General features: G+C 53.1%; 50 protein-coding genes and 3 tRNA genes (2 of these 53 running past the window's edge). 34 read left to right on the top strand and 19 right to left on the bottom strand.

Annotation, left to right across the window (positions count from 1 at the left end; all coding sequences use genetic code 11):
- Together QNN86_RS12440 and QNN86_RS12435 are read right to left on the bottom strand one after the other, a co-directional pair.
- On the bottom strand, positions 1-23 hold the beginning of the coding sequence (locus QNN86_RS12440; RefSeq protein WP_096755836.1) for a carbohydrate ABC transporter permease. Its footprint begins 868 nt before the window's first position; only the first 23 of its 891 coding nucleotides appear in the window; the start codon lies at positions 21-23; its stop codon lies off the left edge, out of view.
- Positions 24-503: 480 nt separating this feature from the next.
- The gene (locus QNN86_RS12435) at positions 504-830 is read right to left on the bottom strand and encodes a cupin domain-containing protein (RefSeq protein ID WP_137363195.1); all 327 of its coding nucleotides are present in this window, start codon (positions 828-830) and stop codon (positions 504-506) included.
- 142 nt (positions 831-972) lie between these two features.
- On the opposite strand from QNN86_RS12435, the gene QNN86_RS12430 reads away from it, so the two are divergent.
- Entirely contained in the window at positions 973-1,665 is a 693-nt protein-coding gene (locus QNN86_RS12430) for an aspartate/glutamate racemase (RefSeq protein WP_414211203.1), read from the top strand.
- On the opposite strand, the gene QNN86_RS12425 is transcribed toward QNN86_RS12430, so the two are convergent.
- A complete protein-coding gene (locus tag QNN86_RS12425) occupies positions 1,652-2,587 on the bottom strand; it encodes a LysR family transcriptional regulator (protein ID WP_096755838.1) in 936 nt (311 codons plus the stop codon). The two genes, QNN86_RS12430 and QNN86_RS12425, sit on opposite strands and share 14 nt — an antisense overlap.
- 117 nt (positions 2,588-2,704) lie before the next feature.
- On the opposite strand from QNN86_RS12425, the gene lysA reads away from it, so the two are divergent.
- Complete coding sequence (lysA, locus tag QNN86_RS12420; RefSeq protein WP_414211189.1) at positions 2,705-3,961, top strand: diaminopimelate decarboxylase; 1,257 nt, start codon at positions 2,705-2,707, stop codon at positions 3,959-3,961.
- Between the two features lie 61 nt (positions 3,962-4,022).
- Here the strand turns inward: lysA and QNN86_RS12415 are convergent, their stop codons facing one another.
- Both QNN86_RS12415 and galR read right to left on the bottom strand, forming a co-directional pair.
- Positions 4,023-5,033, bottom strand: a complete 1,011-nt coding sequence (locus QNN86_RS12415) for a LacI family DNA-binding transcriptional regulator (protein WP_181617770.1) — start codon at positions 5,031-5,033, stop codon at positions 4,023-4,025.
- 13 nt (positions 5,034-5,046) lie between these two features.
- Positions 5,047-6,075: an HTH-type transcriptional regulator GalR gene (gene galR, locus QNN86_RS12410; protein ID WP_181491009.1), complete on the bottom strand. Its 1,029-nt coding sequence runs from the start codon at positions 6,073-6,075 to the stop codon at positions 5,047-5,049.
- A 602-nt stretch (positions 6,076-6,677) separates the two neighbouring features.
- Between galR and aas the strand changes: the two genes are divergently transcribed.
- Positions 6,678-8,837, top strand: a complete 2,160-nt coding sequence (gene aas, locus QNN86_RS12405; RefSeq protein ID WP_414211188.1) for a bifunctional acyl-ACP--phospholipid O-acyltransferase/long-chain-fatty-acid--ACP ligase — start codon at positions 6,678-6,680, stop codon at positions 8,835-8,837.
- Positions 8,830-10,023, top strand: a complete 1,194-nt coding sequence (lplT, locus tag QNN86_RS12400; protein WP_096755844.1) for a lysophospholipid transporter LplT — start codon at positions 8,830-8,832, stop codon at positions 10,021-10,023. The genes aas and lplT overlap by 8 nt, the downstream gene beginning before the upstream one ends.
- Positions 10,024-10,125: 102 nt before the next feature.
- On the opposite strand, the gene QNN86_RS12395 is transcribed toward lplT, so the two are convergent.
- The 4 genes from QNN86_RS12395 to mutH all read right to left on the bottom strand — a co-directional run bounded on the left by QNN86_RS12395 (position 10,126) and on the right by mutH (position 13,119).
- Positions 10,126-11,166: an NADP(H)-dependent aldo-keto reductase gene (locus tag QNN86_RS12395; RefSeq protein ID WP_414211187.1), complete on the bottom strand. Its 1,041-nt coding sequence runs from the start codon at positions 11,164-11,166 to the stop codon at positions 10,126-10,128.
- Positions 11,167-11,273: 107 nt separating this feature from the next.
- On the bottom strand, positions 11,274-11,492 hold the full coding sequence (ygdR, locus tag QNN86_RS12390; protein WP_000758655.1) for a lipoprotein YgdR: 219 nt from the start codon (positions 11,490-11,492) through the stop codon (positions 11,274-11,276).
- Positions 11,493-11,634: 142 nt separating this feature from the next.
- Complete coding sequence (locus tag QNN86_RS12385; protein WP_096755846.1) at positions 11,635-12,348, bottom strand: TerC family protein; 714 nt, start codon at positions 12,346-12,348, stop codon at positions 11,635-11,637.
- Between the two features lie 78 nt (positions 12,349-12,426).
- The gene (mutH, locus tag QNN86_RS12380) at positions 12,427-13,119 is read right to left on the bottom strand and encodes a DNA mismatch repair endonuclease MutH (RefSeq protein WP_181617767.1); all 693 of its coding nucleotides are present in this window, start codon (positions 13,117-13,119) and stop codon (positions 12,427-12,429) included.
- 684 nt (positions 13,120-13,803) lie between these two features.
- Here mutH and rppH point away from each other — a divergent pair.
- From rppH to recD, 12 genes are all read left to right on the top strand, one after another.
- Positions 13,804-14,334 carry an RNA pyrophosphohydrolase gene (rppH, locus tag QNN86_RS12375; protein WP_135324454.1) on the top strand — a complete coding sequence of 177 codons (531 nt, stop codon included), beginning with the start codon at positions 13,804-13,806 and terminating at the stop codon, positions 14,332-14,334.
- Positions 14,335-14,346: 12 nt separating this feature from the next.
- On the top strand, positions 14,347-16,593 hold the full coding sequence (gene ptsP / locus QNN86_RS12370; protein ID WP_115257570.1) for a phosphoenolpyruvate--protein phosphotransferase: 2,247 nt from the start codon (positions 14,347-14,349) through the stop codon (positions 16,591-16,593).
- A 189-nt stretch (positions 16,594-16,782) separates the two neighbouring features.
- Positions 16,783-17,658, top strand: coding sequence for a prolipoprotein diacylglyceryl transferase (lgt, locus tag QNN86_RS12365; RefSeq protein ID WP_115257571.1), 876 nt, complete (start codon positions 16,783-16,785; stop codon positions 17,656-17,658).
- 6 nt (positions 17,659-17,664) lie between these two features.
- Positions 17,665-18,459, top strand: coding sequence for a thymidylate synthase (thyA, locus tag QNN86_RS12360; RefSeq protein WP_005123418.1), 795 nt, complete (start codon positions 17,665-17,667; stop codon positions 18,457-18,459).
- A gap of 184 nt (positions 18,460-18,643) precedes the next feature.
- Positions 18,644-19,114 (top strand): prepilin peptidase-dependent protein, encoded by a 471-nt coding sequence (locus QNN86_RS12355; RefSeq protein ID WP_181617766.1) that lies wholly within the window; start codon positions 18,644-18,646, stop codon positions 19,112-19,114.
- Positions 19,105-19,668 (top strand): prepilin peptidase-dependent protein, encoded by a 564-nt coding sequence (locus QNN86_RS12350; protein WP_181617765.1) that lies wholly within the window; start codon positions 19,105-19,107, stop codon positions 19,666-19,668. Before QNN86_RS12355 ends, QNN86_RS12350 begins: the two co-directional genes overlap by 10 nt.
- Positions 19,665-20,072, top strand: coding sequence for a DUF2509 family protein (locus QNN86_RS12345; RefSeq protein ID WP_181617764.1), 408 nt, complete (start codon positions 19,665-19,667; stop codon positions 20,070-20,072). The genes QNN86_RS12350 and QNN86_RS12345 overlap by 4 nt, the downstream gene beginning before the upstream one ends.
- Positions 20,057-20,380 (top strand): prepilin-type N-terminal cleavage/methylation domain-containing protein, encoded by a 324-nt coding sequence (locus QNN86_RS12340; protein WP_096755854.1) that lies wholly within the window; start codon positions 20,057-20,059, stop codon positions 20,378-20,380. Before QNN86_RS12345 ends, QNN86_RS12340 begins: the two co-directional genes overlap by 16 nt.
- A gap of 12 nt (positions 20,381-20,392) precedes the next feature.
- Positions 20,393-23,761 (top strand): exodeoxyribonuclease V subunit gamma, encoded by a 3,369-nt coding sequence (recC, locus tag QNN86_RS12335; protein WP_414211183.1) that lies wholly within the window; start codon positions 20,393-20,395, stop codon positions 23,759-23,761.
- 177 nt (positions 23,762-23,938) lie between these two features.
- Positions 23,939-26,827, top strand: a complete 2,889-nt coding sequence (gene ptrA / locus QNN86_RS12330; RefSeq protein WP_414211181.1) for a pitrilysin — start codon at positions 23,939-23,941, stop codon at positions 26,825-26,827.
- A complete protein-coding gene (gene recB, locus QNN86_RS12325; RefSeq protein ID WP_414211180.1) occupies positions 26,820-30,365 on the top strand; it encodes an exodeoxyribonuclease V subunit beta in 3,546 nt (1,181 codons plus the stop codon). Before ptrA ends, recB begins: the two co-directional genes overlap by 8 nt.
- The gene (gene recD, locus QNN86_RS12320) at positions 30,362-32,197 is read left to right on the top strand and encodes an exodeoxyribonuclease V subunit alpha (RefSeq protein ID WP_414211179.1); all 1,836 of its coding nucleotides are present in this window, start codon (positions 30,362-30,364) and stop codon (positions 32,195-32,197) included. Before recB ends, recD begins: the two co-directional genes overlap by 4 nt.
- A 48-nt stretch (positions 32,198-32,245) precedes the next feature.
- Here recD and argA read toward each other — a convergent pair whose 3' ends face one another.
- Positions 32,246-33,577, bottom strand: coding sequence for an amino-acid N-acetyltransferase (argA, locus tag QNN86_RS12315; RefSeq protein ID WP_414211178.1), 1,332 nt, complete (start codon positions 33,575-33,577; stop codon positions 32,246-32,248).
- A 235-nt stretch (positions 33,578-33,812) separates the two neighbouring features.
- On the opposite strand from argA, the gene amiC reads away from it, so the two are divergent.
- From amiC to QNN86_RS12265, 10 genes are all read left to right on the top strand, one after another.
- Positions 33,813-35,066: an N-acetylmuramoyl-L-alanine amidase AmiC gene (gene amiC, locus QNN86_RS12310; protein WP_181617758.1), complete on the top strand. Its 1,254-nt coding sequence runs from the start codon at positions 33,813-33,815 to the stop codon at positions 35,064-35,066.
- 387 nt (positions 35,067-35,453) lie between these two features.
- Complete coding sequence (locus tag QNN86_RS12305) at positions 35,454-36,026, top strand: fimbrial protein (RefSeq protein WP_181617757.1); 573 nt, start codon at positions 35,454-35,456, stop codon at positions 36,024-36,026.
- A gap of 59 nt (positions 36,027-36,085) precedes the next feature.
- A complete protein-coding gene (locus tag QNN86_RS12300) occupies positions 36,086-36,613 on the top strand; it encodes a fimbrial protein (RefSeq protein ID WP_414211176.1) in 528 nt (175 codons plus the stop codon).
- Between the two features lie 10 nt (positions 36,614-36,623).
- On the top strand, positions 36,624-37,184 hold the full coding sequence (locus tag QNN86_RS12295; RefSeq protein ID WP_279277738.1) for a fimbrial protein: 561 nt from the start codon (positions 36,624-36,626) through the stop codon (positions 37,182-37,184).
- Between the two features lie 9 nt (positions 37,185-37,193).
- A complete protein-coding gene (locus tag QNN86_RS12290; protein ID WP_181617754.1) occupies positions 37,194-37,787 on the top strand; it encodes a fimbrial protein in 594 nt (197 codons plus the stop codon).
- Between the two features lie 82 nt (positions 37,788-37,869).
- Positions 37,870-38,595, top strand: a complete 726-nt coding sequence (locus QNN86_RS12285; RefSeq protein ID WP_279277739.1) for a fimbria/pilus periplasmic chaperone — start codon at positions 37,870-37,872, stop codon at positions 38,593-38,595.
- A 43-nt stretch (positions 38,596-38,638) separates the two neighbouring features.
- Positions 38,639-41,248 (top strand): outer membrane usher protein, encoded by a 2,610-nt coding sequence (locus QNN86_RS12280; protein WP_279277740.1) that lies wholly within the window; start codon positions 38,639-38,641, stop codon positions 41,246-41,248.
- Positions 41,245-41,835, top strand: coding sequence for a fimbrial protein (locus QNN86_RS12275; protein ID WP_181617752.1), 591 nt, complete (start codon positions 41,245-41,247; stop codon positions 41,833-41,835). The genes QNN86_RS12280 and QNN86_RS12275 overlap by 4 nt, the downstream gene beginning before the upstream one ends.
- Positions 41,836-41,846: 11 nt before the next feature.
- Positions 41,847-42,440 (top strand): hypothetical protein, encoded by a 594-nt coding sequence (locus QNN86_RS12270; RefSeq protein ID WP_181617751.1) that lies wholly within the window; start codon positions 41,847-41,849, stop codon positions 42,438-42,440.
- A gap of 12 nt (positions 42,441-42,452) precedes the next feature.
- Complete coding sequence (locus tag QNN86_RS12265; protein WP_181617750.1) at positions 42,453-43,535, top strand: fimbrial protein; 1,083 nt, start codon at positions 42,453-42,455, stop codon at positions 43,533-43,535.
- 128 nt (positions 43,536-43,663) lie between these two features.
- Here QNN86_RS12265 and QNN86_RS12260 read toward each other — a convergent pair.
- From QNN86_RS12260 to QNN86_RS12250, 3 genes are all read right to left on the bottom strand, one after another.
- Positions 43,664-43,740: transfer RNA gene (locus QNN86_RS12260), tRNA-Met, on the bottom strand.
- A 44-nt stretch (positions 43,741-43,784) separates the two neighbouring features.
- Positions 43,785-43,861 (bottom strand) — tRNA-Met (locus QNN86_RS12255).
- Between the two features lie 48 nt (positions 43,862-43,909).
- A tRNA-Met gene (locus QNN86_RS12250) sits at positions 43,910-43,986 on the bottom strand.
- Positions 43,987-44,190: 204 nt separating this feature from the next.
- Between QNN86_RS12250 and mltA the strand changes: the two genes are divergently transcribed.
- Positions 44,191-45,288, top strand: coding sequence for a murein transglycosylase A (gene mltA / locus QNN86_RS12245; protein ID WP_414211175.1), 1,098 nt, complete (start codon positions 44,191-44,193; stop codon positions 45,286-45,288).
- A 134-nt stretch (positions 45,289-45,422) separates the two neighbouring features.
- Positions 45,423-46,229, top strand: coding sequence for a tRNA cyclic N6-threonylcarbamoyladenosine(37) synthase TcdA (tcdA, locus tag QNN86_RS12240; protein ID WP_414211174.1), 807 nt, complete (start codon positions 45,423-45,425; stop codon positions 46,227-46,229).
- 77 nt (positions 46,230-46,306) lie between these two features.
- Here the strand turns inward: tcdA and csdE are convergent, their stop codons facing one another.
- Both csdE and csdA read right to left on the bottom strand, forming a co-directional pair.
- On the bottom strand, positions 46,307-46,741 hold the full coding sequence (gene csdE / locus QNN86_RS12235) for a cysteine desulfurase sulfur acceptor subunit CsdE (RefSeq protein ID WP_414211173.1): 435 nt from the start codon (positions 46,739-46,741) through the stop codon (positions 46,307-46,309).
- Entirely contained in the window at positions 46,741-47,946 is a 1,206-nt protein-coding gene (gene csdA / locus QNN86_RS12230; RefSeq protein WP_414211172.1) for a cysteine desulfurase CsdA, read from the bottom strand. Before csdA ends, csdE begins: the two co-directional genes overlap by 1 nt.
- A 192-nt stretch (positions 47,947-48,138) precedes the next feature.
- Here csdA and QNN86_RS12225 point away from each other — a divergent pair, with 192 nt between their 5' ends.
- The 4 genes from QNN86_RS12225 (at position 48,139) to rlmM (ending at position 51,153) form a co-directional block, all read left to right on the top strand.
- Complete coding sequence (locus QNN86_RS12225) at positions 48,139-48,366, top strand: YgdI/YgdR family lipoprotein (RefSeq protein WP_181617745.1); 228 nt, start codon at positions 48,139-48,141, stop codon at positions 48,364-48,366.
- Between the two features lie 362 nt (positions 48,367-48,728).
- Positions 48,729-49,646, top strand: a complete 918-nt coding sequence (gene gcvA / locus QNN86_RS12220; protein WP_096755874.1) for a glycine cleavage system transcriptional regulator GcvA — start codon at positions 48,729-48,731, stop codon at positions 49,644-49,646.
- 18 nt (positions 49,647-49,664) lie between these two features.
- The gene (locus tag QNN86_RS12215; protein WP_096755875.1) at positions 49,665-50,060 is read left to right on the top strand and encodes a DUF423 domain-containing protein; all 396 of its coding nucleotides are present in this window, start codon (positions 49,665-49,667) and stop codon (positions 50,058-50,060) included.
- Complete coding sequence (gene rlmM, locus QNN86_RS12210) at positions 50,053-51,153, top strand: 23S rRNA (cytidine(2498)-2'-O)-methyltransferase RlmM (protein WP_096755876.1); 1,101 nt, start codon at positions 50,053-50,055, stop codon at positions 51,151-51,153. Before QNN86_RS12215 ends, rlmM begins: the two co-directional genes overlap by 8 nt.
- A 27-nt stretch (positions 51,154-51,180) precedes the next feature.
- On the opposite strand, the gene fucR is transcribed toward rlmM, so the two are convergent.
- The 4 genes from fucR to fucI all read right to left on the bottom strand — a co-directional run bounded on the left by fucR (position 51,181) and on the right by fucI (position 55,688).
- Positions 51,181-51,915, bottom strand: a complete 735-nt coding sequence (gene fucR / locus QNN86_RS12205; protein ID WP_181617744.1) for an L-fucose operon activator — start codon at positions 51,913-51,915, stop codon at positions 51,181-51,183.
- Positions 51,916-51,972: 57 nt separating this feature from the next.
- Entirely contained in the window at positions 51,973-52,395 is a 423-nt protein-coding gene (gene fucU, locus QNN86_RS12200; protein ID WP_181617743.1) for an L-fucose mutarotase, read from the bottom strand.
- Between the two features lies 1 nt (position 52,396).
- Positions 52,397-53,815, bottom strand: a complete 1,419-nt coding sequence (gene fucK / locus QNN86_RS12195; protein WP_414211171.1) for an L-fuculokinase — start codon at positions 53,813-53,815, stop codon at positions 52,397-52,399.
- A 97-nt stretch (positions 53,816-53,912) separates the two neighbouring features.
- Positions 53,913-55,688 (bottom strand): L-fucose isomerase, encoded by a 1,776-nt coding sequence (gene fucI, locus QNN86_RS12190; RefSeq protein ID WP_181617741.1) that lies wholly within the window; start codon positions 55,686-55,688, stop codon positions 53,913-53,915.
- A gap of 464 nt (positions 55,689-56,152) precedes the next feature.
- Between fucI and QNN86_RS12185 the strand changes: the two genes are divergently transcribed.
- Both QNN86_RS12185 and QNN86_RS12180 read left to right on the top strand, forming a co-directional pair.
- Positions 56,153-57,652: an ATP-binding cassette domain-containing protein gene (locus QNN86_RS12185; protein ID WP_182269241.1), complete on the top strand. Its 1,500-nt coding sequence runs from the start codon at positions 56,153-56,155 to the stop codon at positions 57,650-57,652.
- A 3-nt stretch (positions 57,653-57,655) separates the two neighbouring features.
- A protein-coding gene (locus tag QNN86_RS12180; protein WP_096755882.1) for an ABC transporter permease crosses the window boundary here: on the top strand, positions 57,656-57,671 show its 5' portion. It continues 968 nt past the right edge of the window; the window shows 16 of its 984 coding nt (coding positions 1-16); the start codon lies at positions 57,656-57,658; its stop codon lies off the right edge, out of view.

Genomic DNA, 57,671 nt, shown 5'->3' with positions numbered 1-57,671 from the left:
CCCAGCATTCTGTTTTCATTCATACATACCTACCTGGCGAGTAATGGTTTAATACGGATTCGGTTGTAACGAACCGGACATACTCTCTGGATGCCCGGTGTGTCGGCGTTCTGTGTCTGTTTGCGATACCAATACTCCCTGTTAATGATTGATATACAATGCTTTTAATGTTGTCATTAACCGGTTGTCATCCTAACGATCAACATGAATGAACCGCCGTTCTTGATTTGTAAAACATCGTTTTAATTTATTTTATTGCGATTTGTTTCTACGTCATTCACATAATGATGGAAATGTGATCAAAGTCGAAACGGCGTTTCAAATAGGTGAGGTGCGCGTCATATTTTAAAAATTCCTGCCGGATTTCTATGGGTTATGACGACATGTATGGCAGCTTTTTGGGCGGGTTAAAGTAATGAAAGTTATATTATTAACATGCTAACAATGCTATTGCGGGCATAAAAAAGCCTTCCACTAAGGAAGGCTTGAAATAAAGGGGGACATTATCTTTTCAGGAAATCTTCACGTACCGGTGTGAAGGTATCCAGTAATGTTCCCGGCTTTAAACACACGCAGCCGTGCATAATATTGGGCTGTTTATATAACGTGTCACCGGCGCGCACGACATGCTTTTCTTCGCCAATGGTAAATTCAAATTCACCTGACAGCACGTAGGTTAGCTGCTCGTGCGGGTGGCAGTGCATTGGGCCAACTGCGCCTTGTTCAAAGTTGACTTCAACGGCCATCATTTTGCCATCGTGAGCCAGAATGCGGCGGCTCACGCCATTGCCCAAATCTTCAAGGGTGGTTTCTTTATGAAAAATAAACATCCGGCAGTCCTGTAGTATGTTGAAACAATGTTTCATTAAATTTATATCAGAAGGAGTAAAAAAGAAACGCTTGCTCACAGATGTGGAAAGTTGATCACATCTTTGCTTCACTGGCATGACGGTAACGAACGCGGGGAAAATGATGAAAACGATCGGTCTGTTAGGTGGTATGAGCTGGGAATCGACCATTCCTTATTATCGCTTGATTAACGAAGGCGTAAAACAGCGATTGGGTGGCCTGCATTCGGCGCAGATCATACTGCACAGCGTGGATTTCCATGAGATTGAGCTGTGTCAGAGTCGTGGCGAGTGGGATAAAGCGGGCGACATTCTGGCGCAGGCTGCGCGGGGACTTCAGCAGGCCGGTGCCGAGGGCATTGTGCTGTGTACCAACACCATGCATAAGGTGGCCGGGGCGATTGAAGCCGCCTGTGATGTGCCTTTTCTGCATATTGCGGATGCAACAGGACGCGCCATCAGTCAGCAGAATATGAGTAATGTGGCGCTGTTGGGTACGCGCTATACCATGGAGCAGGATTTCTATCGTGGACGCCTACAGGATGAATTTGGTATTAGCACCCTGATTCCTGAACAAGGCGTACGCCTGAAAATTAACCAGATAATTTTTGACGAGCTGTGCCTCGGCGAATTCAGCGACGCCTCGCGCGACTATTACCTGAGTGTGATAGGCGACCTGGCGAGCCAGGGAGCGCAAGGGGTGATTTTTGGCTGTACCGAGATTGGTCTGCTGGTGCCAGCAGAATTAAGCCCGATCCCGGTATTTGATACGGCAGCGATTCACGCGGCGGATGCGGTGGAATTTATGTTGTCGTAGGCAGGTTTAAAATAGTATCCAGTGGATCGAGCAGGTGCGGAAGGTGAGTTTGCAGATGGGTTGTGAACGTATCAACCAGCGTGGAGGTAGGGCGGTGCAGCGGGCGAATCAGGCTGACGGTAAAGGGGACGTCGAGGCTAAATCGGCGCACTACCACGCCGCTGGTGGCATAGTCCAGTGCGGTGAGCGGGTTGACCACGGAGATCCCCACCCCGGCACGCACCATCGCACAAACAGAGGCGGCGCTGTGCGTCTCCACCACCATCCGCCGTTTAACTTGATGCTCAAGGAACAGGGCATCGAGCAACTGGCGGTAGCTGTCCGTTAGCGACAGGCTGATGTAATTTTCGCCCTGAAAATCCTGTGGTGTTAAGACTGATTTTGCCGCCAGCGGATGCCCCTGGGGCAATACGCACACTTCGTTTAGTGTCAGCAGCGGCGTACGTTCGGTTCCGGCGGGAGTATGCAGCGTCTCCGTTATGCCTAAATCGTGACGCTGTGCCGACAGCCACTCCTCCAGCAGTGGAGACTCCTGCGGCACAATCTGAATATTCACCTGCGGATAGCGCGCCAGAAACGGTTGCAGCAGCGAGGGCAAAAAGGATTGTGAAAAGACCGGCAGACAAACAATCGATAACTCCCCCTGGCGGAACTCACGCAGGCTTTCAGCGGCGCTCACAATCCGATCCAGTCCGTACCAGGAACGCTGTACTTCTTCGAATAGTCGAAGTCCTTGCACCGTTGGGTGTAGCCGTCCACGGCTGCGCTCAAACAGCTTCAATCCCAGTACCTGCTCGAATCGCGCCAGCTCGCGGCTGACGGTCGGCTGCGAGGTATTCAGCATCCGTGCGGCTTCCGTCAGGTTGCCCGCCGTCATGATGGCGTGAAAGATTTCGATATGGCGCAGGTTAACGGCAGGCATGGGTATTCCTCGAATCAACTAGTCCATATCATTTTTGCATAGACTCACGATAAAACGATATTTTTTATTGTCTTCAGGCTGTGGCGTAATCATAAAAAACAGATACCGGAGTTTGCTATGCCACGCCCACTCAACAATACCGATACTGACCTGACCGCTGATAACCTGCTGCGCCTGCCCGCCGAATTTGGCTGTCCGGTGTGGGTTTATGATGCGCAAATCATCCGCGCGCAGATTGCTAAACTCGGCCAGTTTGACGTGGTGCGATTTGCCCAGAAGGCGTGCTCAAATATTCATATCCTGCGCCTGATGCGTGAGCAGGGCGTGAAGGTGGATTCCGTCTCATTAGGCGAGATTGAACGTGCGCTGGCTGCGGGGTTCGTGCCGGGTAACGATGAGATTGTCTTTACCGCAGATATGATTGATGGTGCGACGCTGGCGCGGGTGCACGAGCTGCAGATCCCGGTGAATGCCGGTTCGGTGGATATGCTTGAGCAACTGGGCCAGCTGTCGCCGGGCCACCGCGTGTGGCTGCGTGTTAACCCTGGTTTTGGTCATGGGCACAGCCAGAAAACCAATACCGGCGGTGAAAATAGCAAGCACGGCATCTGGTATAGCGATCTTCCGGCGGCACTGGAAGTGATCCAGCGCTATCAGTTGAAGCTGGTCGGCATTCATATGCATATCGGTTCTGGCGTGGATTACGGTCATCTGGAGCAAGTGTGCGGCGCAATGGTGCGTCAAGTGGTGGAGTTTGGTCAGGATCTTGACGCGATCTCGGCGGGTGGTGGCTTATCGATCCCGTATCGTGAAGGGGAAGAGGCGATCAATACCGATCACTACTTTGGCCTGTGGAACGCCGCGCGTGAGCAAATTGCTAAACATCTGGGGCATCCGGTGAAACTTGAGATCGAGCCTGGGCGTTTTCTGGTGGCCGAAGCGGGTGTGCTGGTGGCGCAAGTACGCAGCGTTAAAGAGATGGGGAGCCGCCATTTTGTATTGATCGACGCCGGTTTTAACGATCTGATGCGCCCGGCGATGTACGGTAGTTATCACCACATTTCGGCGCTGGCGGGTGATGGTCGTGCGTTAGAGCAGGCCGCGCAGATTGACACAGTGGTTGCCGGGCCGCTATGTGAATCCGGTGATGTATTTACCCAGCAGGAGGGCGGCAAAGTCGAAACGCGTCTGCTGCCAGCGGTTGTACCGGGCGATTATCTGGTGCTACACGACACCGGGGCGTACGGTGCGTCGATGTCGTCGAATTACAACAGCCGACCGCTGCTACCGGAAGTGCTGTTTGATAACGGCGTGGCGCGACTGATTCGTCGTCGCCAGACCATTGATGAGCTGTTAGCGCTGGAACTGTTTTGATTGAATGCCTGATGGCGCTACGCTTATCAGGCCTACAAATATGCACGAATGTATCCCGGCACTATTCGTAAAACGGCCCGGTTGTCACCGAATCACGCAATACCAGCGTACCGGTAAACGGCGGGATCGTTTCGATCTCTTCTCCGCTGGCAAGCTTAATCGCCTGATCGATCGCGGTCACAATCATGTTATCGATCGGCAGATACACGGTCGACAGCCCCGGCTCCAGCCATTTGGCGCTGGGGGCATCATCAAAACCAAATAGCGATACATCCTGCGGGATCTTCAGCCCGGCCTGATGTAATGCTTTTGAGGCACCCAATGCCATATCATCGTTACAGGCGAACAGGGCGCTGAAGCTCACCCCTTCCTCCAGCAATTCACGACAGGACTCGAAGCCTCCCGTCATCGTAGAATCACCGTATTTCACTTTCGCAGGATCCCAGGGAATACCGTGTTTCTCCAGCGCCTTACGATATCCCATCAGGCGTGACTTACCGGTGGGGGTATGGTGTGGGACAGTGATGCAGGCAATATCACTATGTCCCTGGGAAATCAGATATTCCACCGCCTGAAACGCCGCATCCTGCTGCTCGAAGAATACGCAGCGATCGCGGGCCTGGCTGACATCGCGGTTAATGACCAGCAGCGGCATATCAATACTATGCATCAGCGACATAATCGCTTTTTCGCTCATATAGCGGGTGTAAAGAATAATGGCGTCGCACTGGCGGTCGGCCAGCATTTGTACTGCTTCCTGCTCGCGCTCCGGCGTATCGTGGCCGTCGGTCACGATCAGCTGTTTACCGTGGGATTCGGTTTGGCGCGAAGCCTGTTGCAGCAGACGGCCAAAATAGAAGCCATCGAATGTGGAAACCACCAGGCCAATGCTGTTACTGGTGCGATTCGCCAGCGAACGCGCCAAAAAATTAGGGCGGTAGTCTAAGGCCTGCATGGCATTAAAGACTTTCTGGCGCGTGCTTTCTTTGACTTGACCCGTTCCGTTCAGCACACGCGAAACGGTCGCTTTTGATACGCCAGCATGACGAGAAACATCCAACATCGTTGTCATGACGCTATCCTGATTAATCCTTTGACGAAGAATTCCCTGATTCTGTCAGCGTCGAAACGGAATGTCGACGGACCAGCGTAGGGTTGAATACATGCGTTATTTCCGGTGCCGGAAGGTTGTCGGCCAACGCCAGCGCCAGTTCGGCGGCCTGGGTTGCCATCGTTACTATTGGGTAGCGTACCGTCGTCAGCCGTGGACGCACGTAGCGGGAAACCAGCACATCATCAAAACCGATCAGTGATATTTCGCCCGGTACATCGATGCCATTATCATTTAATACACCCATAGCACCTGCCGCCATTGAGTCGTTATAGCAGGCGACAGCAGTGAAGTTTTTGCCGCGCCCCAGCAGTTCCGTCATTGCCTGTTCGCCGCCGCTTTCGTCCGGTTCACCGAAGGTCACCAGCCGATCGTTGACCGGGATGTTGCTTTCCGCCAGCGCATCGTAATAGCCCTGCAGACGATCTTCTGCATCCGAAATACTGTGATTGGAACACAGGTAGCCAATGCGTGTATGGCCCTGCTGGATGAGATGGCGGGTGGCCAGCCATGCGCCGTAACGGTCATCAAGCGCAACGCAGCGCTGTTCGAAGCCGGGCAGAATGCGGTTGATCAGCACCATGCCGGGGATTTGCTTCATTAATGACGCCAGCTCCGCGTCCGGGATAATTTTTGCGTGAACCACCAGAGCCGCGCAGCGGTGGCGAATAAGCTGCTCAATCGCCTGACGTTCTTTCTGTTCGTTATGGTAGCCGTTACCAATCAGTAAAAAGTTACCTGTGTTATAGGCCACCTGCTCGACAGCTTTAACCATTGCCCCGAAGAATGGGTCGGATACATCACCCACCACCAGACCGACGGTTTCTGTGGATTGCTGTGCCAGCGCACGCGCATTGGCATTAGGGTGGTAGTTGAGTGATTCCATTGCACTCATCACCGCCAGGCGGGAGGCTTCGCTGGCTTTGGGGGAATGATTGATCACGCGAGAAACGGTGGCGACTGATACACCAGCAAGTTGGGCTACGTCCTTTATGGTCGCCATGATAGTACCTGTTGTGGGTAAACGCTTACATTCCGTCAGTGTTACGGAAAACGGCTGGTTGTTCAAGCAGATTGCCCATCAGGACTGCGCAAATGTGAGCGCGCACGAGCGAAGTAAGACAGAAAGAGAGAATGAAAATCTTTGCTTACACTTTGCGATGACCTGTTGCGATTGTTCGCTGGCGAGGAGAAAGACAGGATTGCTAGAGTTGGGATCCCAGAGGTATTGATAGGTGAAATCAGCTTTCGGGTTGATCACAAGATTTACACCAACCTGCGCAGATGCGCAGGTTTTTTTTTGCCTTTACGCGCATCTGTAACAGTAAGCGATAATTTACACAACTGGTTGCACTTGGGTTCATTCCTTTGCGTTTTCGGACTGGCGTATCGGCCCGGTGGCGACCACAATCAAGATCCCAGAGGTATTGATTGGTGAGATTATTCGGTACGCATTTCGTACCTGTCTCTTGCACCAACCTGCGCGGATGCGCAGGTTTTTTTTCGCCTCTTTTTTCGGACTCCATTTACCTGTCGCGCCTCCCCCACAACTCGTATAATCTGCCACCATTCATCTTTAGATAATTGATGGTACAGGGAGTTGAAATGCTATTAGGGTTTTTTCGCAATGTGTTTCGCGTGCTTTTCCGCGTTCGCCTTACGGGCGATGTCAGTGCACTACGGGGAGAGCGCGTCTTAATCACTCCCAATCATGTCTCTTTTATCGACGGTATGCTGCTGGCGCTGTTTTTGCCGATTCGCCCGGTCTTTGCGGTTTATACCTCGATCAGCCAGCAATGGTACATGCGCTGGCTCACCCCGCTGATTGATTTCGTGCCGCTAGACCCCACTAAACCGATGTCAATTAAGCATCTGGTTCGCCTGGTTGAGCAGGGACGTCCGGTGGTTATTTTCCCGGAAGGCCGTATTTCGACCACCGGCTCATTGATGAAAATCTATGACGGTGCCGGATTTGTCGCGGCGAAATCGGGCGCGACGGTGGTGCCAGTGCGCATTGAGGGCGCTGAGCTGAGCTACTTTAGCCGCCTGAAAGGTTTAGTTAAACGACGTTTCTTCCCGCGTATTCAGCTACATATCCTGCCGCCTACGCAGTTACCGATGCCAGAAGCACCGCGCGCGCGCGATCGCCGCAAGATGGCCGGTGAAATGCTGCACCAGATTATGATGGAAGCGCGCATGGCCGTACGACCGCGTGAAACGTTGTATGAGTCTCTGCTGGCGGCGAAGTACCGTTTTGGCGCAGGAAAAAACTGCATTGAAGACGTTAACTTTACCCCAGACAGCTATCGCAAACTGCTGACCAAAACGCTGTTTGTCGCCCGTATTCTGGAAAAATACAGTTCTGAAGGCGAGAAGATTGGCCTGATGTTGCCTAACGCGGGGATCAGTGCCGCGGTGATTTTTGGCGCTATTGCCCGTCGACGTATTCCGGCCATGATGAACTACACGGCGGGCGTCAAAGGGCTGAGCAGCGCCATTACCGCTTCCGAAATCAAAACCATTTTTACCTCCCGCCAGTTTCTCGACAAAGGCAAGCTCTGGCAACTGCCGGAACAGCTTACCCAGGTGCGCTGGGTGTACCTGGAAGATTTAAAAGCCGATGTTACCTTTAACGATAAGCTGTGGATTTTCTCTCATCTGCTGATGCCGCACCTGGCCCAGGTGAAGCAGCAGCCTGAAGAAGCCGCGGTGATCCTCTTTACCTCCGGCTCTGAGGGCCATCCGAAAGGTGTGGTGCACAGCCACAAAAGCATTCTGGCGAACGTCGAGCAAATTAAAACCATTGCCGACTTCACCGCCGACGATCGCTTTATGTCGGCGCTGCCGTTGTTCCACTCTTTTGGCCTGACGGTGGGGCTGTTTACGCCGCTCCTGACCGGTGCCGAAGTCTTTCTCTATCCCAGCCCACTGCATTATCGCATTGTGCCGGAACTGGTGTACGACCGAAACTGCACCGTGCTGTTTGGCACCTCGACGTTCCTCGGCAACTACGCGCGCTTTGCCCATCCTTATGATTTCCACCGCCTGCGCTACGTGGTAGCGGGAGCTGAAAAGCTGCAGGACACCACCAGGCAACTGTGGCAGGAGAAGTTTGGGTTGCGTGTGCTTGAGGGCTATGGCGTGACGGAATGTGCGCCGGTGGTGTCGATTAACGTGCCGATGGCGGCAAAATCAGGCACGGTAGGGCGTATTCTGCCCGGTATGGATGCCCGACTGCTGGCGGTTCCAGGCATTGAAGACGGCGGACGTTTGCAGTTGAAAGGTCCGAACATTATGAGCGGCTATTTGCGCGTTGAAAAACCGGGTGTACTGGAAGTGCCGACGGCAGAAAATGCACAGGGCGAGGTTGAGCGCGGCTGGTATGACACCGGTGACATTGTGCGTTTTGACGAGAACGGCTTCGTGCAGATTCAGGGGCGCGCCAAGCGCTTTGCGAAAATTGCGGGTGAGATGGTATCGCTGGAAATGGTGGAGCAGCTGGCGCTGGCGGTCTCTGCTGACAAAATGCACGCCACGGCTATCAAGAGTGATGCCAGCAAAGGTGAGGCGCTGGTGTTGTTCACCACTGACAGCGAGCTGACGCGTGAAAAACTGCTGCAGTATGCGCGGGCCCACGGCATCCCTGAGCTCGCCGTGCCGCGTGATATTCGCCACCTGAAACAGCTCCCTCTCCTCGGCAGCGGTAAGCCGGACTTTGTAACGCTGAAAAGCTGGGTTGATGAACCGGAACAACAACATGCGTGAGTCAGTACACACTAACACTTCAATCTGGTCCAAAGGGATGATGTCCGTTATCGCCGCGCAGTTTCTGTCGGCGTTTGGCGATAACGCGCTGCTATTTGCCACCCTGGCGTTGCTGAAAGAGCAATTCTATCCGGACTGGAGCCAGCCGATCCTGCAAATGGTGTTTGTGGGTGCTTACATTCTTTTCGCCCCTTTTGTCGGGCAAGTGGCGGACAGCTTTGCCAAAGGCAGAGTGATGATGTTCGCCAACGGTCTCAAACTGCTGGGGGCAGCAAGTATTTGCTTCGGTGTTAACCCGTTTCTTGGGTACACGCTGGTGGGCGTTGGCGCGGCGGCGTATTCACCGGCCAAGTATGGCATTCTCGGGGAACTGACCACCGGCGATAAACTGGTGAAAGCCAACGGTCTGATGGAAGCCTCAACCATCGCCGCTATTCTTCTGGGCTCGGTGGCTGGCGGTGTGCTGGCCGACTGGCATGTGATAGCCGCGCTCTCGGTTTGCGCGCTGGCCTATGCGGGTGCGGTGGTGGCGAACCTGTCTATTCCGAAGCTTGCTGCCGCGCGTCCTGGTCAGTCGTGGCATCTGGGGAAAATGACGCGCAGCTTCTTCTGCGCGGCGTCTTCGCTGTGGCGCAACGGTGAAACGCGCTTCTCGTTGGTGGGAACCAGCCTGTTTTGGGGCGCGGGGGTGACGCTGCGTTTTCTGCTGGTACTGTGGGTGCCGGTAGCGTTGGGGATTACCGATAACGCCACACCGACCTATCTTAACGCGATGGTGGCAATTGGGATTGTTGTTGGCGCGGGGGCAGCGGCGAAGCTGGTCACGCTGGAGACAGTGTCTCGCTGCATGCCTGCGGGGATCCTGATTGGCGTCGGCGTACTGTTCTTATCTCTGCAGCATGCGCTGTTGCCGTCCTATGGGCTGCTAATGCTTATCGGTGTGCTGGGCGGTTTCTTTGTTGTGCCGCTGAATGCGTTGTTGCAGGAACGAGGCAAAAAAAGCGTCGGCGCGGGTAATGCCATCGCGGTGCAAAATCTGGGTGAAAACAGCGCCATGCTGCTGATGCTCGGTATTTACTCGCTGGCGGTGCTGGTGGGCATTCCGGCAGTTGCTATCGGAATTGGCTTTGGCGGGCTGTTCGCGCTGGCGATTACGGCACTGTGGATCTGGCAACGTCGCCATTAGCCTGTTACGTGCTGTTGCCGGATGGCGGCATTGCCTTATCCGGCCTACAGTACGGCTTGTTTTTGTAGGCCTGATAAGCGTAGCGCCATCAGGCACTACACATTACGGTGCAGGATAGGTATAAACCTGATGCACCGCTTCAATCTCTGCCAGTACCTCTTCGCTTAACGTCAGATGCAAACTTTCGACATTGGTTTTTAGCTGCTCCATAGTTGTCGCCCCCAGCAGGGTGCTGGCGACAAACGGCTGGCGACGCACAAAGGCCAGTGCCATCTGCGCCGGGTCCAGATTATGGCGTTTGGCGATATCTACGTAGGCGGCGACGGCTTTTTGCGTCTGTTCGCCGCTGTAGCGCGTGAAGCGACTAAACAGCGTATGGCGTGCGCCGGCAGGCTGTGCGCCGTTCAGGTACTTACCGGTTAATGTGCCAAAGCCCAGGCACGAGTAGGCCAGCAGTTCAATGCCTTCGTACTGGCTGACTTCCGCCAGTCCCACTTCAAAGCTACGGTTCAGCAGGCTGTAGGGGTTCTGGATAGTAACAATGCGCGGCAGGTCGTGTTTGTCCGCCAGGTGTAAATAGCGCATTACGCCAAATGCGGTTTCGTTGGACACGCCGATATAGCGAATTTTCCCGGCGCGCTGAAATTCGGTCAGCGCTTCCAGTGTTTCCAGCAGAGTGACTACCGGGGCAGAGTCTGTCCAGCTGTAGCCCAGCTTGCCAAAGCAGTTGGTTGGGCGCTGTGGCCAGTGAACCTGATACAGGTCCAGATAATCAGTTTGCAGGCGTGTGAGGCTGTCGTTCAGCGCCTGGCGAATGTTTTTACGATCCAGCGCCTGATTCGGGCGAATGCCGCTGTCATTATTACGCGACGGACCGCTGACCTTCGAGGCGACGATCAGTTTTTCACGGTTACCGTGTTTAGCGAGCCAGTTGCCGACGTAGGTTTCCGTGAGGCCCTGGGTTTCCGGGCGTGGCGGGACCGGGTACATCTCGGCAACGTCGATTAAATTGATGCCTTGTGCAACGGCATAGTTAAGCTGTGCATGTGCGTCGGCTTCGCTATTTTGTTCACCAAACGTCATTGTGCCCAGCCCCAGTGTACTGACTTCCAGCGAGCTGTGGGGTATACGGTGATATTGCATAGCCGTTTCCTTTTTATAATCACAACATAAGGATTATAAAAATGGCTGAGGGAAGGGAAAAAGGGAAGCAAAATTGTTAAGGCCAGCAGCGAGGCTGACCTCAACCATCAACGCTCAATGATTTGAGACACGTCGTCGCGGTTAATCTGCATCGCATTGCCTTGCTGATCGTGATAGCTCACCAGACCGGTATCATCATCAATTTCGGGTTTACCGTCGGTCAGGATCATCCGACCATCTTTGGTCGCCATCACATAATCACTGCTGCATCCAGAAACGGCAAAAGCCAATCCTACCGCGGAAATTATGACTGCCCATTTTTTCATCTATTTATCCTCACATGGCCTGCGTCTGACACTAGTTTAGTAATAACGCGAAGTTATGCCGGGCGAAAGCAGTAAAATCTTAATCTGTGAGAAGAAAAGGTGATGCGGGTCATCGCTCCCCTTGCGGGGAGCGACAAAAGCGTTAGAGCGGGTTCTTTTTATTGCGCAACAGGTTCAGGGTCTCTACACCGATAGAGAAGAACATGGCGAAATAAATGTACCCTTTCGGCACATGCACATCGAAACTTTCCAGAATCAGCGTGAAGCCGACCAGAATCAGGAAAGAGAGCGCCAGCATTTTTACCGAGGGGTGGCGATCCACAAATTCACCAATCGGGCGTGCCGCAAACATCATCACGCCGACGGCGATAACTACTGCCGCCATCATGATAAACAGATGATCGGACAAGCCTACTGCGGTGATGACGGAGTCCAGGCTGAAGATAATGTCTAACAACATGATCTGCACAATCGCCCCGAGGAACGAGGATACGCGTGTTTTCAGCCCTTCTTCTTCACCTTCTATAGACTCATGAATCTCCTTACTGGCTTTCCAGATTAGGAACAATCCACCGAGCAGAAGGATCAGGTCACGCGCTGAGATCGCCTCGCCAAACACCTCAAACAGCGGGTTGGTCAGACGCGTGACCCAGGCGATAGACGCCAGTAGTGCCAGACGCATGATCATCGCTGCCGCCAGTCCGATACGTCGGGCATGACTGCGTTGTGCGGTCGGGAGTTTAGCAACGACCAAAGAAAGGAAAATAATATTGTCGATCCCCAGAACGATCTCCAGCAGCGTCAGCGTACCGAGCGCCAGCCAGGCGTTAGGATCGGTTATCCATGCAAATAACATCGAACAAAGTCCTGCCAAAAAAAAGAAGCGCTAATTATAGGCGCGTAACGCGGCGGGCGAAAGGCCGGGCTGCGCCTATTACGCCTGGAATAAAAAATGCCGCTCAAGCAATGCGCGCGTGAAGTTCTTTTTCAGATAAAAACCGCGCGGTAGCGTCAGAATTGGCTCGCCATTCGCGCCAATGGCTTCGGTTAGCGCTTTCGCATTGGCGGCTTTTGGGCGCAGCTGCAGCACTTCCCCATGGCGGGCGGTAATGTGTTCGACGTGGCCCAGCACAATCATGTCCATCAATTCTTCCCAGTCCAGGCGTAATTGCCGGTCTTCTTCTTCATTCGGACTCCATAACAGCGGGGATCCTACGCGCCGCTCAGCTAACGGGATGCTGCGTTCACCTTCAACCGGCATCCATAGCACGCGTTTAAGCTTATGGCGGACATGGCTGGTTTCCCACGTGACGCCGGTATTGCCGGTTAACGGCGCCACGCAAACAAAGGTGGTTTCCAGCGGCCTGCCAAGACTGTCTACAGGGATCGTTTTCAGCTCTACGCCCAGCGCCGCAAAATCCTGCTCCGGCTTGCTGCCCGCGCTGGCCCCGAGCCAAATCTCCAGCAGCACGCCGATCCAGCCTTTGTCCCGTTTCAAATCGTTGGGGATCACAATCCCCGCCATTGCCGCCAGCTCCCCTAACGTGTAGCCCGAAAGCCGCCGTGCCTGGGCAAGCAGCAGGGCTTCGGATTCAGGGGGAGAAAGCAGTGGCTGGAGTTCTGACATTGAGTTAACCCTTAGGCGAAAAAATGAGCAATGATTTTATACCGAGTGGACAGAGTTTATCTTTTTCCACAGGCTTTACTCAATTATCTGATTTATATTGATTTTTAAATTTCATAATCAGGAGTTGCGCAACAACCGATGAGGTTTTCCAATTCTGGTCACTGACAATGAACAGGATCTTACACCATGTTATCCACAGAAAGATGGGATAACTGTGAAAAACTCCCACTACTGTTTCAATTTACAGCCTTGACGTGCGACGAAAATCGAATTTTCACACAAATTGTGCCTAACTTATTGGCACAATCTGTGGATAAAACCAACGCTGGTTGATCTTTCATCAGCTCGAGGATCGTATGCGTGATGTACATCACGTTTCTGTGCGTTAGGTGACAATATTTGCTTTTAACTCAATGAATATAGACGACTAATTTTTATGTGTGACAAAGGTCATATTCAGACTGTTCCGGGTTTTCCCATAGTAATTCCGTACTTCTTCACAACTATATCCACAGAAAAGGTGAATAAAATCGCCTAACTCAGCCTACCTCTGTTTATAACTCAGTCCTTTGCTGTGAGTTATTCAATTGTTATTAGAGTCTCGTGTGCTTAACACAGTGGTTTACCGCCTCTCAGGAGTGTGAAACAATCGTTTATATATAAGGTTTATGTTGAGGTAGTCCGGTGATTGATGACGATGGCTACCGCCCGAATGTAGGAATAGTAATTTGTAACCGCCAGGGGCAGGTCATGTGGGCCCGGCGATTTGGTCAGCACTCCTGGCAATTTCCACAAGGTGGGATTAACGCAGGAGAGACGGCAGAGCAGGCGATGTACCGGGAACTGTTTGAAGAAGTGGGCCTCAGTCGTAAAGATGTGCGGATCCTGGCTTCTACTCGTAACTGGTTGCGTTACAAGTTACCGAAACGTTTGGTGCGTTGGGACACGAAGCCGGTTTGTATCGGCCAGAAACAAAAATGGTTTCTTCTGCAATTGATAAGCAGCGATGCTGAGATCAATATGCAAACCAGCAGCACGCCCGAGTTTGATGGCTGGCGTTGGGTGAGTTACTGGTATCCGGTTCGACAGGTAGTGTCATTTAAACGCGATGTCTATCGCAGGGTGATGAAAGAATTCGCAAGTGTTGTGATGGCGCTTCAGGAGAGTACCCCAAAGCCACAAAGCGCACCTGCGTACAGACGTAAAAGAGGTTAAGCTACGCAAATTATGCTCACCCGCCTGCGCGAAATAGTCGAAAAGGTGGCCAGTGCTCCGCGTCTTAATGAGGCGCTGAATATTCTGGTTACCGACATCTGTCTTGCGATGGATACAGAGGTCTGTTCGGTTTATCTGGCCGATCACGACCGACGTTGTTATTACCTGATGGCGACCCGGGGACTCAAAAAACCACGCGGTCGCACCGTTGCGCTTGCGTTTGATGAAGGTATCGTTGGCCTGGTGGGCAGGCTGGCGGAACCGATTAACCTCGCCGATGCGCAAAAACACCCCAGCTTCAAATACATCCCTTCAGTAAAAGAAGAGCGATTTCGCGCCTTCTTAGGCGTGCCGATCATTCAGCGCCGCCAGCTATTGGGTGTGCTGGTGGTCCAGCAGCGTGAACTGCGCCAGTACGATGAAAGCGAAGAGTCATTCCTGGTGACGCTCGCCACGCAAATGGCCGCCATTCTTTCTCAGTCGCAGCTCACCGCGTTGTTTGGTCAATACCGGCAAACGCGCATTCGTGCGTTGCCTGCCGCACCCGGCGTGGCGATTGCCGAAGGCTGGCAGGATGCCACGCTGCCGCTGATGGAGCAGGTGTATCAAGCGTCAACGCTGGATCCGGTACTAGAACGCGAACGACTGACTGAGGCGCTGGAAGAAGCCGCCAATGAATTCCGCCGCTACAGTAAGCGCTTTACGGCGGGAGCGCAAAAAGAGACGGCGGCGATCTTCGATCTTTACTCGCACCTGCTTTCCGACACCCGTCTGCGCCGCGAGCTGTTTGCAGAAGTGGACAACGGTTCGGTGGCGGAGTGGGCGGTTAAAACGATTATCGAGAAGTTCGCTGAACAGTTTGCCGCCCTCAGTGATAACTATCTCAAAGAGCGGGCCGGGGATTTACGTGCGCTCGGCCAGCGTCTGCTGTTCCATCTTGACGATTCGATTCAGGGGCCAAATGCCTGGCCGGAACGTTTCGTGTTAGTGGCAGATGAGCTTTCCGCGACCACGCTGGCAGAGCTTCCGCAGGACCGACTAGTTGGTGTGGTGGTCAGAGACGGCGCTGCCAACTCCCATGCGGCAATTATGGTGCGCGCGCTGGGTATTCCGACTGTGATGGGGGCCGACATCCAGCCGTCGGTACTCCACCGCCGTACGCTGGTGGTGGACGGTTATCGCGGCGAGCTGCTGGTTGATCCTGAACCGGTTTTGATTCAGGAATATCAGCGACTTATCAGTGAAGAGATTGAACTCAGTCGCCTGGCAGAAGATGACGTTAACCAGCCAGCCCAGTTGAAAAGCGGCGAGCGCGTTAAGGTGATGCTCAACGCCGGGCTGAGTCCGGAACACGAGCAAAAACTGGGAAGCCGGATCGACGGCATCGGGCTGTATCGCACCGAAATTCCGTTCATGCTACAAAGCGGATTTCCGTCAGAAGAAGAACAGGTTGCTCAGTATCAGGGCATGCTGCAAATGTTTAACGACAAGCCGGTGACGCTGCGTACGCTGGACGTCGGGGCTGATAAGCAACTGCCTTACATGCCCATCAGTGAAGAGAATCCGTGCCTTGGCTGGCGCGGGATCCGCATTACGCTCGATCAGCCGGAGATCTTTTTGATCCAGGTCCGCGCAATGCTGCGTGCCAACGCGGCAACCGGCAACCTGAGTATTTTGCTGCCGATGGTCACCAGTATTGATGAAGTTGACGAAGCGCGGCGCTTGATTGAGCGCGCCGGGCGCGAAGTGGAAGAGATGATCGGCTACGCGATCCCGAAACCGCGCATCGGCATCATGCTGGAAGTCCCGTCGATGGTCTTTATGCTGCCTCATCTGGCGAACAGGGTTGATTTTATCTCGGTGGGTACTAACGATCTGACCCAATATATTCTGGCGGTCGATCGTAACAATACGCGGGTCGCCAGCATTTATGACAGCCTGCATCCTGGGATGTTACGTGCGTTGGCGATGATTGCCCAGGAAGCCGAGAGAAGCGGCATCGATTTACGTCTGTGCGGTGAAATGGCGGGTGACCCAATGTGTGTGACGATTTTAATCGGCCTGGGTTTTCGCCACTTATCAATGAACGGTCGTTCTGTGGCACGAGTGAAATATCTGCTGCGCCACATCGATTTTGATGAAGCGCAAACGCTGGCACAGCGCAGTCTGGAAGCGCAACTGGCGACGGAAGTGCGCCATCAGGTGGCGGCATTTATGGAACGCCGCGGTATGGGCGGTTTGATTCGCGGAGGACTGTAGGCCTGATAAGCGTAGCGCCATCAGGCAATACGGGGGGAAAGATTAACTATACAGATCTTTTACATCTTCCCGGCATCCGCTGAGATCCCCTTGTGCTATCATTCGCACCTTCGGAGCGCCTGTATCATACAGGCGCGCTTATCAATTGCTGTCTGACTTCAGCGAAATAACAAGAACTTGTGGTGACAGATGACCAGTAGCTATCTGCATTTTCCGGAATTCGATCCGGTCATTTTCTCAATTGGACCCGTCGCACTTCACTGGTACGGCATGATGTATTTGGTGGGGTTTATTTTCGCGATGTGGCTGGCGACGCGCCGCGCTAATCGCCCAGGAAGTGGCTGGACCAAAAACGAAGTTGAAAACTTACTCTATGCAGGCTTCCTCGGGGTATTCCTCGGTGGGCGTATCGGTTACGTGCTGTTCTACAACTTCCCGCTGTTCCTTGATAATCCGCTGTATCTGTTCCGCGTCTGGGATGGCGGAATGTCATTCCACGGTGGTCTCATCGGTGTGATTCTGGTGATGATTATCTTCGCCAAACGCACCAAGCGTTCGTTCTTCCAGGTGTCTGACTTCATTGCTCCGTTGATTCCGTTTGGTCTGGGTGCCGGGCGACTGGGCAACTTTATCAACGGCGAACTGTGGGGACGCGTTGACCCGAACTTCTCGTATTCCATGCTGTTCCCGGGCTCGCGCACCGAAGATATCTTACTGCTGCAAACCAACCCGCAGTGGCAGTCTATTTTTGATACCTACGGCTCGTTGCCACGCCATGCGTCTCAGCTTTATGAGATGGCACTGGAAGGCGTAGTGTTGTTTATCATTCTTAACCTGTTTATTCGTAAACCGCGTCCGATGGGCTCGGTCTCTGGTCTGTTCCTGATTGGCTATGGCGCGTTTCGTATCATCGTTGAATTTTTCCGCCAGCCGGATCAGCAGTTTACTGGCGAATGGGTACAGTACATCAGCATGGGGCAGATCCTGTCTATCCCGATGATTGTCGCCGGTATCATTATGATGGTTTGGGCGTACCGCCGCAGCCCACAGCAACACGCTTCCTGAGGAATCATGAAACAGTATTTAGAACTGATGCAAAAAGTGCTGGATGAAGGCACACAGAAAAACGACCGTACCGGAACCGGAACGCTTTCCATTTTTGGTCATCAGATGCGTTTTAACCTGCAGGAAGGGTTCCCGCTGGTGACGACGAAACGCTGCCATTTGCGCTCTATTATTCATGAACTGCTGTGGTTTTTGCAGGGTGACACTAACGTGGCTTACCTGCATGAAAACAACGTCTCTATCTGGGATGAATGGGCTGATGAAAACGGCAATCTGGGCCCGGTCTATGGTAAACAGTGGCGTGCATGGCCTACGCCAGATGGCCGCCATATTGACCAGATAACCACGGTGCTCAACCAACTGAAAAATGACCCGGACTCACGCCGTATTATCGTTTCCGCGTGGAACGTGGGCGAACTGGATAAGATGGCGCTGGCGCCGTGCCATGCGTTCTTCCAGTTCTATGTGGCAGACGGTAAGCTCTCCTGCCAGCTGTATCAGCGTTCGTGCGATGTGTTCCTCGGCCTGCCGTTCAACATTGCCAGCTACGCTTTGCTGGTCCACATGATGGCGCAGCAGTGCGATCTCGAAGTCGGTGATTTTGTCTGGACAGGCGGCGATACGCACCTGTACAGCAACCACATGGATCAAACCCACCTGCAGCTCAGCCGTGAACCGCGTGCCTTGCCGAAGCTGGTCATCAAGCGTAAGCCTGACTCTATCTTCGACTATCGTTTCGACGATTTCGAGATTGAAGGCTACGATCCGCACCCTGGCATTAAAGCGCCGGTTGCTATCTAACCGAACTCTACCCTGCCACGACCGACGCCCTCACGCGTCGGTTTTTTTTGCCCCGAACTCAGTTTTTCGATGCCGATTCCTGAAATTTTGCTATGCGCTGCAACGAAGTAAATATTCCCCGAAGCTCGCCGAACAACCCGAATTCCCTGCTCGTGATTATTTTCCTTCTCGCCATACTGGCGGCATGAAAAAACAACAAGGCTATACGCTGATTGAAACACTGGTGGCCATGCTCATCATCGTCACGCTCAGCGCGTCAGGCCTGTATGGCTGGCAACGCTGGCAGCAACAGCAACGGTTGTGGCAAACCGCCAGTCAGGTGCGGGACTATCTGCTGCAACTGCGTGAGGATGCCAACTGGCATAACCGTGACCATGTCATCGGCGTTATCAGAGAGGGAACGTCATGGTGTCTGGTCAGCTCTGCTGCGGCTCAAAATAGGTGTAAACCCGTCTCGCCGTTGGTGTTAACTCCGCGCTGGGACGATGTTGAGATAGCAGACATGACGCCATCGTTGGCCTTTTTTGGCCTGCGCAACACCGCATGGGCCGGGCATATTGGTCTGAAGAATGCGGCGGGTGAATGGTGGGTGGTGATATCGGGTTGGGGGCGTATTCGGCTTTGCGAGCGTGATGAGGCAGATGTATGTCGGTAAACGAACGCGGTTTTTCATTGCTGGAGGTGCTGATCGCAATGGCTATCAGCAGCGTTTTGCTACTGGGGGCTGCGCGCTTTTTACCGGCGCTTCAGCACGATATATTGCTCAACACGAGCCAGCTAGCCCTCGAGGACGAACTGTGGCAGCGGGTCTATACGGTGGCGAAACATCTCCAGCGGGCAGGGTACTGTCACGGAAACTGTAGCGGTGAAGGGCTGGTGATATCGGGACACGGTGATTGCGTAATTGCGCGTTGGGACGCTAACGGTAACGGCATTTGGGAGACAACCCCAGCTAAAGACGCGGACCAGATAGGTTTTCGTTTACAAGACCAGGTGCTGGAAACCTTGCGTGGTGCGACATCCTGCGATGGAAAAGGCTGGGATAAAATGACCGATCCTGGCACTGTTCTGATTGAGACATTTCAGGTTGAACGCCAGAACATCAGCGGATTTGCGCCCATCCTGACCCTGCGTCTGCGCGGAGCCAGCAAAAGTGCGCCACAAAAGGTTATTGAAGCGCGCTATAGCGTGACGGGGTTTAATCTGTGAACCGGGAACGCGGCGTATCGTCCCTGGCGATGGTGCTTTTGCTTCTGCTGCTCGGCGGCCTGCTGCTGCAGGGGCTTAGCCAGCAGGAAGCCAGTTTTGCTTCGCGCGTTGCCACGGAAAGTCAGGCTTTGCAGCGCCAGGCTGTGGTGCAATCCGCCATGGAATGGGGACGCATGCAGTCCTGGCAACGGCAACCGGCCGTGCAATGCCGGCGTGATTCAACCGCGAATGCAGCCGTTTGTCTGCGATGGTATGGCGAGGATAACGTGTTGCTTATTACCGACTATGAAGGGATGTCACTATGGCGGCAGGGCGAGGTTATCGATGGCAATATTGTATTTTCCGCACATGGCTGGAGCGATTTCTGCCCGCTAAGAGAGGCAGCACTGTGCCTGCTACCCTGAACCGGCAACGCGGTTTTAGCCTGCCAGAAGTGATGCTGGCAATGGTGCTTATGGTCATGATTGTGACCGCATTGTCGGGGTATCAAAGGGTATTAATGAACAGTTTCCTCATCAGAAGTCAGTACCAGCAGCTGTGGCGTCATGCGTGGATGCAAACCCAAATGACGGCATTTCCGTCGCCGTTAAACTGGCAGGTAAACCGAATGCAGACAACGCGGGCGGGATGTGTCAGCATCAACGTCAAACTTTCTTCACCCTTGGGCAGGCAAGGTCAAATGACGCGTCTGCATTGCCCAAACAGTCAGTAGTCAGGAGTCGCTATGTTAAGGGTCTACCACTCCAATCGTCTGGATGTGCTGGAAGCGTTAATGGAATATATCGTTGAGCGCGACCGGCTCATCGATCCCTTTGAATCTGAAATGATCCTGGTTCAAAGTACCGGCATGGCGCAATGGCTACAAATGACTCTGGCACAGAAGTTCGGCATTGCCGCCAATATTGACTTCCCGCTACCTGCGAGTTTTATCTGGGATATGTTTGTGCGGGTACTGCCGGATATCCCAAAAGAAAGTGCGTTCAGCAAGCAGAGTATGAGCTGGAAGCTGATGACGCTGCTGCCGCAGTTGCTGGATGACGAGGCGTTCACGCTACTGCGCCAGTATCTGACGGACGATACCGACAAGCGTAAGCTGTTTCAGCTCTCCTCACATGCCGCTGACCTGTTTGACCAGTACTTAGTCTACCGTCCTGACTGGTTGACGCAGTGGGAGTCGGGGAAACAGGTTGAAGGATTGGGGGAGTCTCAGGCCTGGCAGGCACCGTTGTGGAAAGCGTTGGTGGAATACACCGCAGAGCTGGGGCAAGAGCGCTGGCACCGAGCCAATTTATATCAGCGATTTATTCAGACCCTGGAAAATGCCTCAAGCTGTCCGCAGGGGCTGCCCGCTCGCGTCTTTATTTGCGGCATTTCCGCACTGCCGCCCGTGTATCTTCAGGCCCTGCAGGCGCTGGGGAAGCATATTGAAATTCATCTGCTGTTTACCAATCCATGTCGTTACTACTGGGGTGATATAAAAGACCCCGCGTATCTGGCAAAGCTGCTGGCACGTCAGCGTCGGCATAGCTTTGAAGAACGTCATCTGCCGCTGTTTCGTGATAGCCAGAATGCTGAAGAGTTGTTTAACAGCGACGGCGAACAGGATGTCAGTAACCCGCTTCTGGCCTCGTGGGGCAAACTGGGGCGGGACTATATTTACCTGCTTTCCGAACTGGAAAACAGCCAGGAGCTGGATGCGTTTGTGGATATCACGCCTGACAATCTTTTGCATAACATTCAGTCGGATATCCTTGAACTGGAAAGCCGGGCCGTGGTGGGCGTTAATCTGGAGGAGTATTCGCGCAGCGATAATAAGCGCTTACTTGAGCCGAATGACACCAGCGTAACGTTTCATGTTTGCCACAGCCCACAGCGCGAGGTGGAAATTCTTCATGACCGCCTGCTGGCGATGCTGGCGGCGGACCCAACGCTGACGCCGCGCGATATCATCGTCATGGTGGCGGATATCGACAGCTACAGCCCCTTTATTCAGGCTGTTTTTGGCAGCGCGCCGGCCGATCGCTATTTACCGTATGCCATTTCTGACCGTCGTGCGCGCCAGTCCCATCCGGTTTTACAGGCGTTTATTAGCCTGCTGTCGCTGCCGGACAGCCGCTTTGTCTCCGAGGATGTGCTGGCGTTACTCGATGTTCCCGTGCTGGCGGCGCGCTTCAACATCAACGAAGAAGGGCTGCGCTATCTCCGCTTATGGGTGAATGAGTCAGGCATTCGCTGGGGCATTGACGATGACAACGTGCGTGAACTGGCACTGCCGCCGACAGGCCAACACACCTGGCAATTTGGTTTGACGCGCATGCTGTTGGGCTATGCGATGGAAAGTGCGCAGGGGGAGTGGCAATCCGTACTGCCGTATGATGAGTCCAGCGGTTTGATCGCCGAACTGGTGGGGCATCTGGCTTCGCTGTTGATGAAACTGAATCTCTGGCGTCGGGGTCTGGCGCAGGAACGTCCGCTGGAAGAGTGGTTGCCTGTTTGCAACGACATGCTTAATGATTTCTTCCTACCGGATGTGGATACCGAAGCAGCAATGACGCTGATTAAGGATCAGTGGCAGGCCATTATCGCTGAAGGTCTGGGGGCTAAATACGGCGAGGCCGTGCCGCTTTCGCTGTTACGCGATGAGCTGGCACAACGGCTCGATCAGGAACGCATTAGCCAGCGTTTCCTCGCAGGTCCGGTCAATATCTGTACCCTGATGCCGATGCGATCGATTCCTTTCAAGGTAGTGTGTCTGCTGGGCATGAACGACGGCGTTTATCCGCGCCAGCTTGCGCCTCTGGGTTTTGATCTGATGAGCCAAAAGCCGATGCGTGGTGACCGAAGCCGCCGCGATGATGACCGCTATCTGTTTCTGGAAGCCCTGATTTCGGCGCAGCAAACGCTCTACATCAGCTACATTGGTCGTTCAATCCAGGACAACAGCGAACGCTTTCCGTCGGTGCTGGTACAAGAGTTGCTGGACTACATTGGGCAAAGCCACTATTTGCCGGGTGATGAAGCGCTCACCTGTGATGAAAGCGAGGCCCGGGTAAAAGCGCACATAACCCGTTTGCATACCCGCATGCCTTTTGACGCACAAAACTATCTGCCGGGAGAGCAGCAAAGTTATGCCCGGGAGTGGCTGCCCGCGGCGAGCCTGACAGGCAAAGCACACACTGATTTTGTGCAACCACTGCCATATGTCATGCCTGAAATCCTGACACTAGAGACGCTGCAGAGATTTTGGGCACACCCGGTGCGGGCTTTTTTCCAGATGCGGCTACAGGTGAACTTCCGCTCTGAAGAGAGTGATATTCCGGAGACAGAACCCTTTATCCTTGAAGGATTAACCCGCTATCAGCTTAATCAGCAGCTGCTTAACACGCTGGTTGAACAGCATGATGCGGAGCGTTTGTTCCGTCACTTCCGTGCGGCAGGTTCGCTACCTTACGGGGCATTTGGCGAAATCCTATGGGATGCCCAGCGCCAGGAAATGCAGTCGCTGGCCGAGCGTATTATCGCTTGTCGCCAGCCGGGTCAGAGTATGGAGATCGATCTCAACTGCAACGGCGTGCAAATCACCGGGTGGCTAACGCAGGTTCAGCAGGACGGTTTGTTGCGCTGGCGCCCATCTTTGTTAAGCGTTTCTCAGGGCGTGCAACTTTGGCTGGAACATCTTGTCTATTGTGCCAGTGGTGGAACGGGTGAGAGCCGGCTGTTCCTGCGTAAAGATGCAGAGTGGCGTTTTCCTCCACTGGATGCCGAGCAGGCAATGCGCTACCTGGCGCAGCTTGTTGACGGGTATCGCGAGGGCATGTCATCGCCGTTGCTGGTGCTACCGGAAAGCGGTGGGGCATGGATAAAAACCTGTTATGACGCCGCAAATGATGCCATGTTAGAGGACGACGACACGCGGCAAAAAGCGCGTAGTAAGTTTTTGCAGGCCTATGAAGGCAACATGATGGTACGCGGTGAGGGTGACGATATCTGGTATCAACGCCTGTGGCGTCAGCTGGAGCCGGATACGCTAGAGGCCATTGTGGCGCAGTCTCAGCGCTTTTTGTTACCGTTATTTCGCTTTAATCAGTCATGATGATTGTATAAAAATTGCGCAATTTGATAGCTTCCTCTATGATGCGCTTTCTGTCACGGACTGATTCTTACACATAAGATGCTGACTCGTTCAGCACAAAGTCTTGCCCTGTTCAGACCCCGCCTTTCTGCGTGGTTTGCTGTGAACAGGTGAATACGTTAATGATGAGGTTTGTGAATGCCCCGCAGCACCTGGTTTTGCGCAATACTGTTGTTCGTCGCCCTTTGGGCGCCCGTAAGTCAGGCAGATACCGGTTGGCAGCCCTTAGCTGAAACCATCCGTAAAAGCGATAAAGATACCCGCCAGTATCAGGCCGTGCGCCTGGACAACGGCATGGTCGTGTTGCTGGTATCCGATCCCCAAGCCGTGAAATCCCTTTCCGCACTGGTGGTGCCCGTTGGGTCTCTGGAAGATCCCGACGATCATCAGGGGCTGGCGCATTACCTCGAACACATGTGCCTGATGGGCTCGAAAAAATACCCGCAGCCGGATAGCTTAGCGGAATTCCTTAAAATGCACGGCGGCAGCCACAATGCCAGCACGGCGCCTTATCGCACGGCTTTCTATCTTGAAGTTGAAAACGACGCGCTGCTCGGGGCGGTGGATCGTCTGGCGGACGCCATTGCCGAACCGTTGCTGGATAAAAAATATGCCGATCGCGAGCGTAATGCCGTTAACTCTGAGCTGACGCTGGCGCGTACCCGTGACGGTATGCGTATGGCGCAGGTGAGTGCCGAGACCATCAACCCGGCGCACCCGGGCTCGCGCTTCTCCGGCGGTAACTTGCAAACGCTGAGCGACAAGCCGGGTAATCCGGTGCTGCAGGCTTTACAGACGTTTCATGAAAAGTACTACTCGGCAAACGTGATGAAAGCGGTAATTTACAGCAATAAACCGCTGCCAGAACTGGCGCGGATAGCCGCTGATACCTTCGGACGGGTGCCGAACAAAAATATCGAAAAGCCGGAAATCACCGTCCCGGTAGTTACCGACGCGCAAAAGGGCATCATAATCCACTATGTCCCGGCGATGCCGCGTAAAGTGCTGCGCATTGAGTTTCGTATCGATAACAACAGCGCACAGTTTCGCAGTAAAACCGACGAGCTGGTGACGTACCTGATTGGCAACCGCAGCCCTGGTACCTTGTCTGACTGGCTGCAAAAGCAGGGGTTAGTGGAAGGTATCCGCGCAGACTCTGACCCGGTGGTCAACGGTAACAGCGGCGTATTAGCCATTTCCGCGACCTTAACCGACAAAGGCCTGGCGAATCGCGATGAAGTGGTTGCGGCCATCTTCAGCTATCTCAACCTGTTACGCGAAAAAGGCGTCGATAAACGTTATTTCGACGAACTGGCGCACGTGTTGGATCTCGACTTCCGCTATCCATCCATCACCCGTGATATGGACTATGTGGAATGGCTGGCAGATACCATGATCCGCGTTCCGGTAGAGCATACGCTGGATGCGGTAAATATTGCCGACCAGTATGATGCGAAAGCTGTACAGCAACGTCTGGCGATGATGACGCCGCAAAACGCACGTATTTGGTACATCAGCCCGAAAGAGCCGCATAACAAAACCGCATACTTTGTCGATGCGCCTTATCAGGTCGATAAAATCAGCGACAAAACCTTCACTGACTGGCAGCAAAAGGCGCAGGGCATTGCGCTGTCTTTACCTGAGTTGAACCCCTATATTCCGGACGATTTCACGCTGATTAAAGCGGATAAAAAATATGCACATCCGGATCTGATCGTCGATGAGCCTGATTTACGCGTGGTCTATGCGCCGAGCCAGTATTTTGCCACTGAGCCGAAGGCTGACGTTAGCGTGATACTGCGTAACCCGAAGGCGATGGACAGCGCCAAAAACCAGGTGTTATTCGCGCTTAACGATTACCTGGCAGGCATTGCGCTCGATCAGTTAAGTAATCAGGCTGCGGTAGGTGGCATTGGTTTCTCGACCAACGCTAACAACGGTTTGATGCTCAACGCCAACGGCTATACGCAACGTTTACCGCAGCTTTTTCAGGCGCTGCTGAGCGGCTATTTCAGCTATACCTCTACGGACGAACAGCTGGAACAGGCGAAATCCTGGTACGCGCAGATGATGGACTCTGCGGAAAAAGGCAAAGCCTACGACCAGGCGATTATGCCGGTACAGATGCTTTCTCAGGTGCCGTACTTCTCGCGTGATGAGCGCCGTAAGCTGCTGCCTTCTATTACCTTAAATGAGGTGATGACCTACCGTGAAAAGTTAAAAACGGGAGCGCGTCCGGAATTCCTCGTGATAGGTAATATGAGCGAGGCGCAGGCGAAGACCATGGCGCGGGACATCCAGAAACAGCTGGGTGCTAACGGCTCGGAGTGGTGTCGTAACAAAGATGTGGTGGTGGACAAAAAGCAGTCCGTTATCTTTGAAAAAGCGGGCAGCAGCACAGACTCCGCGCTGGCTGCGGTATTTGTCCCCACCGGCTACGATGAATACACCAGCTCTGCCTACAGCGCCATGTTAGGACAGATTGTGCAGCCGTGGTTCTACAATCAGCTGCGTACCGAAGAGCAGTTGGGATACGCCGTATTTGCCTTCCCGATGAGCGTAGGCCGTCAGTGGGGGATGGGCTTCCTGCTGCAAAGCAGTGACAAGCAACCGTCTTATCTGTGGGACCGCTACAAAGCATTTTTCCCCACGGCGGAAGCGAAGCTGCGGGCGATGAAAGCCGATGAGTTCGCGCAAATTCAGCAGGCCATCATTGCGCAAATGCTGCAGGCGCCGCAAACGTTGGGGGCAGAAGCGTCGCAGTTAAGCAAAGATTTCGATCGGGGTAATATGCGCTTCGATTCACGTGATAAAATCGTGGCTCAGATTAAACTGCTGACGCCGCAAAAGCTTGCCGATTTCTTCCATCAGGCGGTGGTTGAGCCGCAAGGCATGGCGATACTGTCACAAGTTTCCGGCAGTCAAAACGGGAAAGCAGACTATGTGCGCCCGGAAGGCTGGAAAGTGTGGCAGACCGTCAGCGCGTTGCAGCAAACCTTACCCCTGATGAGTGAAAAGAATGAATGATGCCGCTGAGTCCCTTGATCCTCTCCGCTTGCCCCTGACGGGCGAGCGTCTGATTGAAGCCTCCGCAGGCACCGGTAAAACCTTTACCATCGCCGCCCTGTATTTACGTTTACTGCTTGGACTGGGCGGCTCCGCCGCCTTTCCCCGTCCGCTGACCGTCGAAGAACTGTTAGTGGTCACCTTTACCGAGGCGGCCACCGAAGAGCTGCGCGGTCGTATTCGTAGCAACATCCATGAACTGCGCATTGCCTGCCTGCGTGAAACCACCGATAACCCGCTGTACGCTCGTCTGCTAGATGAAATTGCCGATAAGAAGCAGGCCGCCCAGTGGCTGCTGCTGGCTGAACGACAGATGGATGAGGCGGCGGTATTTACCATCCACGGATTTTGTCAGCGCATGCTCAGCCTCAATGCCTTTGAGTCTGGCATGTTGTTTGAACAACAGCTGATTGAAGATGAATCACTGCTGCGTTATCAGGCCTGCGCGGACTTCTGGCGTCGGCATTGCTACCCGCTGTCTCGCGACATTGCGCAGGTGGTTTTTGAAACGTGGAAAGGGCCGCAGGCGCTGCTGAGGGATATCGATCGCTATCTGCAGGGGGAAGCGCCGGTGATTAAAGCGCCGCCGTCAGCAGATGAAACGCTGGCATCCCGACACGAAAAAATCCTCGCGCGCATCAACCAAATCAAGCAGCAATGGTGCGATTCGGTTGATGAGCTGGACGGATTACTGGAAGCCTCCGGGATCGACCGACGTAAATTTAACCGGGGCAATCAGGGCAAATGGATCGAGAAGATAAGCGCCTGGGCGCAGGAAGAAACGCAAAGTTATCAGCTGCCTGATGCTCTGGAAAAATTCTCCCAGCGTTTTCTGCAAGATCGCACCAAAGCGGGCGGCGTTACGCCGCAGCATCCGCTCTTTGTTGCCATTGATGAACTGCTCGCTGAGCCGCTGTCCATTCGCGATTTGGTGATCACACGGGCGCTGGCGGAGATCCGCGAGACGGTGGCTGCAGAAAAGCGTCGACGCGGCGAACTGGGTTTTGACGATATGCTCAGTCGTCTCGATGCAGCGCTGCGCAGCGAAAGCGGCGACGCGCTGGCGACAGCCATCCGCAGCCGTTTTCCGGTGGCCATGATCGATGAATTCCAGGACACCGACCCACAACAATATCGCATTTTCCGCCGTATCTGGCAGCATCAGCCGGATACGGCCCTGCTGCTGATTGGCGACCCGAAACAGGCGATTTACGCGTTTCGCGGCGCGGATATTTTTACCTATATGAAGGCGCGCAGCGAAGTGAGCGCGCACTACACGCTCGACACCAACTGGCGCTCGGCGCCTGGCATGGTTAATGGTGTGAATACGCTGTTTTGCCAGATGACCGACGCCTTTATGTTCCGTGAAATCCCCTTTAGTCCGGTGAAATCCGCCGAAAAAAATCAGTCGTTGCGGTTTGTCCTGAACGGTGAAACACAGCCAGCGATCAACATGTGGTTGATGGACGGGGAAAGTTGCGGTGTCGGTGACTATCAGAATTACATGGCCCGGGTTTGTGCGACGCAAATTCGTGACTGGCTGAAAGCCGGACACGCGGGCAAGGCGCTTCTGACGAGCGCTAAAACATCACGACCGGTACGCGCGTCGGATATCAGCGTGCTGGTGCGCAGTCGCCAGGAGGCAGCGCTCATCCGCGATGCGCTGACGCAACTGGCGATCCCGTCGGTCTATCTTTCCAACCGTGACAGCGTCTTTGATACCCTCGAAGCGCAGGAACTGCTGTGGGTATTGCAGGCGGTGATGACGCCGGAGCGTGAAAATACGCTGCGTAGCGCACTGGCAACGTCGATGATGGGGCTGAATGCGCAGGATATCGAAACGCTCAATAATGATGAGCAGGCATGGGATGCGGTAGTCGAGGAGTTTGACGGCTACCGTCAGCTCTGGCACAAGCGCGGCGTGATGCCGATGCTGCGCGCGCTGATGTCGGCGCGCCAGATTGCGGAAAACCTGCTGGCAACGGCGGGGGGCGAGCGTCGCCTGACCGATATTTTGCACATCAGCGAATTGCTACAGGAAGCCGGTTCGCAGCTGGAAAGCGAGCATGCGCTGGTGCGCTGGTTATCCCAGCATATTCTTGAGCCAGACAGCAATGCATCCAGCCAGCAGCTCAGGCTGGAAAGCGACAAGCACCTGGTCAAAATCGTCACTATCCACAAATCGAAGGGGCTGGAATATCCGCTGGTCTGGCTGCCTTTTATCACCCATTTTCGCGTTCAGGATCAGGCCTTCTATCACGATCGCCGTTCGTTTGAAGCGGTGCTGGATCTCAGCCAGGCTGATGAGAGCGTCGAGCTGGCTGAGGTTGAGCGTCTGGCGGAAGATCTGCGTCTGCTCTACGTCGCACTGACCCGTTCGGTATGGCACTGCAGCCTTGGCGTTGCGCCGTTGGTGCGACGTCGGGGCGATAAAAAAGGCGACACCGACGTGCATCAAAGCGCGCTGGGCCGCCTGTTGCAAAAAGGCGAGCCGATGGATGCCGCGGGTCTGCGTGGTGCGATTGAAGCGTTATGTAGCGACGATATTGCCTGCCGGGTCCCTGATGAACCCGACGCAGAACGTTGGCTTTCTGCTGAAGAAAGCCGCGAGCCGTTGAGCGCGCGGACGCTGCCGCGTCTGCCTGGCGACAACTGGCGCGTTACCAGTTATTCCGGCCTGCAACAGCGCGGGCACGGTATCGCGCAGGATCTGATCCCCCGGCTGGACGTTGATGCGGCGGGCGTCGGTGAAACGATTGTGGAATCCGGACTCACGCCGCACCAGTTCCCGCGTGGGGCGTCACCGGGAACATTTTTGCATAGCCTGTTTGAAGCGCTTGATTTTACCCAGCCGGTGGACCCGCTTTGGGTGCAGGAACAACTCGCGCTTGGCGGGTATGACGCACATTGGGCGCCGGTTCTGACCCCGTGGCTGGAGGCCATTTTGCATGCGCCGCTCAACGAAACTGGCGTGAGCCTGAGCGCACTTTCAGCGCATGAAAAACAGGTGGAGATGGAGTTTTATCTGCCGATTTCGCAGCCGCTGATTGCCAGCCAACTGGATGCGTTGATCCGTCAGTATGACCCGCTCTCGGCGGGCTGTCCTCCGCTGGACTTTATGCAGGTACGCGGCATGCTGAAAGGGTTTATCGACCTGGTGTTCCGACATCAGGGGCGTTATTACCTGCTCGACTACAAGTCTAACTGGCTGGGCGAAGACAGTACGGCGTACACCCAGCAGGCGATGGCCGCTGCTATGCAGGCGCATCGCTATGATCTGCAATATCAGCTTTATACCCTGGCGCTGCACCGCTATTTACGTCATCGCATTGCAGACTACGACTATGAACGTCATTTTGGCGGCGTCATCTACCTCTTCTTGCGCGGCGTTGACAGCGAACAACCGCAACAGGGGATTTACGCGACCCGACCTGACGCAGAATTGGTCGCCTTGATGGACGAGATGTTTGCTGGTGCGACACTGGAGGAGACGTTATGACAATCCAAACGCGATTACTGGAGGCGGTAGAGCAAAAGCAGCTCCGGGCGCTGGATGCCCAGTTTGCGCTGGCGGTTGCCGGTAACGATAACCCTGCGGTCACGCTGGCAGCGGCGCTACTCAGTCGTGAAGCGGGTGATGGGCACGTCTGTTTACCGCTTTCCCGTTTATCCTTAAGTGAAGACGCCCATCCTCTGCTGAGCGCATGGCTAGGCGAAGCAGGTGAGCCAGCAGACTGGACTGAATGCCTGCTGGCCTCCGTGGCGGTGAGTCGCGGCGAGCGTCCCACTCCGCTGGTGCTGTACGGCGATCGCCTGTACCTGAACCGGATGTGGAATAACGAACGTACGGTCGCCCGCTTTTTCAGTGAAGTTAACCAGGCCATCGATGTCGATGAGTCGCGGCTGGCCCAGACGCTGGAGACGCTTTTTCCGCGAACAGAAGAGGGCGTTAACTGGCAAAAAGTGGCGGCGGCCGTGGCGCTGACTCGCCGTATATCGGTGATCTCCGGCGGACCGGGAACCGGTAAAACCACCACGGTTGCGAGGCTGCTGGCGGCATTGATTCAGATGACCGACGGCGAGCGCTGTCGTATTCGCCTGGCGGCACCGACGGGAAAAGCGGCGGCGCGTTTGACCGCATCGCTGGGCGCGGCCCTGCGTGAGCTGCCGCTGACCGATGAGCAAAAGAAACGCATTCCGGATGATGCCAGTACGTTGCATCGGCTGTTGGGTGCGCAGCCAGGCAGCCAGCGTCTGCGCCACCATGCGGGCAACCCCCTGCATCTGGACGTGCTGGTGGTGGATGAAGCTTCGATGATTGACTTGCCCATGATGTCGCGCCTTATTGAAGCGCTACCGCCGCACGGACGGGTGATTTTTCTTGGCGATCGTGACCAGCTTGCCTCCGTTGAGGCGGGCGCGGTGCTGGGGGATATCTGTGCCTTTGTGAATGCCGGGTTTACCCCCGAACGTGCAAAACAGCTGAGTCGGCTGACCGGCAGCACCATTCCGGCAGGCGTGGGCACCCAGGCCGCCTCTTTGCGGGACAGCCTCTGCCTGCTGCAAAAAAGCTACCGTTTCGGCAGTGATTCCGGTATCGGCCAGCTGGCGTCGGCGATTAATCGCGGTGATAAAGCCGCGCTGAAAACGGTGTTCCTGCAGGGATTTAGTGATATCGAAAAACGCACCCTGCACAGCGGGGAAGACTATGCCGCCATGCTTGAAGAGGCGTTAGCCGGATATGGTCGCTATCTGGATCTGCTGCGCGAAGGCGCAGAGCCGGGTGCTGTCATTCAGGCATTCAATGAATATCAGCTGCTGTGTGCCCTGCGCGAAGGGCCATTCGGCGTCAGCGGACTGAATGAACGCCTTGAACAGGTGATGGCGCAAAAACGTAAAATCCAGCGTTCCGCGCATACTCGCTGGTACGAGGGGCGACCGGTGATGATTGCGCGTAATGACAGTTCGTTGGGGCTGTTTAACGGTGATATTGGCATTGCGCTCGATCGCGGGCAGGGGCTGCGGGTTTGGTTTACACTGCCGGATGGGTCCATCAAGTCGGTGCAGCCCAGCCGCTTACCGGAACATGAAACCACCTGGGCGATGACGGTGCACAAATCGCAAGGGTCTGAATTTGATCATGCGGCGTTGATTTTGCCCAGCCAGCACTCACCCGTTGTCACCCGCGAACTGGTATATACCGCAATTACCCGCGCGCGCCGCCGCCTGTCGCTGTACGCCGATGAGCGGATATTAAGCGCCGCTATCGCCATTCGTACCGAACGCCGCAGCGGACTGTCGGCGTTGTTTAATGACGGGATTACAGAGTAGGTTTTGTAGGCCGGATAAGGCGTTTATGCCGCCATCCGGCAACTACTCCTAGGCCAAATCCGCCATCAGCACTTTTGACCGCCGCTGATAGTTGTACATCTCTTTCTTGCTTTCCGGCAGCAGGTCGATATCCACCGGGGTGAAGCCGCGCTCCTGGAACCAGTGAATGCTACGCGTGGTCAACACGAACAGCTTGCAGAGCCCCATTTGCCGGGCTTGCACGGCGATCCGCTCCAGCAAAACCTCGCCACGCGACGAACTACGATAGTCCGGATGCACCGCTACACACGCCATTTCGCCAATTCTTTCTTCCGGAAAAGGGTACAGGGCTGCACAGGCAATGGTCAGATTATCGCGCTGAATTATGGTGAACTTGTCGATCTCCATTTCTAGTTGTTCACGGGAGCGACGCACCAGAATACCTTGCTGCTCCAAAGGACGAATCAATTCCAGAATGCCGCCAATATCGTTAATGGTGGCGCGACGGATCTGCTCGGCGCTTTCCATCACGATTTGCGTACCGATGCCATCGCGTGAGAACAGTTCCTGCAGCAATGCGCCATCTTCCTGATAGCTAATCAGGTGACAACGGCGTACCCCGCTACGACAGGCTTTGACCGCACCCCGCAGGAAACGCACGGTACCGGAGCTGTAGTCACCGATCGCTTCCTGGGCTTCAACGCGTGCCTGGGCCTCGTTGGGGAACAGTTCGGACACAATATCGCCATCATTGTTAATTACCCCTTGCGAGGAGCAAAAGCCGACCATCTTTTCCGCTTTCAGTTTGATGGCTAACTGGGTGGCGACCTCTTCGGACGTCAGGTTAAAGCTCTCACCGGTCACGGAAACGGCGACCGGTCCCAGCAGAACAATGGCGCCACTGTCCAGCTGGCGGTGAATCGCCTCTTCATCAATACGACGAATGCGCCCGCTGTGGCAGTAATCGACGCCGTCATCCACCCCCAACGGCTGGGAGATAATAAAATTCCCGCTGACCACGTTGATGTGCGCACCCTGCAATGGCGTATTGTTCAGGCTCATCGACAGGCGTGCGGTAATATCAAGCTGAAGCAAGCCCGCAGCTTGCTTGACCAGCTCCAGCGTTTTGGCGTCAGTCACGCGCGTATTTTTGTGATACACCGGCTCATGATGATGCGCAGCCAGGTTGGCATCAATCTGTGGTCGTGCGCCATACACCACAACCAGGCGAATGCCGAGGCTATGAAGGAGCCCAATGTCATTGACGATACTGGAAAAGTTTTCATGCTCGATGGCTTCGCCGCCCAGCATAATGACAAACGTTTTTCCCCGATGGGTATTGATATAGGGAACAGAATGGCGGAATCCCTGTACCAGTTCGGTTCTACGTTCCTTCACCACGGCACACCTCTATTGCATGATTATTCGTAATTTATGTATTTTTATTCTGTTTTTGCACTGTGTGCAAGCGTAATTTTTATCCCTGTAAAAGATTTTTATCAGTAATGCCGTGAATATAAAAAGAATGTTTACCCTTTTGTAGATGACAGATTATGCGTCATTCGTTAAAGTTTCCGGTCAATTCGGACGTTTTACGTATTACCTCTACTAAAGATTTCTTTTGCTCGGGAGAAGCATGTCGGGATCCAATTCAGCAATCAGTCGCCGCCGTTTACTGAAAGGTGCGGGTGCTATGTGGCTTTTGAGCGTCAGTCAGGTCGGTTTGGCTGCCGTGAGTCAGGTCGTTGCGGTGCGCGTATGGCCAGCGTCCAGCTATACCCGCGTCACGGTAGAATCCAATCGTCTGCTGAAATACAAACAGTTTGCCCTGAGTAATCCTGAGCGTGTGGTGGTAGATATTGAAGGCGTCAATTTGAACTCGGTGCTCAAGGGCATAGGGACGCAGATCCGCCCGGACGATCCCTACATCAAATCAGCAAGGGTCGGGCAATTTGACCCACAGACCGTGCGGATGGTGTTTGAGCTGAAGCAAAATGTGAAGCCGCAGCTTTTTGCGCTGGCACCAGTAGCGGGTTTTAAAGAACGTCTGGTGATGGATCTCTATCCGGCTAATGCCCAGGATGTACAGGATCCGCTGCTGGCGTTGCTTGAAGATTACAACAAGGGCGATCTGGATAAGCAGGTGCCGCCTGCACAAAGTGGTCCGCAGCCGGGTAAGGCAGGGCGCGATCGTCCGATTGTCATTATGCTCGATCCCGGGCACGGAGGAGAAGACTCCGGTGCCGTGGGGAAATACAAGACGCGTGAAAAAGACGTGGTGCTACAAATTGCCCGCCGTCTGCGCGCGCTGATCGAGAAAGAAGGCAACATGAAGGTCTTTATGACGCGTAATGAAGATATCTTCATTCCGCTGAAGGTGCGTGTGGCGAAAGCGCAGAAACAGCGTGCGGACCTGTTTGTCTCTATTCACGCCGATGCGTTTACCAGCCGACAGCCCAGCGGTTCGTCGGTGTTCGCACTCTCCACCAAAGGTGCGACCAGTACCGCGGCAAAATATCTGGCCCAAACCCAGAACGCCTCGGATCTTATTGGTGGCGTCAGCAAAAGCGGTGACCGTTATGTCGACCACACCATGTTCGATATGGTGCAATCGCTGACCATCGCCGACAGCCTGAAGTTTGGTAAAGCGGTGCTGAATAAGCTCGGTAAGGTGAATAATCTGCATAAGAATCAGGTTGAACAGGCCGGGTTTGCGGTATTAAAGGCCCCTGATATTCCGTCTATCCTCGTGGAAACTGCGTTTATCAGTAACGTTGAAGAAGAGCGTAAGCTCAAAACAGCGACGTTCCAGCAGGAAGTGGCGGAGTCAATTCTGGCAGGGATCAAAGCCTATTTTGCCGATGGGGCGACGCTGGCAAGAAGGGGATAAATATACACCCTGACATTCTGATGCAATAAAATGTACGAATGTACAGGGGGGATATTACAGTTGAATTATTTACAGGACTCGTTAATATCGTCAAGCGGGTGTCAATAAATTTATATTTAGAGGATGCTGAATTATTATCTTAATTAATGCCTGAGGTTGTCTTATTTAAATTAAATATAATATTTATAATGTTTCCATCATTTATTTTTATATTCATTCTTAATGGATGGATTTTTTGTATTTATTTTTTCCTAAAATAGAATTAACTCTTTCTTCTCGCTAGATAGTCTATCTCCCCCTGAATATAATATTTTTGCATCACCTCTGGCAGGAATGCAATCACCGCATATTGCGGTATCTGGATATATATCATTCATAAGGGAAACGATGAAAAAGTTAACTATTGCGGCTATCGCTATGGCATTTGCAGGCAGTGCTTTTGCAGCCCAGGATTCAGCAGAAATTCATTTTGCTGGCGAAGTGCAGACTAACATCTGTACAGCATCGCTTCTGGGAGGCGGGACTACAGTGCAACTGGATCCAACAGATGTTAAAACCGTCTCTTCAGCGACTACCGACTCGGTAATGAAAAAAGATTTCGCAGTCTCCCTGGACTGCACCGCTCAGGGCTCCAAAGATGCCATTAGCGGTGCGAGCTATGCCACCGTAACAGGCTATCTGGCACCGGGAAACGGGACATCAATCAATTCCAGCACTCCTGCGCTGGATAACACCGACGTTACGGCGGCGGGTGCGCAAGGGGTTGGTTTCCAGGTCCAAAATAAAGATGCCAGCAATGCAGTTCAGACTTTTACCGATGTGGATCAAGTTGCGAAAGTGATCAATACGACTACGCCAATGGTGTTCAGTTATAACGTGGGCTACCTGAAAACTGGCGCCGCTGCTGTTAGCGGCGGTCTGGTTGCGGCTGATGCCATGTTTATCGCACAGTATCAGTAATAAAAATAAGGTCAGGCAGGGCTGGTAGAGCCCTGCTTTTTATTCTGCAAGGAGAGAATATGCGTAAAGGAATACCGTTATTGTTGCTCCTGATGATATTTGGCCAAAAGGCCCTGGCTGACAATAGCGTATTTAATGTAGAGGGCAGCATTTATAAAACAACCTGTACCGTACAAACGCCGGGAGACGGTACTTCAATAGCTTTATCAGAAGTGAGTACGCAGACATTAAGCGACTCGACGACCCTCGTTTCCGCGAAAGAATTTACGATTAACGTCAGTTGTTCCGCACCCTCATCCTGGCATGAAGTGACAGGGAAATTTACTACCGATGGTGAGGTCGATAACGACGTAAAAGCGTTAAAAAATACGATTGTCGATGCCAGCGGCGCCAAAAATGTCGGGTTACAAATTAAAGATAAAACGACCGACACTCTTGTGGATTTCAGTACAACGCAGCAGTTCACACTGCCTTTTAGCAGTGACAATAGCGGCTTATTTCGCTTTGAGGTGGGTTATATCAGCCTCGGCGTGCCGGGGAAAGGCGATGTGCATGCGGCGGCGACCTTTACCCTGACCTACGCCTGACGGAGCGCCGGTGAATAAATTAATTGCTCTACTGCTGTCTGGGTTCGTGTGGGAAAATTCAGCGCATGCTGCCGATACGCTGGAATATGACTTTACCGGTCGGGTAACGGACACAACCTGTAAGGTTGAGCTTTACGACCATGGTGGCTCAGTGAGTACTAGTATTCTCAGTTTTTTTGATTTAGATGTAATACCAGCCATCGGCAATATTGTGTGGACGCATTCGGGGGGAAAGTATCGTTACTCCTTCTATTTCCGCGTCACCTGCCCATCCGGGAATGCGGCGACGGAAGTGACCGGCAAAATCAGTACGTCGCAGGAAGTTGATGCCGCCACTATGGCACTGAAAAATATGAATGGCGACACCAATCAGTTCGGCATTGTACTTAAAGATACCGATCAAAATAAGATGATCGATTTCAGCACGGTCGAGAATACCCAATTTTTAACTCAGGAGGGGGATTCTCGGGTGGCGGATTTTAATTTCGATGTGGGAATAGTGCGTTACGGCGACAGTGTTGATTATGGTATTGTGGCGTCGTCTATTGTATTTTCTGCGACCTTTCAGTAAGGGGAATACATGAACTATTTTCCGTTTTTTTTATTCCTGATGGTTTTTTCTGTATATAGTGCCGAGATGCAACAGACGCCAGAGATCCCCATTGAAGTGACGATTTTACCTATCGACGTGCAATGTAATATCTGGATGGAGGTTAATAGCGTGAAAACCACGGTAATTACCCTGGACACCGTCTCTTTGCAGGATATTCAGCAGGCCACCGCTACCGCAAAACCATTTACTGTTCATATTGTGTGTACTAATAAGACTGAAGGCACTCCGTTTCATACTCGCTGGGCAACCACGGGAGAGGTGGATTCAGCAACCCAGGCGCTGAAAAATACCACCGTTTCAGGAGCGAATAATGTTGGTTTTGTGGTGAACGATCAATCGACATCTCCTGCTTCCGTGGTGAATTTTGAGTCGGGGAGCAGTAAAGGTTACTCCATTAAAAGCGCTGGTTTAATCGCTGGTAATCACGATTGTTATGATTTGGTGGAGTATAGCGGCTGTTACAACTGGGCAACTGAATATTCAGTTGGCTATATAACCTACGGCCCGCCTGGGGCGGGGATAGTGACCGCCGACGCAACGGTGACTATCAATTTTGATTAAATAATCTGGGTGTATTTTATTTGGTTTATATATTTCCAAAGTCAGGTAATTAATTTTGTTGTGAAAATGAAAAGGATTTTATATGAAAAAATGTTTATATTCGACTCTGATGGCGTTCTCATTGGCATTGAGTAGCTCGGCATCATGGGCTAGCGTAGTGATTCAGGGAACGCGGGTTATTTATCCTGAAGCGGCGAAAGAAGTGACGGTAAAAATGGTCAATGAAGGCACATCGCCTTTATTAGTACAGTCGTGGCTGGATGACGGTAATGAAAATGGCGATCCGGCTAAAATGAAGTTACCGTTTATTGTTACGCCACCGGTCTCGCGTCTTGATCCGCAAAAAGGTCAGAGTGTGCGTATTAACTGGACCGGTCAGGCATTGCCACAGGATAAAGAGAGTATTTTTTGGTTTAACGTGCTGGAAATTCCGCCTAAAGATAAGAGTGTAGAAGGCAAAAGTAAGCTCAATCTGGCGCTGCGTTCACGAATCAAATTCTTTTATCGCCCGACGTCACTGAAGGGCAGTTTTATTGATGGTTTGAATAACGTTAAGTGGTCGCTGGTCAACGATGCGGGTAACGTGGCGATCGTCCTGAAAAATGACTCACCTTATTATCTCTCGCTGATAGGCGGCTCGGTGTGGGTTGGGGCGAAAAAATACGATTATAAGCCGAAAATGTTGAGCCCTCTTAGCGAAGAGCGCTTTGTTGTGCCACAGCTCGCGACGACTTCCGTTAATAAAGTGTCGTGGGTTGCGTTGAATGACTACGGTGCGGATTCGGAAGTTGTCAAAACGGTTAAATAAAATCAGCTCGCGTTTTTTACAGGATTATTAATATAAGGGAAGGATGGTGCGGCGATTATCTCGAGCTGTTTATTTATCAACGTTTCTGTCCGGTTTTTTTTCTCTGGCATCCGCACAGGCGGATGAAAGTATTCCTGAAGAAAGCGCCAGCCCTGAGATTGTGGAGTTTAGTGATTCCTTTTTAATGGGGGAGGCGGGCAGCCAACTTGATCTGAAGCGTTTTTCACGCGGAAATCCCGTTCTCCCAGGAACATACAACGTTAAAGTTTTCCTTAATGGCAAGGAAATGTTCAAGACGCAGTTGACCTTTAACGAAAATAATACTGATTATGCGTCGGCATGCTTTACCCATGCGCTGCTGGAGCAGCTTAATGTGAACCCCGAGTCGTTGCATCAGGAGGATGAGGACGCCTGTTACGATCTGGTCGCCATGCTACCAAAGTCATCCAGCCGCTACGACCCGTTGACTCAGGAGCTGGATGTGACGATCCCGCAGCTTTATCTGGTCAGCCATCCGGCGGGATATATATCGCCCTCGCGTTGGGACGCCGGGATCCCGATGGCGCTGCTTTCCTATAACGCCAACGCCTGGCATAGCAAAAGCGACAATACCACGCAGGACACCTTTTACAGCGGGGTGATGCTGGGGATTAACCTTGGCGCATGGCGTTTACGTTCGAATGGCGCGTACAACTGGGATAACGACAACGGCGGGAAGTACAGCAGCTACGATCTCTTTGTTGCACGCGATGTTGTGCCGTTACGCGCAAAACTGGAGGCGGGAGACGTACGCACCAATGCGAACATGATGGATTCCATCTCGCTGGATGGCGTACATCTGTACAACGATGCGCAGATGGATCCGTCGGCCAATAGCTATGTGCCGGTTATTCGTGGCGTCGCGAATAGCAATGCTAAAGTGACCGTACGCCAGGAAGGGCGCATTGTCACGCAGGTTACCGTCCCGCCAGGGCCGTTTGCCATCAGTGATTATTATGCTGCGCAAAACGGCAGCGATCTGGATGTTACCGTCGAGGAGTCTGACGGCAGTACTCGCGTATTTTCTATGCCCTATGCCTCTATTGCCCATTTGCTGCGTCCTGGCGAAGTCGACTGGGATATCGGTATCGGCACGGTGGATAAAGACACGGTTGATAAAACGCTGTGGGCGGGCGTCGCCACCGGCTCTTATGGCCTGAGCAATATGTTTACCGCCTACGGCGGTGTGCAAATGGCAGAAAATTTATACACCGCCGGCATGCTCGGTGTGGCAATGAATACCAGCATCGGGGCGTTTTCATTCGACGTAACGCATTCACAAACCACCGCTGATGACGTTGGCACCTTAAAAGGGCAGAGCTACAGCCTTAACTACAGCAAAAACTTCACGGCGACGGGCACCACCTTCAGCGTGGTCGGCTACCGTTTTTCCTCTGAAAACTACTTATCGATGAGCGATGCGCTGTCGCTCAAAAATACGCTGGATAATTATGCTTCTGAGAACAACACCTCCACCCAGGAGGCGTATCACGCGTATACGCATACGCGCAATGAGATACAGGCCAACATCTATCAGGACGTCACCATCAATGGTGAAAGTTTTGGTTCGTTTTATCTGAACGGAACCTGGCGTAGCTATTGGGGCGATGATGGCAATACGTCGCAGTATTCCGTGGGTTATAGCAATTCTGTGGGGAGTGTGAGCTACAGCATTTCCGTCCAACGTAGCTATGACGAGTTTGGCGAAGCAGACGACAGCATCAATCTCGGTTTCTCTATTCCGTTGGGATCGGGCTCCAGCTCGGACTATCGTCCGTTTTCCAGTATGAGCTTCAACAGCAGTAGCGATTTTAAAGGTAGCGACAGCATCAGCGCGATGGCGACAGGGAGTTCGCGAGACAACATGTATAACTACTCTCTGAACACCACCAGCAGTCGTAACAAAGACAGCGAAGATCTCACCACCATCGGCAGTTGGGTGACGCGCAACGGCGCCTACAGCACAACCTCATTGTCGGCGACACAAGGGCTTAACGGCGATCAACAGTACTCGCTGAGCACAACCGGTGGGCTGGTGCTGCACAGCGGCGGGCTGACGCTGGCTTCCGGTTATTTATCGCCAGACTCGACGATGGCGCTGGTGCACGCCAGCGGCGCCAAAGGCGCGTCCGCCTCGATGGGCAATGGGCAGATAGATGGTTTCGGCAATATGATCGTTACCAGCCTGAGCCCCTACCGGGAAAACACCGTTGGTCTGAATATTGACACCATGGAAAACGACGTTGCGATCGGTAATACCACCGGCGTCGTGGTACCGACCAGTGGGGCGCTGGTGCGCGTGAATATAGAAACCGATGCCCGCAAGGCGTTTATGCTGGAGCTGACGCGCGATGATGGCGGGTTTATTCCGCTGGCGGCGGATGTGCAGGATGGCGCAGGCAACTCGGTCGGCACCGTCGGCCAGGCGGGAATCGCCTTCGTGCGCGGTGTGGAGGACAGCGGTACGCTTTCCGTTATTTGGGGCAATGGTGCAGAAGGGCGCTGCCAGGTGAACTATCAGTTGGATGACCATGCCAGCATGATCGGTAAAACGCCGCTTATTTCCGGCCTGCGCTGTCGGATCGCTTCAGCCAGCATTAAGGTGACACCATGATACATAACCAAATTCTTCGTCATTTAGCATTAGGTCTGTTTTCATTTTGCTTTAGCGCCGCGGCTTTTGCCGCTTGTGAGGTAGGCGATGTGTCAAAATGTATAGGGAGTAGCAAGACGGTTGATGTAACGTTTACTGCAACGCTTGAAAACCCTTCTTGCAATGTCTCTTTGGGTGGGGAGAGTAATCAGGGAGGCAAATCTATGACCGTGGATTTCGGTCAGATTATTGCCACCGATCTGTGGCAGGCTAGTAGTGAGTCGCGCTATGTTCGCCCTTTAGGCATATTTTTAACGGGTTGCGAGAATATGATATTTAATAGCGCGGTCGTGACCTTTTCTGCGCCTGCCGACGATGTCTGCTTCATTGAGCGTTTATGTGATAAAACTTTAAATATGTATATCACAATAAAGGACCGAGCCAGTGCTTCTTTCGTCACCTTTAATCAGGGGAGAAACATGCCGTTAAAGAGTAGCGGTGAGGGATATGTTGCAATGTACGATATTTATTTGAAGGCACTAGGTAGTGCCGCCAACTACGCTGGCTATTTTAATAAATCGTTTCAGGTCATTGTTCGCTATAGCTAAATGGGATTATCATGCGCTATCATCTTGCTTATGTATTGACGGTAATCCTGTCTTTTCCGACTTTGACGCTGGCAGCAGCAGAAGGGGATATTACCGCACCAACGATGGATGTTACCGTAACGGCAACAACGATATTACCCGTATGCAATATTAATGTTGCACAGATTGTTACCCTTCCTGATGCCGATATTGCCCAGTTTGCTGTTGGCGGCATATTTGGCGCTTTAGCCCCCACTGATTACAGTGGGGGCAACATCTATACACCGTTTGATATTACGCTCACTAACTGCGGTAGCGAAACGGCGCCAATATCCAGGACACTACGTTTAACCTTTAATGACGCTGGCTCTGGTAGATTTATGGATGGTGTATTTTCAGATCAGCTGCAAGACAATGCATTCGTCGGAATTGTTATCTTTAATACCGATGGCGCCAGCGCGAGAAATGTCCTGTTGGATGAGATTATCTTCACCAATCAAACTGCGACGGACAGTGAACAAGTTTTCCATTTCGCGGCACGTTTTCAGAAAATAGCAGGTGATGATAGTAATATTTCAACCGGATTGTATCGCGCGAATGTTTCCGTGACCGCAGCTTATGAATAAAAAGGATTTTTGATGCTGAAAAAATATGGTGTTATCACGCTGCTAGTGTTGGGGTTATGTGGCGTTCGCAGCGTATTGGCGAGTTGTTCATTTACCACGCCGACGGGGCAATATATCGATCAAACAATGGCATCATCGCCCATAACGGCCGTCACGCTGAGTGGCAAAGGTAATGCCCTAAGTATGCAACAGTTATTCCAGAGTTCGGTACTGTCCGGTGGACCGGTAATTTCTACCTGTAATCCGTCCACGGGAGGTGCTATCAGCGTTTCAGGAGATGGTTTTTCTAACGGTGTGCGGTCTGAAACGATGCCTGATGGCGGAGCGTTGATACCTGGTATTGTATCTGGTTTTACATCTGTATTTGCTTATGGATTCTGGTATACCGTGACCTATGGCGATGGTAGTGGGAGTATATCGGGACATCTTAAGAAAGGAGCGATGTTCAACGCGACGCCAGCTCAGCTTAATAACGCTAAGTGGGAGTTTTGGGCCGAATTATGGTATGCGGGTGGAAGTTATGCCGATCGGATCAAAGGAAGACAGATTGAAGCAATTGACACGACATTTTTTAAAATAGGTTTTGCTGGCATCATGAAAGGGTTCATGTTTCATTCCCCTGCCATTCCGATTACGCCAACCACGTGTAATTTGTCCGTTGACAGGACAAACGTTGATTTTGGGGTGTTTAGTTTTGTGCGATATGGTGGAGGAGGCGCTAGAAATGGTCCGAATCAACAAATTTCAGTACGTAACAGCAATTGCACAATGCTAACTAGTATGGAAGTTCGCATACTGAGCAACGGCAATCCGGTGAGTTCTGACCAGCATTTGTTACTCAACAAACTGACTGGCGATGATGCTGCCAGTGGTTTTGGCGTCGCGTTCTATTACTATGTCCCCTATGCAGGAGATAATACGTATACTCCGTATAGTATTAATGCTCTTCAGGGGGCCAACATTATGGGTCCGTACGATTCAATGGATAAATCATCTATCAACCCGAGTTTTTCCCTTTATCTTGAGCCCGACGGTACGTCGCAAAGGAATGGGAAATTCGAGGCTACCGCTACCATTAACGTTAATTACTATTAATTCCAGCGACTACCGCCTGTATCATTAACCGATGCGGGCGGACGGCAGACACAAAAAAACCGCATCAAGCTAAACGCTTTTGCGGTTTTATTTTTAAGAGCTTATTAAGCGATCTTAACAGATTGTGTTGGTTGCGGGGGCCGGATTTGAACCGACGACCTTCGGGTTATGAGCCCGACGAGCTACCAGGCTGCTCCACCCCGCGTCCGTCTTTACTCTTCATCGAGTAAACTTGCATCAGATTTTAATTGGTTGCGGGGGCCGGATTTGAACCGACGACCTTCGGGTTATGAGCCCGACGAGCTACCAGGCTGCTCCACCCCGCGTCCGTCATTACTCTTCCATCGAGTAACGTTACTGCTTCAAATTTTAATTGGTTGCGGGGGCCAGATTTGAACTGACGACCTTCGGGTTATGAGCCCGACGAGCTACCAGGCTGCTCCACCCCGCGTCCGTGGATGCGCACTATACTCTGCTAACGATTTCATGCAACCTTTTTTTACGTGGATCACTGTTTTCGGTTGAAAATGAACAAAAACAACGCATTCTGGTTTATTTTTTGCGCAAAATTTGTGTTGGGGTATGTATTCGCATTTCATTAGGTTCAGGGGTTTGTTATCTTCATCTCGCATTCAGGCAACTTAAGACGAGAACAATGAAAGGACGTTGGGCAAAATATCTTCTGGCGGGGGCGGTCGTCGTGATGCTCGCCGCGTGTTCCTCTAAACCCACCGATCGTGGGCAGCAGTATAAAGACGGGAAATTGACCCAGCCTTTCTCACTGGTGAATCAGCCCGATGCGGTTGGCGCACCGATCAATGCCGGTGATTTCGCCGAGCAGGTTAATCAGATCCGTAGCGCATCGCCACGTTTATATGGCAATCAGAGCAACGTCTATAATGCCATCCAGCAGTGGTTACGCGCGGGCGGTGATACGCGCAGTATGCGCCAGTTCGGTATTGATGCCTGGCAAATGGAAGGGGCGGATAACTATGGTAACGTCCAGTTTACCGGTTACTACACGCCGGTTATTCAGGCGCGCCACACGCGTCAGGGTGAGTTCCAGTATCCTATCTACCGCATGCCGCCAAAACGCGGGCGTTTACCCTCTCGTGCTGAGATCTACGCAGGCGCGCTAAGCGATAATTATATACTGGCGTACAGCAACTCCCTGATGGACAACTTTATTATGGATGTGCAGGGTAGCGGCTATATCGACTTCGGCGATGGCAGCCCGCTTAACTTCTTTAGCTATGCCGGGAAAAACGGTCATGCCTACCGCAGTATTGGTAAAGTACTGATCGACCGTGGCGAAGTGAAGAAAGAAGATATGTCGATGCAGGCGATCCGCCACTGGGGCGAAACGCACAGCGAAGCCGAAGTACGTGAGCTGCTGGAGCAAAACCCGTCGTTCGTTTTCTTTAAACCACAATCTTATGCTCCGGTTAAAGGTGCCAGCGCAGTGCCGCTGATTGGCCGCGCATCGGTTGCCTCCGATCGCAGCATTATTCCAGCCGGTACGACGTTACTGGCGGAAGTTCCTCTGCTGGACAATAACGGGAAATTCACCGGTCAGTATGAATTACGTCTGATGGTCGCGTTAGATGTCGGTGGGGCGATCAAAGGACAGCACTTCGACATCTATCAGGGTATTGGTGCAGACGCCGGACACCGTGCCGGGTGGTATAATCACTACGGACGCGTATGGGTGCTGAAAACAGCGGCCAACGCGGGTAGCGTTTTTAGCGGTTAATTGCCGGATGGCGCTTCGCTTATCCGGCCTACATTATTGAGTAGGCCTGATAAGGCGTAGCCGCCATCAGGCAGTGATGCAGTCATCAAGGGCGGTATTTGTCCGCTCTTTTTGTTTTCTATATCTGAGGTTCTATGTCTGTGGTTATCAGTGACGCCTGGCGTCAGCGTTTTGGCGGCACGGCACGCCTGTATGGCGAAAATGCGCTGCAGCTGTTTGCCCAATCGCACGTTTGTGTCGTTGGAATTGGCGGCGTGGGGTCGTGGGCGGCGGAAGCGCTGGCGCGTACCGGTATTGGCGCGATTACACTCATCGATATGGATGATGTGTGCGTCACCAATACTAACCGTCAGATCCATGCGCTGCGAGATAACGTTGGTTTAGCAAAAGCTGAGGTGATGGCGGAACGTATCCGCCAGATTAACCCGGAGTGCCGGGTGAACGTGGTCGATGATTTTGTCACACCGGATAACGTTGCTGAATATATGAATGCGGGATTTTCGTATGTCATCGATGCCATTGACAGCGTGCGCCCGAAAGCGGCGCTGATTGCGTACTGTCGGCGCAATAAAATTCCGCTGGTGACCACCGGCGGTGCGGGGGGACAGATTGATCCCACGCAGATTCAGGTGGTTGATTTGGCAAAAACCATCCAGGACCCACTGGCGGCCAAACTGCGTGAGCGGCTGAAAAGCGATTTTGGCGTGGTGAAGAATAGCAAAGGCAAGTTGGGCGTGGACTGCGTGTTCTCGACCGAGGCGCTGGTGTACCCGCAGGCTGACGGCTCCGTGTGTGCTATGAAGGCGACGGCGGAAGGGCCGAAACGTATGGATTGTGCATCCGGATTTGGCGCGGCTACCATGGTGACCGCAACCTTTGGCTTTGTTGCCGTGTCTCACGCGCTGAAGAAGATGATGGCGAAAGCGGCACGTCAGCTCTGATTGTGTCGGATGGCGCTACGCTTATCCGACCTACGGTGCGTGTGGCGTTGTAGGCCGGATAAGACGCATCAGCGTTGCTATCCGGCATCCTGAACTGCCCCAATGAGCGCATTCAACCCCTGGCTGCGCGAGGCGCTAAGCTGCGCGCGTAAACCCAATTCATCAAAGAACACCATTGGCGAATGCGTCTGTAACTCGGCGGCGGTTTTGCCCTCGACGGCGGTGAGTAAAACCGCCAGCAGACCGCGCACGATACGTCCTTCGCTGTCGCCAAAAAAATGCAGGGTGCCATTATCCTGCAGGGTATACCCCAGCCAGACGCGGTTTTCGCATCCGGCAATTTCTTTGGCCTGTGCCTTCAGCGCATCCGGCAGAGCCGGAAGCTGCTTACCGAGCAGGATCAACTGACGGTATTTATCTTCCCATTGGTTGAGTGGGATAAAGGTATTGCGTAACGTCTCTTCGGTGACGGTTGTGCCAAACGGGTGTCCGGCGAGCAGAGGAGTTGTCATTAATCCACCAATATTTCCAGCGCGCGGTCAACGGCTGTGACCAACGCATCCACATCACTTTTGCTATTATAAGGTGCAAATGAGGCGCGCAGGGTACCGGATACGCCAAGTTCTGCCAACAGCGGCTGTGCGCAGTGCTGCCCGGCACGCAACGCAATGCCATATTCGGCCAGCAGCGTGACCATGTCGCTGTGGTGCACCCCGGCGAAGTCAAAGGCTAACAGGCTGGAATCCTGGCAGCGGAAGGAGCGAAATCCTGGCCGTTTTGCCAGCGCATCTTCCGCCAGCGTTGCCAGGCCGCGGCTCCAGCTCTCGGCCTGTACAATGTCGATATCCGCCAGCCATTCCAGCGCCGCGCTCAGGCCGATGACTCCGGCCACGTTAGGCGTACCCGCTTCCAGCTTCCACGGTGCTGCCTGAGTGGTGAACCCCTCAAAGCTGACTTCGCTAATCATCTTCCCGCCGCCGAGCCACGGTGACATGGCTTCCAGTAATTCAGGCTTACCGTACAGCACGCCAATGCCGGTTGGACCATACAGCTTGTGGCCCGAGAAGGCATAGAAATCAATATCTAACTGCTGAACGTCGGCGGGGAAATGCACCACGCCCTGGGCGCCGTCTACCATCACCACCATTCCTGCCGCGTGGGCAAGTGTAATCGCGCGCGCTAAATCCGGGCAGCCGCCGGTGACGTTAGACATCTGTCCCAGCGCCAGTATGCGACTACGTGGGGTGATGAGCTCGGGCAAGCGCTCAACGTCAGGAAGTAACTGCGCGTTGAGCGGCAGCCTGATGACCTGTGCCCCGGTTTGCTGGGCGACCATCAGCCACGGAACGAGATTGGCGTGATGTTCCGCCACGCTAACGATGATCTCATCACCCGGCTGCAAACGTGGGCGCGCGTAGCTTTGTGCCACCATATTGATGGCCTCCGTCGTTCCGCGGGTCCAGACGATGGTTTTGTCATCCGGTGCGTTGATCAGACGGGCGACTTTTTCCCGTGCGGCCTCATAGCGGGCGGTCAGGCGCTGGGCTTCGGCAAACTGGCTGCGATGGACGTTCCCGGCGCTCAGGCTATAAAACTGGTGGGTTGCCTCAATCACCGCCAGCGGTTTTAGCGCTGTGGCGGCACTGTCGAGATAGACGCCAGCATCATTGAGTGCGGGAAACTGTGCGCGAAACTGCGCGGGGTTAAAAGCGTTCATGGTATTCCTCAGTTCGATACACCGATCGTGGCGCAAAAAGGGCGCTGGCACAAGGGTAACCCTAAGCATCGGAATCCTCTGGATATCCTGGTGAAATCAGACCAGTGTCTTATGCTGTATATTGTTAGGCGAATATTTTTGCCTGTTATGGAATTCGTTTTATCTAGCATAAATCGCTTTTAGGAGAAGAATATGAAAAAGACTGCCGCCATTATCTCTGCCTGTATGCTGACTTTTGCCCTGAGCGCCTGTTCTGGTCCGAACTATGTAATGCACACCAACGATGGTCGGACAATCGTGTCTGATGGTAAGCCAAAGACCGATGATGAAACGGGAATGATTTCGTACAAGGACGCTAACGGCAACAAACAGCAGATTAACCGTACTGACGTGAAAGAGATGGTAGAACTGGAGAACTAGCCGCTCGGCCATCGATAAAACGCAGACAAAAAAAAGCACCGCAAATTGGCGGTGCTACATTAATCACTATGGACAGACAGGGTAAATGTACAGGAAGTGAAAAAGGGTAGCTTTGCTACCATGGTCTGAATCGCAGACCAATTGCAAACACAACAACACAACATCACAACCGTAAGCCAAAAGCCCACCAGAACACGCATTCCGATAAAACTTTTCGTTCCGGCTTCAGGAAGTGCCGCCACTATAGGTATTTGCTGGTAGAACCTCAACGGACAATTTATAATGGCTCAGATTAAAAAAACTAATAGGTTACAGCCTGTTAGATAACTGTTAAATTCATTTAACATCAAAGCCTAAAAGTCATGTCAAAACGATTACCACCCTTAAATGCGTTACGTGTTTTTGATGCCGCGGCGCGTCATTTGAGCTTTACTCGCGCAGCAGAAGAGCTTTTTGTGACGCAGGCCGCAGTAAGTCACCAAATCAAGTCACTCGAGGATTTCCTAGGGCTGAAGCTGTTCCGTCGACGCAATCGATCTCTTCTGCTGACGGAAGAAGGCCAAAGCTACTTTCTCGACATCAAAGAGATTTTTTCGCAATTAACCGATGCGACGCGTAAACTTCAGGCACGCAGTGCAAAAGGCGCGCTTACCGTCAGTTTATTGCCCAGTTTTGCCATTCAATGGCTGGTGCCCAGACTCTCTAGCTTTAACTCAGCTTATCCGGGAATCGACGTCAGGATCCAGGCGGTTGACCGTCAGGAAGATAAACTGGCTGACGATGTTGACGTGGCGATTTTTTATGGTCGCGGCAACTGGCCTGGCCTGCGCGTAGAAAAATTGTACGCAGAATATCTGTTGCCGGTCTGCTCTCCTTTATTGCTCACCGGTGATAAACCGCTGAAGACGCCAGAGGATCTGGCAAAGCACACGTTATTGCATGATGCTTCACGTCGCGACTGGCAGGCCTATACGCGCCAGCTTGGGTTGAATCATATTAACGTTCAGCAGGGACCTATCTTCAGCCATAGCGCCATGGTGCTACAGGCTGCCATCCATGGACAGGGTGTCGCGCTGGCCAATAACGTGATGTCGCAATCAGAAATTGAAGCGGGCCGCCTGGTTTGCCCGTTTAATGATGTGTTAGTCAGCAAAAACGCGTTTTATCTGGTTTGTCATGACAGTCAGGCAGAACTGGGTAAAATAGCCGCCTTCCGTCAGTGGATTCTGGCGAAAGCGGCCACTGAACAAGAAAAATTCCGCTTTCGTTATGAACAATAATTTACGTAGGGTATGACCATGACCAGCCGTTTTATGCTGATTTTTGCCGCCATAAGTGGCTTTATCTTTGTTGCTCTGGGCGCGTTTGGGGCTCACGTGCTAAGCAAAACGCTTGGCGTTGTTGAAATGGGTTGGATCCAGACCGGTCTTGAGTATCAGGCGTTTCATACGCTGGCTATTTTTGGTCTGGCCGTCGCCATGCAGCGACGTATCAGCATTTGGTTCTACTGGAGTAGCGTGTTCATGGCATTAGGCACCGTGCTGTTTAGCGGTAGCCTGTATTGCCTCGCGCTCTCTCATTTACGCCTGTGGGCGTTTGTTACCCCGGTCGGCGGTTTCAGCTTCCTGGTAGGTTGGGCGCTGATGTTAGTGGGTGCTATTCGATTGAAACGTAAGGGCGTTAGCCATGAATAAGGTTGTATTGTTGTGTCGCCCGGGTTTTGAGAAAGAGTGCGCCGCAGAAATTACGGATAAAGCAACGCGCCGGGAAGTGTTCGGCTTTGCCCGCGTGAAAGACAATGCGGGGTACGTGACTTTTGAGTGCTACCAGCAGGGGGATGCTGAAAAGCTCGTCAAAGAACTGCCGTTTAGCTCGCTGATTTTTGCTCGCCAGATGTTTGTTGTCGGCGAGTTGCTGCAATATTTACCGCCGGAAGACCGCATTACGCCGATTGTTGGCATGCTGCAGGGCGTGGTGGAAAAAGGCGGCGATCTGCGTGTCGAAGTGGCTGACACCAATGAAAGCAAAGAGCTGGTTAAATTCTGCCGTAAATTTACCGTTCCGTTGCGCGCGGCGCTGCGCGAAGCGGGCGTGCTGGCAAAGTATGAAACACCAAAGCGCCCGGTTGTCCACGTGTTCTTTATTGCGCCGGGCTGCTGCTACACCGGCTACTCGTGGCCTGACAACAATTCGCCGTTTTACATGGGCATTCCGCGTCTGAAGTTCCCGGCCGATGCGCCGAGTCGCTCAACGCTGAAGCTGGAAGAAGCGCTGCATGTCTTTATTCCGGCCGATGAGTGGGATGAGCGTCTGGCAAACGGCATGTATGCGGTGGATTTAGGCGCCTGTCCTGGCGGCTGGACCTATCAGCTGGTCAAACGCAACATGTGGGTTTACTCCGTGGACAATGGTCCGATGGCGCAAAGCCTGATGGATACCGGACAGGTTACCTGGCTGCGTGAAGACGGATTTAAGTACCGTCCGAATCGTAGCAACATTTCGTGGATGGTTTGCGATATGGTGGAAAAGCCGGCGAAAGTTGCCGCGCTGATGGCGCAGTGGCTGGTCAATGGCTGGTGTCGTGAGACGATTTTCAATCTCAAACTGCCAATGAAAAAACGCTACGAAGAAGTGTCGCAAAACCTGGCGTATATTCAGGAGCAGTTGGATGAACACAACATCAATGCGCAGATTCAGGCGCGTCAGCTGTACCATGACCGCGAAGAAGTGACCGTGCACGTGCGCCGTCTGTGGGCCGCCGTGGGGGGGCGTCGCGACGAGCGATAAGACGCTCAGGCCGGATGACGCATATGTTTATCCGGCCTGGATTACCGCACCGTCTGCCTGCTGTTCACCCGAAATAATATGCGTGACCTCCTCCAGATGCCCGATCCGGGCCTCGCCAGAACGATCTAACTTACTTTTATCGAAAAGCAGCAATGACTGTGATGCACGCTTGAGCAGAATAGATTTGAACTCCGCGTTGCGGCTGTTGGAATCCCAAAGCGTGCCGCTGCTGTCGATCCCGGCACAGGAAAAAATAAACAGGTCGATGTCGAGAGGTTTCAACTGAGAAATGAGCGACGGATTAACGTAGCAACCGTCCTTACGCTCCAGCCTGCCGCCTGAGCAGATGAGCTGAATATGTTCACGTTTGCCCAGCTCCTGGCAAATGGGCTGACTGTTGGTAAACACCTGGATGTTGATATCCGGCAACTGTCGGGCCAGATACCAGCAGGTTGAACTGGCGTCCAGGGCGATCGTCATGCCTGCTTCTATCCATGTCAGTGCTTCCCGGGCGGCATCGGCTTTATGCGCATGATGGCTGTTACGTCGAATGTGAAACGGGTCGCCGCTGTTCTGGTTTTCCCGCCGAATGACCCTGGCGTATCCGTGGCTGCGCAGGACTTTGCCCTGGGTTTGTAGTTCGCTGAGATCGCGGCGGATTGTCTCTTTGCTGACGTTCAACTGCAAAGACAAGGCTTCGGTGGTCAGGTTTTGATGGTGAATGAGCAAGTCTACTATCGCCTGCTGGCGCGCCGCTTTCATAATCCGATCCTCATCATTAGATGAATGCCCGCCCCAGGCAGGCATTCCGATCAGAGATTACGGTGTTACGCCTTTTTTCAAAAGAATATTTCCGTACTTTGCCCGCTCGCCGGTGATCACGACAGCAAACGCCTTTTGCGCCCGCTCGTAGAACGCATAGCGATCAATGCGCGTGATATCCGGGCCGCCCGTCGGCAAAGAGAGCGCATCGCGATAACGCGCTTCGACGCCTGGGTCGAGTGAATCCCCTTCAACGGGCGCCATCATCACCAGCGGTGGGGCGTAGCTGTCCAGTTCAAACAACGGAATAATCGCCTGCAGCAGGGCGTCGACCTGCAGGCCGTCGGCGCGGATCACCTGTGGCCCCATGCTGTGCGCGGGGAAATGGGCATCGGAAAAGATAATTTCATCGCCGTGACCCATTTCAGCCATCACTTTCAGCAGGTCGGGGGAAATTAAAGGCGAAATCGTTTTTAGCATGTCACTCGACTCCTGTGAGTTCGGGTTCAGTTTGCGGATAGAAGTAACGGTACTGGTAGTGCACCTGGGCGCGAGCCTGCTCCGGTGAAGAAAATTCGCCGACGCCTGACCAGCCAAACATTGCCGCACCGGCGACGGTGGTTTCGGCATCATCCAGCACTTTTATCGGGATACCCAGAACGTTGGCTTTGATCTGATTCCACAGCGCGTTACGACTTCCCCCGCCAACCAGCAGCAGCTCTGTCGCCTGGAAGTGACCGATGGTCTCCAGTGTCTGTAGATTTTGCCGCAGCTGTTGAGTTAATCCCTCCAGCGCCGCACGGTAAAAGTGTCCTCGGGTGCTGTTCAGCGTGACGCCGTGCCAGCCCGCGTTCGCGCCGGTGAGCAGATCGCACTGCATTTTTACCCCATCGGCCCCAGCCGGAATGGCGCTGGCTTCATCGATCAGCGTTTGCCACGGCGTATCGGCAGTCCACAGTAGCTTGCGTACCCATTCGAGGACGCCGGAAGCCAGCCATTGCATGCCGGGGTTATACAAACCAGCGTGGCTGTCCAGCTCGCAGGTGGAACCGGAATAGTGGCTCAGCAGGGGGGTATTCACCTGCGCGCTGCGCACCATCAAAATTTCCCATGTGCCGGAGGATAGCACCGGCTCGTCCGGCTGCGCGCCCGCGCCAAAGAGGGCGAACTGTGTATCATGCCCGGCGGAAATGACCGGAATGCCCGTTGGTAGTCCGAGCAATGTTGCCGTGGCGCTTTGCAACGTCCCAATGTGCTCGCCTGCTTCGACGAGGCGGGGAAACAGTCGGCGTGGAATGCCGGCTGCCTGCAAAATGTCGGGGCTGAACTCTCGCTGATGGATATCCAGCAGCTGGCTGGTGCCCGCCATGGTGATATCCGTCGTGAATTCACCGGTTAAGCGATGATTAAGCAGCGAGGAGATAAATAGCCAGGCGTGCGCCCGTTCCAGTAATTGCGGGTGGTTTTCTTTGAGCCACACCAGTTTATACAGGGTGTTAAAGCTGAAGGCGCCGACGCCGGAGATGTCCTGCAACTGCTGTGGTGTCATCAGGCGGCTGATATTGGCCATCACGGCGGCAGTGCGTGGGCATTTCCAGCTGATTACCGGATAAAGCAGTTCGCCATTTTCATCAACCAGCGCGCCGTCTACGCCAAACGTGGTGACGGTAATCCCGCGGATTTGGCGGGTAGAGAGTTCAGATGACAGGCGGTGGCAGCAGTCGGCAAAGCGTTGCAGAATGGCATCCAGGGACCACTGATGCCAGGTGCTGTTTTCTGAGGCGATATCACTGGCGTTCGGTGTGGAGGCGCGGGCAACGATTTTTCCCTGACGGTCAACGGCAATGGCCCGCACGTTGGTTGCGCCACAGTCGAGGACCAGTATAACGTCTTGTTTCATAGCCACTCCAAATGTTGCCGGATGGCGCTGCGCTTATCCGGCCTACAAATTTTACAGTTGTAGGCCCGGTAAGCTTGCGCCACCGGGCAACGTCGCATTAACGCTTATACAGCGGGCCGTAGTTCTGGCAGGCGCGATAATCCTGACCTTCACTGTCCATACCGTGTGCAGCCCAGGCTGAAGGACGATAGATTTTTTCTTCCTCTACGTTGTGCATACACACCGGAATACGCAGCATGGCGGCAAGGGTAATAAAGTCTGCACCCACGTGACCAATCGTCAGCACGCCGTGGTTCGCACCCCAGTTCGCCATTACCGAGTAAACGTCGCTGAACGGACCTTTACCGGTTAAGCGCGGAGCAAACCAGGTGGTTGGCCAGGTGGAGTTGGTGCGGGCATCGAGCTGGTCGTGCATGTCTTTCGGTAATTCCACGCTCCAGCCTTCGGCTATCTGCAGCACCGGTCCCAGACCTTTGATGATATTGATACGGGTCATGGTGAACGGCACGCCGCCTTCGGTCAGGAAGCGAGAGGAGTAACCGCCGCCGCGGAAGTATTCATGAATAGCTGGACACCATTCGGTTGCCGCCAGGCAATCATCCACCTCTTGCTGTGAGATCTCCCAGTGCGGTTTCATGGTGGGTTTGCCATCGCTGTCACGCTGTTTACAGGAGCCGTCCAGCGCGGCAGATCCGGAGTTGATCAGGTGAATAATACCGTGCTCGGCAAGGCCGGTCAGCGGTTGGCCGGTGACGCGTTGCACCGCTTCCGGCGACCAGTAGGTGCGTACATCGGCAAACACTTGCGCGGTGCCGGTAAGCTGGCGGCCAAACAACATTGCCACGCCGTTCAGACTGTCGTTTTCGGTGGCGACCACATACGGTTCACGCACGCCATTCCAGTCAAATGAACTGTTTAGCAGGGCTTCGGCGGTGTCGCCGTTCGGGTATTGATCGGTCCAGTGACGCTGACCCTGGAAGCCCGCGGCAATGGCGTTGTAGCCCAGAGACTCTTCTACCAGCCCTTTTTCAGCCAGCGTCTTGTTACCCTGCATCATGTCGCGGATGCACATTGCCATCAGCAGACTTTCTTTCAGTACGGCGCGGCTTTGCTCTTCGTTGCGTTTGTACTGCTGGGCATTCTGATCTTCGCCATAGCGGAAGTTTTTGTCCGCCCACGCCAGCGCAATCTCCAGCTCGGTTTCGTCATAGATTTTTTGGTCAATACGACGACGCAGCTCGGTCATATCAACCGGCTGAACCTTCATGCCCAGCCAGGATTCAAAGAAGTTATGATCGACGATGGATCCTGCGATCCCCATTGAAACGCCACCCACGGACAGATAGCTTTTGCCTTTCATGCTGGCCACGGCCAGGCCCGCACGGCTAAAGCGCAGCAGTTTTTCTTCCACGTCGGCAGGGATGGTGGTGTCACCCGCATCCTGCACGTCATGACCATAAATCGAGAAAGCAGGCAGACCTTTTTGGTTATGTGCAGCCAGCGCCGCAGCCAGATAAACAGCGCCAGGACGTTCCGTGCCGTTGAAGCCCCAGATGGCTTTTGGACGCATTGGGTCCATGTCGATGGTTTCACTGCCGTAGCACCAGCACGGGGTCACGGTGATCGTCACGCCGACATTTTGGCGACTGAATTTTTCTTCGCAGGCGGCGGATTCAGCCATCCCGGCAATGCAGGTGTCTGCAATCACGCACTCAATCTGTGCGCCGCAGGCGTGACGAAGTTTCTCGGTGATAAGCGCGGCAGTGGCTTTCGCCATATTCATGGTTTGTTCTTCGAGCGACTCACGTACACCCATACGACGCCCATCAATCACCGGACGAATACCGATTTTCGGTAAACTCATTTTGTTCATTCGAGGTTCCTCATCTCACTTTATGCCGTGCTGCAAAAGCGGATAGAGGACACCACTGTCGCAGTTGGCTGAATTTTTCATTTTTGCTAACTCGAGTTAGCTTAGGTATCAGCGAGTTTTTTGCACAACTTTTTTGTTGTGGAACTGTGAGAGGCTTCACGAGAAGTGGTTGAAATTCGATCTGCGTCAAATAAATAAATGTCCGTATTTAAGTTAATTTTCTTTTTAATTAATGAGATACAATAAATTGTCTGTCCAGTGTCACAGTTTTAAACCAAATGATTTGGTTATTTTTTGCAGCTAAAATAGCTTTAAAAGGCAATCGCTAACTCGAGTTAGCAATAATCAAAAAACGTATCTACGCTTTTAAGAAGTATTCGCATTAACGGTGACGATGGCTCCCTGGTAACGCTGTTTTCGCCTGATTTACCGACTGTAGTTTCTGTATATTGAGGAAAGCAGCAATGTCCGAAACATTTTTACAGATGAGTCATATTACGAAACGTTTTCCCGGCGTATTAGCGTTGAGTAATGTGGATTTTGCGTTACGAAAAGGGGAAGTTCACGCGCTGCTTGGCGAAAATGGCGCGGGGAAATCCACCTTGATGAAAATTTTATCCGGCGTTTATCAGCCGGATGAAGGTAATATTATTTTTGAAGATCAATCTGTTTCATTCGCGAATCCGTTAAGTGCACAAAAAGCCGGGATCACGATTATTCACCAGGAATTTAATTTATTCCCAGAGTTAACGGTTGAAGACAATATCTTTATTGGCAGGGAATTTTGCAAAAATAACCGCTGGCGTCTTGACGAGAAACAACAGCGCCAGGCAGCTATCGATATTTTGCAAAAATTGAACCTGAATATTGCGCCAGATGCGCTGGTTGCCGATCTTACCGTCGCTCAACAACAAATGGTTGAGATTGCCAAAGCTATATCGGTGAATGCCAAAATTCTGATTATGGATGAACCGACGGCGGCGCTGACGGAAACGGAGATCGACAGTTTATTTCAGGTTACCCGTTTGCTGAAAGAGCAGGGTACCGGCATTGTCTATATCTCGCACCGTCTGGAAGAGTTGGCGTTAATTGCCGACCGCGCGACCGTGATGCGAGACGGTCAGTTTATTGCTACCGTCGATTATGACGCGGTAAAAATCAGCGACTTAATTGCCATGATGGTTGGGCGTGACCTCGGGAATATTTATCCGCGTCGTGAACCCTTGTCTCAGCATAAACCGGTGCTGGAAGTGAGCGGCCTGACGCGCAAAGGGGTACTGAACAACATCGACTTCACCCTGCATCAGGGGGAGATTTTAGGTTTTGCTGGTCTGATGGGCGCAGGACGTACCGAACTGGCGCGTGCCATTTTCGGCGCAGACCCCATCGATAGCGGTACCATTACGCTAAACGGTAAGGTCACCGTGGTTAAAGATATCCCTGACGCAATCAAACAGGGGATCAGCTATTTAACAGAGGACAGAAAAAAAGAAGGGCTGGCATTAGGGTTGTCGGTTGAGCGCAATATTATGCTGGGGAATTACCCGGAGTATTCCGATCGCTACGGCAATGTTGATAGCAAGCGCTGTCAGCAAACCAGCCAGGAGCAGGTGAAAGCCCTGCGAATTAAAACGCCACACCTTGAACAGGCCGCATTAAATTTAAGTGGTGGTAATCAGCAGAAAATTATTATTGCCAGATGGGTGTGTAAAGACACCGATATTCTCATCTTTGATGAGCCTACGCGCGGCATTGACGTGGGGGCCAAACTTGAAATTTATGAATTGATGAATCGACTGGTGGCAAAAGGGAAATCAATCATCATGATTTCTTCTGAATTACCGGAAGTGCTGGGTATGTGCGATCGCATTTTAGTGATGCGTAATGGCCGTATTACCGGTGAGTTAGCTTCTGATGACGCCACACAAGAAAAAATCATGCAATACGCGACGTTAGAGGATTAATTTATGACTATCTCTGTAA

It is taken from the genome of Citrobacter sp. C348 (assembly GCF_047467975.1).
Classification (GTDB): domain Bacteria; phylum Pseudomonadota; class Gammaproteobacteria; order Enterobacterales; family Enterobacteriaceae; genus Citrobacter; species Citrobacter gillenii.
Note: the sequence above shows the minus strand (reverse complement) of the source record. Positions and strands in the feature narration are given on the sequence as shown.

Bases quoted from the DNA above. Each gene is read 5' to 3' on its own strand.
- QNN86_RS12435 (WP_137363195.1), bottom strand. From the start codon at position 830: ATGTTTATTTTTCATAAAGAAACCACCCTTGAAGATTTGGGCAATGGC.
- QNN86_RS12430 (WP_414211203.1), top strand. From the start codon at position 973: ATGAAAACGATCGGTCTGTTAGGTGGTATGAGCTGGGAATCGACCATT.
- QNN86_RS12425 (WP_096755838.1), bottom strand. From the start codon at position 2,587: ATGCCTGCCGTTAACCTGCGCCATATCGAAATCTTTCACGCCATCATG.
- lysA (WP_414211189.1), top strand. From the start codon at position 2,705: ATGCCACGCCCACTCAACAATACCGATACTGACCTGACCGCTGATAAC.
- QNN86_RS12415 (WP_181617770.1), bottom strand. From the start codon at position 5,033: ATGACAACGATGTTGGATGTTTCTCGTCATGCTGGCGTATCAAAAGCG.
- galR (WP_181491009.1), bottom strand. From the start codon at position 6,075: ATGGCGACCATAAAGGACGTAGCCCAACTTGCTGGTGTATCAGTCGCC.
- aas (WP_414211188.1), top strand. From the start codon at position 6,678: ATGCTATTAGGGTTTTTTCGCAATGTGTTTCGCGTGCTTTTCCGCGTT.
- lplT (WP_096755844.1), top strand. From the start codon at position 8,830: ATGCGTGAGTCAGTACACACTAACACTTCAATCTGGTCCAAAGGGATG.
- QNN86_RS12395 (WP_414211187.1), bottom strand. From the start codon at position 11,166: ATGCAATATCACCGTATACCCCACAGCTCGCTGGAAGTCAGTACACTG.
- ygdR (WP_000758655.1), bottom strand. From the start codon at position 11,492: ATGAAAAAATGGGCAGTCATAATTTCCGCGGTAGGATTGGCTTTTGCC.
- QNN86_RS12385 (WP_096755846.1), bottom strand. From the start codon at position 12,348: ATGTTATTTGCATGGATAACCGATCCTAACGCCTGGCTGGCGCTCGGT.
- mutH (WP_181617767.1), bottom strand. From the start codon at position 13,119: ATGTCAGAACTCCAGCCACTGCTTTCTCCCCCTGAATCCGAAGCCCTG.
- ptsP (WP_115257570.1), top strand. From the start codon at position 14,347: ATGCTCACCCGCCTGCGCGAAATAGTCGAAAAGGTGGCCAGTGCTCCG.
- lgt (WP_115257571.1), top strand. From the start codon at position 16,783: ATGACCAGTAGCTATCTGCATTTTCCGGAATTCGATCCGGTCATTTTC.
- thyA (WP_005123418.1), top strand. From the start codon at position 17,665: ATGAAACAGTATTTAGAACTGATGCAAAAAGTGCTGGATGAAGGCACA.
- QNN86_RS12355 (WP_181617766.1), top strand. From the start codon at position 18,644: ATGAAAAAACAACAAGGCTATACGCTGATTGAAACACTGGTGGCCATG.
- QNN86_RS12350 (WP_181617765.1), top strand. From the start codon at position 19,105: ATGTCGGTAAACGAACGCGGTTTTTCATTGCTGGAGGTGCTGATCGCA.
- recC (WP_414211183.1), top strand. From the start codon at position 20,393: ATGTTAAGGGTCTACCACTCCAATCGTCTGGATGTGCTGGAAGCGTTA.
- ptrA (WP_414211181.1), top strand. From the start codon at position 23,939: ATGCCCCGCAGCACCTGGTTTTGCGCAATACTGTTGTTCGTCGCCCTT.
- recB (WP_414211180.1), top strand. From the start codon at position 26,820: ATGAATGATGCCGCTGAGTCCCTTGATCCTCTCCGCTTGCCCCTGACG.
- recD (WP_414211179.1), top strand. From the start codon at position 30,362: ATGACAATCCAAACGCGATTACTGGAGGCGGTAGAGCAAAAGCAGCTC.
- amiC (WP_181617758.1), top strand. From the start codon at position 33,813: ATGTCGGGATCCAATTCAGCAATCAGTCGCCGCCGTTTACTGAAAGGT.
- QNN86_RS12305 (WP_181617757.1), top strand. From the start codon at position 35,454: ATGAAAAAGTTAACTATTGCGGCTATCGCTATGGCATTTGCAGGCAGT.
- QNN86_RS12300 (WP_414211176.1), top strand. From the start codon at position 36,086: ATGCGTAAAGGAATACCGTTATTGTTGCTCCTGATGATATTTGGCCAA.
- QNN86_RS12290 (WP_181617754.1), top strand. From the start codon at position 37,194: ATGAACTATTTTCCGTTTTTTTTATTCCTGATGGTTTTTTCTGTATAT.
- QNN86_RS12285 (WP_279277739.1), top strand. From the start codon at position 37,870: ATGAAAAAATGTTTATATTCGACTCTGATGGCGTTCTCATTGGCATTG.
- QNN86_RS12280 (WP_279277740.1), top strand. From the start codon at position 38,639: ATGGTGCGGCGATTATCTCGAGCTGTTTATTTATCAACGTTTCTGTCC.
- QNN86_RS12275 (WP_181617752.1), top strand. From the start codon at position 41,245: ATGATACATAACCAAATTCTTCGTCATTTAGCATTAGGTCTGTTTTCA.
- QNN86_RS12270 (WP_181617751.1), top strand. From the start codon at position 41,847: ATGCGCTATCATCTTGCTTATGTATTGACGGTAATCCTGTCTTTTCCG.
- QNN86_RS12265 (WP_181617750.1), top strand. From the start codon at position 42,453: ATGCTGAAAAAATATGGTGTTATCACGCTGCTAGTGTTGGGGTTATGT.
- mltA (WP_414211175.1), top strand. From the start codon at position 44,191: ATGAAAGGACGTTGGGCAAAATATCTTCTGGCGGGGGCGGTCGTCGTG.
- tcdA (WP_414211174.1), top strand. From the start codon at position 45,423: ATGTCTGTGGTTATCAGTGACGCCTGGCGTCAGCGTTTTGGCGGCACG.
- csdE (WP_414211173.1), bottom strand. From the start codon at position 46,741: ATGACAACTCCTCTGCTCGCCGGACACCCGTTTGGCACAACCGTCACC.
- csdA (WP_414211172.1), bottom strand. From the start codon at position 47,946: ATGAACGCTTTTAACCCCGCGCAGTTTCGCGCACAGTTTCCCGCACTC.
- QNN86_RS12225 (WP_181617745.1), top strand. From the start codon at position 48,139: ATGAAAAAGACTGCCGCCATTATCTCTGCCTGTATGCTGACTTTTGCC.
- gcvA (WP_096755874.1), top strand. From the start codon at position 48,729: ATGTCAAAACGATTACCACCCTTAAATGCGTTACGTGTTTTTGATGCC.
- QNN86_RS12215 (WP_096755875.1), top strand. From the start codon at position 49,665: ATGACCAGCCGTTTTATGCTGATTTTTGCCGCCATAAGTGGCTTTATC.
- rlmM (WP_096755876.1), top strand. From the start codon at position 50,053: ATGAATAAGGTTGTATTGTTGTGTCGCCCGGGTTTTGAGAAAGAGTGC.
- fucR (WP_181617744.1), bottom strand. From the start codon at position 51,915: ATGAAAGCGGCGCGCCAGCAGGCGATAGTAGACTTGCTCATTCACCAT.
- fucU (WP_181617743.1), bottom strand. From the start codon at position 52,395: ATGCTAAAAACGATTTCGCCTTTAATTTCCCCCGACCTGCTGAAAGTG.
- fucK (WP_414211171.1), bottom strand. From the start codon at position 53,815: ATGAAACAAGACGTTATACTGGTCCTCGACTGTGGCGCAACCAACGTG.
- fucI (WP_181617741.1), bottom strand. From the start codon at position 55,688: ATGAACAAAATGAGTTTACCGAAAATCGGTATTCGTCCGGTGATTGAT.
- QNN86_RS12185 (WP_182269241.1), top strand. From the start codon at position 56,153: ATGTCCGAAACATTTTTACAGATGAGTCATATTACGAAACGTTTTCCC.